Genomic DNA, 56,630 nt, shown 5'->3' with positions numbered 1-56,630 from the left:
TGGCTTTACGCTTAAATTCCGGAGAATAATTCTTACGCTGCTTTGTCACTTTCTACCTCGTCATCAATGGTACTATTGTGCTTAACGAGGTATCCTAAGTCATTAAACCACTTCAATCTGTACTGGTACGAAAAAGCTGATCAAGTTAAAGACACTGAACAACAAAGCGATATGCTTGCAGGCGCCACAGCCGCCGAAGTCGACGAGTATGGCTACATCCGCCACGAAGCCATCAGCGACTGGGCGCTCAGTAGCTTCCGAGACCACTACAACGATGCCACCATCACCAAAGAAGACATCTTTTGGTACGTCTACGGCATCCTGCACTCTACCGAGTACAAGCAGCGCTTCGCCGCCGACCTGAAAAAAATGCTACCACGCATCCCCTTTGCCGGTGATTTCCGGGCATTCAGCGACGCAGGCCGCAAGCTGAGTGAATGGCACCTGAACTACGAAACCGTCGAGCCGTTCCCGCTAGACGAACACGGCGGTAAAAACCAGAGCCTGCTGATGATTGAAGACGACGATTACCGGGTATCAAAAATGGTGTTCGGGAAAAAAGGCAAGGACAAGGACAAGTCCGTCATTGTCTACAACAGCAACCTTATCCTCGAAGGCATACCGCTGGAAGCCTACGAATACGTGGTCAACGGCAAATCGGCGATCGAGTGGGTGATGGAGCGATATCAGGTCACGGTGGACAAAAACAGCCACATCCAGAACGATCCGAACCAGTGGTCTGAAGACCCTCGCTACATCGTCGATCTGGTAAAACGGATTGTCCGTGTCAGCGTCGAGACCGTGAGAATCGTCAAGGCCCTGCCACCACTGAACGAGACCACGGTATAACCTCAGCCGCTTTCATCATGTACTCTCAGGTCGGTATAGCCGACCTGATGAGTCAACTCATTGAGCAGATGCTGGTACTCATCCACGGTTGCCGGTGTCAGCTCATCCATCAATGCCGGGCTGGCTGGTCCATGCTGCCCCCGCTGCTGATAACTGGAGATATACCCCCGGTTATCGGCCACGTCATCAGGAAACAGGGCAATCACATCACCCTCCGAGAATTTTCTGAATACCACTTTAGTCATGATTTGAACCGGCATTGTTAATGATCAGGAATCCTGCCAAACAATGTAGACCAGTTTCAGTCATTGAGGGCATCGCCATGAAGTACAGGTTGACGATGTGGATAAGGATGAAAACCTCGCTCCGGCAGCCCTGATCGGAAGCCCGATGTACCGTCAGGGCATGCCTCTGCAACCCTGGCAACAGGGATTTATTAGCCAGTGCCTGAGTCATTATCAAGCCTATGGAAGACCATCGCCGGCATACCGGCTTTGATCTGGGCTATAACGCCTCGATGCAGCCGACAGAGCATTAGTGGCGGGATTGTTCGCAGGTGCTGTCGCAGCGAGAATTTGCCAGCTTGATGCGGGTGGGGTGGCATTAATTGTGAAGCTGCATAGACTGATCATGTTTTGTTGATTCCATGCTGTTCGTTCTGTGTTAGCCTTTTGCTTCAGCCAGTAATGAGTATGGGCTACCAGTCATCCCACTCGTCCTGTAACAATGTATGGCCCGGAAGTCAGGTAACTTCAGGGCAAGCAACAGAACTCTGCGTTTGTTGTTTTGAGATTGTCGCATAATGCGGAGGTGCCATGACCCAGACGGTCTTTAATATCTATTGTGATGAAAGCAGGCATACATCCGATCCTGCTGACCGTTATGCCATCATTGGGGCCCTGCAATGTCCAATGGACCAAAAAAGGCGCATTGTTCACCGAATTCACTCACTTCAGGCTAAATACAATACCCATGGTGAGTTTGGCTGGAAAAGGCTTTCCCCCAATCGGTGCGAGTTTTATAACACAATGAGGCAGGTTTTCCTTGAAGAGGCCTGTTTGCATTTCCGTTGTATCGTTGTGGACCGTACCAGTTTTGAGAATGAAACCTACAATAACGGGGACTCAGAGCTGGGATTTTACAAGATGTACTATCAAATGCTGGTTCATTGGCTGGAGCCGGGGCATCGTTATCGGCTTTTTCTAGACTGGCAGCAGAATGCCAGCAGCTCACGCTTCTCTGATTTGAAAACAATCCTCAGCCGTAAACTGTCTGGTCGGGCTCATATTCAATGCCTGGAGCCTGTCAGCTCCCATAACCAGCCATTAATTCAATTGGCAGACCTGCTTATTGGAGCTGTCGGCTACCAGTGGAATGGCCGAACTCAAAGCCTATGCAAACACTCTTTTGCAGCTGATCTGGCAAGGAGCTTAGGTCGGGTAACGCTTAAGGCCTCTACCTATCCCGGAGAAAAGAAATTCAATATTTTTCATTTCACCGGGAGGCACTGATGGCTGAATCCCTGTGGCCTCAGTTACGTTTAAAAGCTGACACCGAAGCAGAATTGATTGAACTGTATCGCCAAGTCTATATTGAGACCTATGTTTTTGATGAGCAAGGAAGAAAGAAAACTCTGACTGGCTGGGATGGCCAACACTATCAATTTTCTGCCTACGCTTTCGATCATGCGTTCACAGAGTCAAAGGATTACCGCACCAGTTCAGGTATTAATGATGGTGGATTTTCAAAAAAGAGAGCAAGACGGATATTGTGGATCAAAGAAGTACTGGCCCTGTCTGCCGGGACAATCCAACGCTACTCTCAAACTCGTAAAACGGACAGAGGGCGCCAGGCAAAGCGTCGTACGATGGTTGTTGTGGAAGAGCAATATGTGGTTGTTTTTAATGATCCAAAGACTCCCGGCGAGCCCTTTCAATTCGTGACTGCATTTCCGGCAGACAGGAGCTACCTCGCAAGGCTGAGGCGAGAAAGTTATCTTGCTGAGACGCGGAAAAGTTAACAGGTGAAGAGAGAAAAGCCCCAGTCTTATGGCGACTGAGGCGCTGCCACGATCCAGAGCCTTGGGCAAAGGATCAACCGGCTGTTAAGCCTGACTGAATAGTAGTTCATGGTATCGGCTTTGACAAGCTCCCTCTTTAGCAGCCCGGTTAGCGATTCTAACTACCAGAAATATCCACGGTTTCAAACTGGACGGGGTATAGGTCGAAATGAGCCTTGCCCGTGGGGCAGTGGCAAGAAGTTTAGGAAATGCTGTGATGGATAACGGACTCCCCCCTACACTACCTTGTGAAAGCGGAGTCAATCGGGCTGCCATAAAACCCGGCACAATGGACTGGCCTGCGCCCAATGACAACACCAACAACCCGATACGAGAGACAATGGTTTACCAACGCCCCTGGAAGTCTTTTCAAACGCAGCTTGATATCCTGCAATCGAGAAACCTTAAGGTGACGGATGAAGCAGCAGCCATCAACCATTTGCAGCGTATCGGGTATTACCGCCTCAGTGCCTACCTGTACCCGTTTCGCGTGTTCAGACTGGCGCAGGACACGGAAACCGGAGCAATCAAGACGGTTCGGGAGGACTGGTTTGTCGATCACACGCATTTTGCTGATGCGGTTAATCTGTACGTGTTCGACAAAAAGCTGAGGCTGTTATTGCTTGATGCCCTGGAACGGATTGAAGTCGCCCTGCGGGTGGATATCGCTTATCTGCAGGGTGAGCGAGACACGTTTGCCTATCAGCATATCGAGAACTTTCATCCCACATTTGCCAAACGAAACAGCCAGCATCAGAAATGGCTGCAAAAGTATGAGAGCCTTTTGAAGCGTTCAAAAGAGGACTTTGTCAAACACTACGAGCAGGTTCATGGGGCAGATCTACCCATCTGGGTTGCCATTGAGGTCTGGGATTTTGGTGCGCTTTCCCAACTGTTTGCCATGATGCGAGTGCCGGACCAGACAGTGATTGCCCAAAAATATGGCGTGGCAAACTTCAACGTCTTTAGAAGCTGGTTGCGCTCCCTTAACTACCTGAGAAACCTTTGTGCCCATCACAGTCGTCTATGGAACCGAAACGTGATTGACCAGCCCCGACTCCCGCAAAAGGGCGAGATTGCCTGGTGTGATGCCTACATCGGAAAACCGGACCTGATTTCGAGACCATTTCTGCTGATCAATATTGTCACGCAACTGATACGGATGGTTTGCCCTTCCGCTTATCCTGGGCCGTAATATTCAGCTCCCGGCTGAGCTTATTCTGACGAGCCCGTATTTCTGTCGAAATGTCAGCATTTGTTAACAGGCGACTGCCCTGGACCCTTGCTGTTTGAGGACTGTAACCTGCGGCAATCGCTGCACGGGTAGCATTCTGATCTATTAGGTATTCATCAACGAACCGTCGCTGCTTATCATTTATAGCTATCATTCCATGACAATCAATAGACTTAATATATCATCTGCCGACAGACGCAACGAACCGGAACCACCAGCAATAAAAGCCATTTGCCCCTGTAAAGGTAAGTACACTTCATGGACACTGTACGAAGCCCTCATAAGCCTCTGATCTGCCGTGTCCATTAAAGTCAAAACTGCCTGATTGGACAGACTGTAAATCTGAGTCTAGTTTTTCTTTTACACAAATAAGATGTAAGAGGAAGCAGTAACGTGAAAGGCCAGAATGTCGGATACATCCGGGTCAGTAGCATTGATCAGAATACCGCCCGCCAGCTTGAAGGCATTGACCTGGATACCACCTTTGAAGACCATTGCAGCGGCAAAGACACCGATAGGCCCCAGTTAAAAGCCTGCCTGCGCCATTTGCGGTCCGGTGACCGGTTACACGTTCACTCCATAGATCGCCTTGCCCGCAGCCTTAAAGACCTGCAAACACTGGTTGAAGACCTGACCGAACAGGGTATCAGTATCCAGTTTCATAAAGAGAACCTGATTTTTACCGGTGACAGTAACCCCATGCACAAGCTGATGTTGCAGATGATGGGGGCGTTTGCTGAGTTCGAGCGGAGTATGATCCGGGAGCGACAGCGGGAGGGGATTGCAGCGGCCAGGAAGCAGGGTAAGCAGATCGGGGCCACAAGAAAATTAACGGCTGATCAGGTCAACGAGGTAGTAGAGCGAATTAAGGCTGGGGAGCAAAAAAATAAGCTGGCTGCTGAGTATGGCATTAGCAGGCAGACACTATACAACACCATCAACTCTATCAGGTAGATAACCCCAGACAGACTCTCGACATTGACGACATTGACGACATTATTCACTAATCCAGATGAACACTGAACTTATAATGTCGTCGATTGAACAAGACCCATAAGCCTGTATTACGACATAACCTTAAAGGGCCGCTGGCAATTCGGTCGTGGCTTAAAATAGAGCGTATCTAGGGCCACGACCAATACAAGCCAACCAGCAGCCAATCTAAAGAATTATGTCGTCATGGTCGTTTGGTCGTAGGCCGATATATTTCAGGCTTTGCCCCCCGCCCTTTTTTGGTAACATCCATTAACTCTATTCTGGGGGGAACCTCTTCCAGCAGCTTTTTCAATGCTGTACTAACTTCTTTACCGCTCCGATTCCGGTTGAAGTAGTCCCTGATCGCTGTTCTGCTGGCCCCCTTTCCCCGATTGTTTTGATCAATACTACAAATTGCCTCATAAACCTTTTCGGCAAAGCTGTTTACCACAACCTGTCTGGCTTCTTCACCCGCAGTGTTCAGTAGATACCGAATACTGTCAGCAGAGTAATCGACCCAGCGATAAGCCTGATTGACATGCTCAGCCTGAATTTCATCCAAATCATCCAGGAGGGAAAAAAGAGCTGACAAGATCCGCACAAATACCCGTTGCCTGGATAACAAATTGGCTAACAGTTCCGGCATTGCATCCTGTTCGCGCTCCCTGGGCTCATACTCAGCATCAATAACCGCTTTGGCTTCTGCTGACATCCTGACCTCTTTACCCGCCTTCTCATCAGACACATCATCATGTGTTTTATGATCTCTGGCCCGAATAATGCTGTTTGCGAACCAGTCGGGTAAGTCGGTCAACTCTGCGTCTGAATATGATCGGGGTGATGGTTTATATTGTCCCCGGTTTCCATAGATAATCAGATTCCTGTTCAAAGCCCCGTTAGCACTCTGCCTGCCAAATGCCTTATGAGTTTTTAGTTCTTCAGGAGTAATATGGCCAATAATACAGATATGGGGATTGGAGGCGATTCTCGGATTGATTGTTGAATTCTCCAGTGTCTTACCATCAAAAGCATCTCGCAGTACGATGGAAAGCGTATTTCCGGCTCTCAGATCTTGAGTCAGGACATTGGCATACTCCGACTCTGTCACCATTAAGCGTTTATCTTGAAGGCACTGGTCATCCTGATTATCCTCTTCAGGGTCTCTGATTGCCTGAATCAAGCCTTCGCCAGATGATAAACCTGATCGCCTCCTTGGCGGTATATAACCATATTTCGCAATCAGTCGCTGAGTTGCTTCCTGTTCGATACACAATACCTGGGATTCTGCCGTACCTTTAACTTTTCCAGTGCGGCCCACCAGAAGGCCGTATAAGTTCAGCCCGCATTTTTCATTGCCAATTTTAACATAGCGATGCTGGCCAATATGTGCGGCAAAATAAATAACATAATGAAGGGCCACCGCCATAGGGTGAGCCTCTGTACCAATACATGCTGCATTAACAGCCGAAGCCAGTGATGCAGGAAATGCGTCATTTGGCGTAATAGGCCGAGTATTAAAAAGTATCCCTTCCTCCGTATCAGACAGGCTGTCGCTGGCAGTAACCTTAGCCTCAGTAAAAGAAAAATGCTGCTGTGCATGGTCGCCAGAAGGCTTATCCTCGATTTGCTCAGATAATGCTAATGGTTCGCTACCGGGCGTTGCAGCAGGCTTACGCTCATTGCCATTTTCGTCAAAGTGTTCACGATAAATTTTTCCGCACTTATAAATCGGCTCTTTTTTGTCACCCATTGTTTTTATGCCTTCAAGGTGGTCATTTTGTGGTGGTAACAGGTTTGCCGGGGCTGGCCTGCAGGCGAGCCAGCTCACAGCCCTTTGCAAATAAAACAGATTAAGTTTCGAGGTTTTGTCTCTGCTGTTCCCAACGAATGATGGAAGCCTCGGACCAGCGAATACAGCGGGGGCCTAAACGGACGGGCTGCGGAAACTGATCAGATTTCAGCCAGCGATACAGCGTCGTATTCCCAATCAGGAATCGTTGCAGGACTTCTTTGCGGGTAAGGTAGGTGTCGTTTTTCATGAGTATCCCTCTCGGTTTTGGAACGTCAAGGGATACTATGGAGTGCTCTCAGGAATCTTGCAGGTGAGCTAATGCGGATTTACTCATCTTCGACACATCATCTAACACCATAATGGCATAAGCTATTCTATCGCCTTTGTTTTTTAGCCGATCAGACATTTGATTAAGGTATTCTTCATCACTACCCAGATATTTTCTATACCAGTCCTTAACCGTGTTTTCCCTGTCATGCATATCGAATAGCTCTGAAACCTCAATGAAAATTTCTTCCATGGAAATACTTTCATGCCGTTTATAGACATGAACCATCAGCGCAACAGCACTGCGCACGACATGATCATTATCTTGAGAGAGGAGATTTTCTGGCGTTGGCTTTAGTTTACCTTTTTTGCCCTTGAGATTCAGAGCTTGTTCAACATCAGTACCATTTATGACCTTTTCTAACCCTCGGCCAAGGTAACGTAGTGTCTCAATCCCAACCCTTGGTGGAGGTAGAAAGTGACCGCCATATACCTGTTGCGAGTATTTATCCCAAAGTTTTGGGTGGTCATTAAGAATTTTTACGGCTGTAGTTAGTGCAAATAAACTGGATTCCATCAACTGATAACCAGAAGTGTCATCCCGCCCCTGCTCGGCTGAATGGATATAATCCATTGCTATCGATATTGCGCAGAGATCCTGTTCTTTTTTAACTTGACGCCGCAACTCCCTCCTATCCTTTCTGGTTCTTATAGGTTTATTGGAGTTTACTCTCTGAAAAAAACTCTGACCGGTAACGACGTCACATTTCACTTTATGCCATTCGGTCAACTCTTCGTCCGAAGGTTTTTCATGCAAGCAGGTCAAAGCACTGTACTTATACTCAGGCATCTTTATGACTCAGTTTTATTATTGTTTTGCGATCATAAGCCAGGCATACAAAAATCTGAAGAGCCTCTTCAGAAACGTATCGCTCACTAAACGGGGACTAGAATGGGGACTAAACTGACAGATACAAAAAAGCCCGAAGTGCTTACTAACGCTACGGGCTTTGCTGTGTATGGTGCCGGCACCAAGAGTCGAACTCGGGACCCACTGATTACAAGGCCGGAAAAACCATAGTACAAAATTAGTTCATTATGTTGAAATTTGCTTGTAAATCCCTGTAATACCACTTATTTCAACGTATCAATGATTATCAGAACGTTCATTCCTGTTTCAGGAAATCTCACTTCTAACCTATAGTGTTACCCTATAGTGAATAATTAAATAGGTTCAGAGAATAATGACAATACTGACGGACGCAGAGGTTCGAAATATTCCTGATGGGAAAACCCGGACAGAGTCTCTTGGGCGTGGGAATGGTGCCATGTTGTTCTGGCGGGAGCGTGGTAATGTGCAGTGTTACTACCGTTACTATTCTGGTAATCGTCCGACATTGATTCATATAGGGCCTTTTACTGAATCTAAAGCAGATGCCGGTTACTCCCTGAAGGAATGCCGGGAAAAAGCAAATGATCTGGCCAAGACTAAACGTGAAATTGGTAAGCAGGATTTGAAGCAGTATCTGGAGCTGGAAGCTGAAAAAGCCCGACTTGCTCAGATTGAAGCTCAGCGGCAAAAGGAGATTGAGGCAACCCGTGGCTCGCTGGCGGATTTGATTGCCGGGTATATCCAGCAGTTGGAGCGGGACGGGAAAGACAGTGTCAAGGAAGCAAAACGCTCCATGGAAAAAGACGTGATTCAGGCTTATCCAGCCATTGCCAAAAAGAAGGCTCGGGATATTTCACCGGATGATATCTGCGACATCATTGCCACTATTGTTGATCGGGATGCCAGAGTTCAGGCCAACCGAGTTCGATCACTACTTCATGCTGCCTTCCAGTATGGCGCTCATGCTGATTACGATCCCGCCAGACGGGGCAACAAACGCTTTAACCTTGAACACAATCCTGTGGGCCTGATCAAAAAAGACAATGCTGCCGAGAAGACCCATGACCGAGTGCTGTCTGACCATGAGCTTCAGGACTTCTACCTGAATATTCACCATAGTTACAAAGTCGGCATTATTGCAGCCTGTCTGGTTCGCATGATGGTGGCTACTGCGGGCCAACGCCCGAAGATGTTGATTCGGTCAACCTGGCAGGATTATGACTTTGAACGCCGAACCATCACCCTGACCGAGCGTAAAGGTAGAGCGAAGCCAAGAAAACATGTGATCCCGTTTACGGCTCGGGCTATCCGGATAATGCGGATCGTCCAGGCCCATAACAGCGACTTACCCGGCCCCTTCTATACAGTCGGTGGCAAGGAGATGGGGCTGGATAGCCTGAAGAATGTTTTTAAATATTGGCATAACCACCGCACGAATAAAGCAATGGAGTTAAACCTGCCAGAACCGGAAAAGTTTACGGCGCGGGATATCCGACGAACCATCACCAACCTTATTACAGATGCCGGTGTCCGTCCGGAAGATAATGACCAGCTTCAGTCTCATGATCAGACTGGAGTGGTGAAGAAGCATTATGACCGACATCACCATCTGCCTCGAAAGCGAGCGGCAATTCGTCAGTATGATCGGCGGTTGAGCAGTGTGCTGACTGGCAGGAAGTGGAAAGCCGAGCAAATGTTAGTTCGATAAATAGGTAATCATTTGCAAGCAAATGCAAGAAAATCCAAGATCCAGAGGGGAGGCCATGACTCCCACTTATTCGTGGAAAAACGCAAAACTTATAACCAAAATTATCAGACAAATACGTGCAGCGGCTTTAGGCTAGAATACTTTTTCAAAGTTGCATGTTTTTACCGAAAACTGTGAGTTTTTCTGATTCTCAGGTTGATACACCAGAACTTTATCACCACCTAAAAAAACAACACTTTCTGTCGATCTTGCCCATTCATTGGTGCATAAATGATTTGAGTCAAAGTCAGCCCATAGTGCAAACTGCTTAATCAACAAATCTTTATTAAAGCTTAAGCTTGCTATCCCACCCATGAAAGATGAAAGCAATAACACCATGACAAAACAGTAAGAGATTATTTTAAATGTAGATTTAGAGGCAACAATCAAAAAAGGCATAATCATTGCGCCTAAAACTGCCACATAAACTAATAAATTAAACAAAAAAGGTACTACTGATTCGTTGTAAATTAATCCGAAAGGAGTAAACGATAGAGCAAGGGTGTTGTACGTTATACCAAGATTGCTGGCATCAATCAGAAATATCTCATTTATTTGGCTGGATGCCCATTTCCTGGCATAAATTCCGTATATAAAGACGAACCATGAAATGGTAATGCCTATATGCCATTTCTTGGTTTGACTTCTCAGTTTAATACCTGTTTCTGAATTAGAAAGCCATAATACAACCAATATGAACGGCAATATACCTGTATAAAACATTGTAATCATCGAAAGCAAAGCTGATTTGGTTACAAATGACAACAAAATACCAGCAATCCAAATCGAAATTGCTCTGACATAGATATTCTTTATACACGAAAATAAATTATTGATCATTATTTAAAATTCTTCTTCTGTATCTTCTGCCAGCTCAGGATTAAATTCATAAAGTATGTCATTAAAATCAATCTTACCTTTCTTTAATCTATTTAGATCTTCCATAAGATAATTTTTTGCTTTGATGGTAGGGGCTCCATTTAATGCTGAAGATGAAATAAGACCAAACCCACCTCTATCTAACTCAATAAGAACAATGCCGAAATGGTCAAGTTCAATAATGAGTTGCTCAATAAAAGCTGTTCGCAAGTATTGTCTTTTCGAAAGTCTTTTTACGGTTAATGCACTAACCCTGGCCCTGGTCTTACCAGAACGCTTATACAGTAAAGCAAGTAAAAGTGCGGATTCTCTGGGAGTTCTCATGACTGCATACCTTGAACAGAAAATCCTATTTTAGGATTTTTTTCTTTCTTGTCAAAAAAATCCTTAAAAAGGATTATTTTGCAAGGATAACAGGTTCTGTAAAAGCTCACTGAATGAAGAAAATTTGTGCAGATAGTTCACATCAAGCATGCTGAGTATTAGCCGCAGATTTGAGAAAAATCAGCCTGCTCCGGATTAACTGTCTCAATATAACCCACAATACCATCTTGCTGATATTCACTAACTGCTTCCATATAGTTACGCAAGAACAGGGACATTCGCCGATCATTGATCCTTAACTTGGAATGGGATAGCTCAATATTGAAAGCTGTGATCTTCTGGGCTGGCCCTTCTTCCTTGTCTGAGTTTAAAGGAAACCCTGATCTCTCTGCTGCGCCCTTCACCTGACCCAGAGCATCTTCAGCTTCTGTCAGAGACTGGGTCGAAATAATGATGTCATCAACATAAACACTGACCGTCGTTTTTTTTGCCTTGCTCAACTCATGGAGTGCTGAGCCCAATTTGCTGTAACGCAGGCATATTGATGCAAGTATTGGGGACTGCACAAAGCCATAAGGCAGAATATGGGCTGAACCACCTGTATTGGGTGCCGGTACAGTTGAGGCAATGGCTATCTCTCTGGCACGCTCATAACCTAAACGAGACTTCAATGAGCGGGTAATACGGCTTCTGTTAATGGACGAGAAAAACTGACAAATATCAAGATGAATAAAGAACTGGCCTGAGGTATGAGACCTTATAGCTTCAACATGGCCACCCTGTCGGAGATGATAATAATAATTGGGAGCGGACCAACACCCCTCCACGCACCTTTTTATGATTCTGCCACCCACCTTCGATTCTCTGGTTGGTACAAAAACCCAGGAGCCAGAATGAAGCTGAAACTTATTGGACCATTTTGGGGATGAAGGCATAATCTCCGAATCTGTTTGAGTAGTTAAAAGCCATGCTCAGAAGCGGAAGTAACTCGGAATAGCATTCAGCACCGGTTTGCACCAGTTTCAAAATGCTTATCGCAAGCAATACACGCTTCTGAGCCAGGCGGTAATTGAATTTCTTCATAATTACCTCCTCATCTCAGAATCCCGGCATACCCAGCGCAAAGCGCATGACTTTAAAACCAACGGAGGCGACCATAGTGAAGCACAGCGAGTCAACTAACGGTCGTCCATAGATCACAGAGTGACAGAGACGAGGATAGGCGGCGCGATGCCCCTATCGCCGGGACAGGATAAGTTAGCATTTTATGGAACTATGGATCAACAAGCACAATACGTCACTGTAGAACCGCTTCATAGCAACCAGTAGAATAATCCGTTTCATCATCACTGCGCAGGCTCTGAGCATTCCACGAACAATATTCTTATTCGGGGCTGCCATTATTGTCTTGAAAGTTGCGTTGAACGCCCTGGAGAAAGCATGTCCCAACTGGAAAATATCGAAGCCATCGAAAAACGACTGTGGAAGGCTGCTGACACGCTGCGTGGTAATTCTGAACTGGCCAGTAATGAGTATTTTCTGCCGGTAATGGGGCTGATTTTTCTGCGTCATGCTTACAGCCGGTTCCTTGCTGCACGGCGTGATATTGTTGCCAGCCTTCCCAGTCGTGGTGGCAAGACCCGTGATGTGACCAAGGAGGACTTTTCCGGGAAAGGGGCCATTTTTCTCAAGCCGGAAGCTCAGTTCGATTATCTGGTTGCCCTGACCGATGCTGACGACCGCAGTGGTGCGATTATTCAGGCGATGGAGTCCATCGAGTCGGAATACAAAAACCTGGAAGGTCAGTTGCCCAAACAGGAATACCGCAATATCCCCAACGACGTACTGAAAATCCTGCTTAACACCCTGAACCCGGAAGAGCTGCAAAAAGCCAGCGGTGATATTTTTGGCCGTATCTATGAATACTTCCTCACCCAGTTTGCCGATCAGGGTGCGCACGATGGCGGTGAGTTCTTTACGCCGGTGTCACTGGTGCAGTTGATCGTTAATATTCTGGAACCCGACCACGGCAAGATTTTTGACCCGGCCTGTGGCTCTGGCGGTATGTTTGTGCAAAGTGCCCACTTTATGGAGCGTCACAAGCAGAACCCTCAGCAGCTTACCTTTTTTGGTCATGAGAAAAACCGTGTGACCACTCGCCTGGCCAAAATGAATCTGGCGGTGCATGGCCTGGAAGGCAATGTAGAAGGGGGCGACAGTGCCATCACCTACTACAAAGACCCTCATGCCGGGCTATTCGGCACGGTGGATTATGTGATGGCCAATCCGCCGTTTAATGTGGATGAAGTGGCGGCGGACAAGGTAAAGAATGACCCGCGCCTGCCCTTCGGCCTGCCCGGAGAGAACAAAAGCAAAAAGGTGCCCAATGCCAACTATCTGTGGATTCAGTATTTCTACAGCTATTTGAACAGCACGGGCAAAGCGGGCTTTGTTATGTCCTCCCAGGCATCCAGTGCCGGGCGGGATGAAGCGACGGTGAGAGCCGATCTGGTCAAGACCGGCGATGTGGATGTGATGGTGGATATCCGGGGTAACTTCTTTTACACCCGTTCGGTGCCCTGTCAGCTCTGGTTTTTGAATAAGGCAAAACCGGCGCAGCACAAAGACAAGGTGCTGATGATTGATGCCCGTAATGTCTACCGCAAAGTGACCCGCAAGATTTTTGACTTCAGCCCGGAGCAGCAACAAAATCTCACCGCGATTGTCTGGCTGTACCGGGGAGAGTATCGGCGGTTTATTAAGCTGGTGATTGAGTATCTGAATGAAACCCTGATCCGTTTGACCGATGCGCTGTTACCGACCCAACATCAGCGGGGGTTGCTGTGGTGTGCGGTCAAAATGCAACGCCAACTGAAAACCCTGCGTGGTGCCGTGACCGATCTGGAAACGCCGCCTGACCTTGATCTGGAGGGTTTCAATCGCACCCTTGAGCAGCTTTGCACCAGCCTGGCCGGATTGAAGCAGCAGGTTGTTCCCTGTCGCCCGGTAGCCAGTGATCTGCCACTGGATGAAGTCCATCAGCTTGAGCAGGCCTACCAGCCTTTTGCCGACACCTGTCGTGATTTGATTAAAGATGTGGACCATGCCGTTAAGCTGGCAACAGGTATGACGCAGCAGGCGATCCGCCAAATTCGGGAAGAATTGCTGGCTAAGGATGGGGAAGCCAATGAACTATCAGCGACCATGAAAGCCGGTACCGCCGATGTAGCCGCCATGGTCAGCCATGAGCAAAAGCTGAAAACCCTGAAGGATGAGATCAACGGTCTGGGCAAACGGCGCACGGAATTGCAGCGTAATGGCAAAGCCATTGAAGAGTGGCGCAAAGTAGCGGTTGAACAGCTTAAACAGGTGCGCTACTGCCACCAGCAGGCTCATTGGTTACTGTCCCGCTTTCCGGAAGCTCGCCTGTGTGATGTGGCAGGGCTGGTAAAGCTGGTCACACTGGCAGAGATTGAAGCCGCCGACTGGAGCCTGGCGCCGGGGCGGTATGTGGAAGTAGCACCGGAAGCGGTGGATGAGGATTTTGATTTTGAAGCAGCGCTTAAGGATATCCATATTGAGCTGGAAGGGTTGAATCAGGAAGCGGTGGAATTGGCAGCGAGGATTGCCCGTAATTTTGAGGGGTTGGGGGTATAACGTGGCAACTTTGAGTTCAATCATTGAAAGTCATGGTGGTTTGATTCAGACGGGGCCATTTGGCTCACAACTCAAACAGGCTGAATATACACCTGATGGTATACCCGTAGTTATGCCCAAGGACATAATCGGTGGAACAATTTGCACTGATAATATAGCCAGAGTCTCAGAGCAAAAAGCTGAACAGCTTTCACGACATGCTCTAAAGGCAGGTTCAATCATCTTTCCCAGAAGGGGCGATATTGGGAAGTGCGCTCTCATTACCGGCGAAACAGAAGGCTTTCTATGCGGGACCGGCTGTATAAAGATAGAAATGCCACCCGATAAGATCGATTCGGATTTTCTTTATTACTACTTGATACAGCCTGATGTAACAGCCTGGCTCGAAAATAATGCTATTGGTTCAACAATGCTGAACCTGAATACGCAGGTTCTTGGCCGTTTAGAAACCCCAGACTTAAGCCTTGAACAACAGAAAGCGATCTCTTCTGTTGGTAAATCATATGACCTGCTGATTCAAAACAACCATCGTCGTATTCAGTTACTGGAAGAGTCAGCCCGGCTGCTCTATCAGGAGTGGTTTGTTCATTTGCGCTTTCCCGGTCATGAGCATGCGAAGTTGTCGGATGGCTTGCCTTTAGGTTGGGAACAAAAGCCTCTTACCGACATTGCCAAAGTAAATGAGGAAAGTTTAAAAAAAGGGTTTCAGGAGCGTATCGAGTATATCGATATTTCATCAGTCAGCACTCACGCCATTAATGAAACCACTTGGTATGAGTTTGCAGACGCTCCGGGTAGAGCCAGACGAGTACTTCAGCATGGCGATATTCTCTGGTCTTGTGTTCGTCCAAATAGACGATCACATGCTCTTGTTATTGAACCTCATGATAGGCTGATTGCCTCAACAGGATTTGCAGTTATATCCGCTAAAACTGTATCGCCTTACTTCCTTTATCAAGCATTAACAACCAACGATTATGTCGGGTATCTGACCAATAATGCGAGTGGTGCAGCATATCCGGCTGTCACAGGAAAGGTGTTTGAGAAATCGACCATCACAGTTCCGTCACAAAATCTGATTGCCGAGTACGACAAAATTACTCAGGATATATACCGACACATGTGGGGCCTGAAGCAACATAGTGAAAAACTCGCCCAAGCCCGCGACCTGCTGCTACCCCGCCTAATGAACGGAGAACTAACCCCATGAAAAGGACGACCGAGGATGCCCTGGCACAAGAGCCCACGGCAGACTTTCTGCTTCAGGACCTGAACTGGAATGAGTCAATCTTTGCCCAGAATGAGGTTTTTGGTAAAGAAGGCACCCTTGGTCGTGAGTCCGATAGAGAGGTGGTGCTGACCCGCTATCTGGGAGAACAACTGATCAAACTGAACCCCGGCCTGCCCGACAGTGCCTATCGGGATGCATTGCAGGAGGTGGTCAGCATCAGCAGTTCATCGTCCATGCTGGCCGCCAACCAGGAGAAAGCGACACTGCATAAAAAAGGGGTGAAGGTTACCTGTCAGGATGAAAACGGGCAGCGGGTGCAAAAGTATCTGCGGCTGTTTGATTTTGACAACCCGGAGAATAATCACTTTCTGGTGGTGCGGGAATTCTGGGTACGGGGCGATATCTACCGACGACGGGCGGATATTATCGGCTTTGTCAATGGCATCCCGCTGGTGTTTATGGAGCTGAAGAATGTCCATAAAGAGCTGCGTGCCGCCTACGACCAGAACCTGTCTGACTATAAAGACACCATCCCCCATCTGTTTCATCACAATGCCTTTATTGTGCTGGGCAATGGCATTGAAGCCAAAATCGGCTCCCTGACCAGCCGGTATGAACATTTTAATAACTGGAAACGTCTGCACGAGGAGGAGCCGGGTGTGGTGGATATGGCCACACTGTTAAAAGGCACCTGTAGCAAAACCAACCTGATGGACCTGTTTGAGAACTTTATTCTGTTTGATGAGAGTTCCGGTGAGTTGATTAAGGTGGTGGCACGGAACCATCAGTTTCTGGGGGTGAATGAAGCGGTTCAGGCGGTGGTTGAGCGTGAAGAACGGGAACGGAAGCTTGGGGTCTTCTGGCATACCCAGGGTTCTGGCAAGTCCTATTCCATTGTCTTCTTTACCCGCAAGGTGCATCGCAAGCTGGGTGGGAATTTTACCTTTCTGATCGTGACGGACCGGGACGATCTGGATACCCAGATTTACAGCACTTTTGCCGGGTGCGGGCTGGTCAACCATGACCAAGACCCCTGTGTTGCCGCCAGTGGCAATGACCTGCAACAGTTACTGGGGCAACAAAAGAACTATGTGTTCACGCTGGTGCAGAAATTCAACAAGAAGGTAACGGCCCCCTATTCCAACCGTAACGACATTATTGTGGTGACCGATGAAGCACACCGCACCCAGTACGGCACCCTGTCGCTGAATATGCGTGACGCCCTGCCAAACGCCAGCTTTATTGGCTTTACCGGAACGCCGTTGTTCAGCGATGACCAGATTACCGCCAAGGTGTTTGGGGATTATGTCTCCACCTATGATTTCCAGCGGGCCGTTGAGGACGGTGCCACGGTGCCCCTCTATTACGATGCCCGGGGTGAGGAACTGGTCTTTAAGGATGACGAAGGCAAGGAACATTCGGTGGCCTCGCCCAAAGGGTTGAATGAAAAGATTGCCGAGAAGCTGGAAAAGCTTGAAATTGACGATGTGAATGTGGAGCAGCGCCTGGAGCGGGCACTGAAGCGGGATTATCACATCATCACCGCCACCAGCCGACTGGACCAGATTGCACGGGATTTCGTCCGTCATTATGCCAACGGCTGGGAGAGCGGCAAGGCCATGATGGTGTGCATTGATAAAGTGACCTGTGCCCGTATGCACAAGCTGGTGATGTTCTACTGGGAAGAGCATATCCGGGAGCGGGAAGCCGACCTGAAGAACGCCAGGGATGAACAGGATAAGATCTGGCGCAAACGACAGATTCAGTGGATGAAAGAGACCCTGATGGCCGTGGTGGTCTCGGAAGAACAGGGAGAGGTTCAGAAGTTTAAACAATGGCACCTGGATATTCTCCCCCATCGCCAGCTGATGAAAGAGGGCTTTGCCCTGGCCGATGGCAAGCGACTGAATATGGAAGAGGCCTTTAAGAAAAAGGATCATCCCTTTCGGGTGGCCATTGTCTGCGCCATGTGGCTGACCGGGTTTGATGTGCCGACGCTTTCGACACTCTACCTGGATAAACCGCTGAAGGCCCATACGCTGATGCAGGCCATTGCCCGGGCTAACCGGGTGGCTGAAGGCAAGAGCAACGGGCTGATTGTGGATTACTGCGGCATTCTGAAAAGCCTGCGCAAAGCGTTGAGTACCTTTGCCGGACGGGGCGACGATGGCCGGGGTGAAGATGATGACGGAGTGGACCCAAACCATCCCAATACCGAGCTGCTGGATAAACTGGCCGAGGCGATTACCTTTGTCCGCAACTTTCTAAAACAGCAGGGGTTTGCGTTTGATGATCTGCTGAAGCAAACCGGGTTTGACCTGAATGCATCCATTGATGAAGCCAAAGAGGCGATCAATGAGAATGACAAGACCCGCAAGCAGTTTGGCATTATGGCCCGGGAGGTGTTCAAGCTGTTCCGGGCCTGTATCAATGTCAGTGGGGTTCAGCAGTACCGGGATGAGCGGGATGCGATCAATATTGTCTATAAGCGGTTGCAGCAGGATCAGGAAAAGGCGGATATCTCCCATATTATTCAGGAACTGCACGGTATTGTGGACTCTGCCATTGAGACCCGGAGTGAGGTTCGGGATGAGGACGACCAGAGCCGTTTATACGATATCAGCAAGATTGATTTTGACCGGCTGAAAAGTGAGTTCGAAGCCTCAAAGCAGAAGCGCACCACCGTTCAGAGCCTGAAAACGGCCATTGACCAGCGGCTGCATAAGCTAATGATTCAGAACCCTCTGCGGACCGATTACCGGGATCATTACGAGCGGCTGGTGAAGGAGTACAACCAGGAAAAGAACCGGGTAGTGATTGAGAAAACCTTTGAAGAGCTGCTGAAGCTGGCAGACCAGCTGAACGATGAGCAGAACCGCGCCGTTCGCGAAGGGCTGGATGAGGAGACCCTGGCGCTGTATGACATTCTCAGGAAACCTGATTTAAGCAAGAAAGAGATTGCTGCGATCAAGAAGGTGGCCACCGAACTGCTGGCCACCCTGAAGCGTGAGCGGCTGAAAGTGGCGAACTGGCGGGAGAAGGAGTCTGCCCGTGATGCGCTTCGTCAGCAGATTTATGATTTTCTGTATGATGACAAAACCGGGTTGCCAGTGGGTAACTATGAGGAGGCGGATATTGAGCATTTGACGGACGGAGTTTATCAGCATATTTACCGGGTTTATCCTTCGTTGCCTTCGCCGGTTTATGGGGGCGCTGTGCATTAATTGCACTGCCAGTGCCTTATTCTTTAAATAAGGCACTGGTTGAATTGATCAGGAATTTACCGTTGACGTTTATTCTATTATGATTCCAGTTTGTCATGTTTGAGAGCATTTGAGACAGGCTGTAATGAATAACAAAAAGAGCAATCGGTTTATTAATCTTGAAGAATTAGAAGAATGGATGAGCCGTAACAATAAAACCAGTCCAATACATATCGACTATACAACCATCATTGATTTTGAAGGTAAAAAGAAAGTCCTCCACAAAAAGACTGCACCAATCATCGATAAAAAACCACCAAGGAAGAAGAAAAGAAAAGATGACCGGCTTGTGATTCCGATCAGAGGTTACAGAGGAAACACTCTCCGAATACTCCGAAAAGAACTTATAAAATATGGGTATATCCCAAAGACGATTTCTTATCAGGAATTCGCGAATATATGGCATGGCTCAGGTGATAAGATTGAGTGGCTTGAGAAAAAAAATTCACTTGGGGTTTTCATTAAATCAATACCAATCACTGAAGGGGGAGAGTACGGAAAATGGCCTAGGCTAGCAAGAATATTCTGGTCGAAGGATTTCAGAATCAACAACTTACAACAGGATTCGGCAAGGGAGACAAAGCAGGTCATAGCTCATAGAAATATTTTTAATGGTATTTGGCAGAAGGCAACAAAAAAAGATTCCTGAAGATAATCTGGCAACATTAAGTCAGAAAATATTTATTTCGCTATGACGCACCGGCGTTGACTAATGCTTCCTAATCGTAAAACAAATGGAACAAAATTTGAGACACGTGATACACATGTGGGGAAAATAGAAGACAGTAATTAAAATAAAAATTACAAGTTAAACATAGTAGGTAAAAATAAAAAAATATACTCACATCTTTGCAAATAGAAGTATTAAAACCCTTTATGACAGTATAAGTATAAAAAATGACTAGCCTAGGATTATCATTTCAAGAAGCTAGGCAAAAAAAGCTTCAAATATATGATTCCATGTAATCTTTTTTCTTGTCACCAAATTCCACCAATGCAAAATAGTTTTGTCTCCGGTGTTTCATGTTTATACAACAGAACCTATTTGATAAGTTGAATCTAGCCTTCTGCTTCTAATGAGTATGAAAGGTGCTTAATTAATCGAATTGGAGTTTATATGATGGTCATACACAGGGACGTAAATACACCTGTCTGTTTAACGGAGACCAGCACACCTCGCCCTTCCCGCCAGATGATTCGCAGACAAAAAATCCTAGAGCACTTTGACCTCAGTCGCGCCACGCTCTACCGACTTCTGGCAGAGAAAAAGTTCCCAGCCCCCGTATACCTTCCTGGCGGAGGGGCACGCTGGATTTTGTCTGAGGTGGAAGCCTGGGCTGAACAGCGCATTCAGGAGCGGGAGGGCTGATCATGAACTTTCCGGAAAAGTACCTGACTGTCCTGGCAGACAACGCTCTTTCCCCTGCCAGGCCTATTAACTTTATCAATGATGGCAAAATCCATCGCTACTGCGTCATGGGCGACCGGGTTGGTAGCAAAAATGGCTGGTATGTACTGCATGGCTCAGAGGTCATGGTTGCAGGATCATGGAAAACTTCCCAGCAGGTGGTCGTTCACAATGCAGAGCTGCAAACATTATCAGCCCACGAACGGCAACAGCGACAGCGAGCTATTCAGGAAGCTCAGTCCAAGGCTGCGGTTGAGCAGTTGCGGCAATACTCAGTGACTGCCCGCAATGTCAAAAGCCTCTGGGAGGGTTCTCCCATAGCCGACGAGGATCACCCATACCTGATCGACAAACGGGTATCGGCCTACGGGCTTCGTCAGACTGGGGATAACCTGCTGGTACCACTCAGGGATGCCAGCGGGAAAATCTGGAGCGTTCAGTTCATCGAACCCAACGGCAAAAAGTGGTTTGCCAAAGGTGGGCGTGTGCGCGGTTGTTTTCACTTGATTGGCGATCCGGGGACAAAAGGCACATTGATGGTCTGTGAGGGGTACGCCACCGGCGCGTCAATCTTCAATGTTCTCGACAATCCGGTATTTACTGCTTTTAACGCCGGAAACCTGATCCATGCAGCAAAGGCCATTAAAGAGGCTTACGGATCTTTCATTATCATGATGGCCGATAACGACCGCCAAACGCCGGGAAATCCGGGCATTACCCAGGCTATGAAAGCGGCACTTGCGGTAAATGGAAACATACTCTGGCCTCCGTTCAGCGAGGGTCAGCCGGGTACAGATTTTAACGACTGGCTGGTTCCTAAAGGAGTGGACCATGAGTAAAAACAATGACAGCCAGGATTCACTTCAATCATTGATGGAGTCTGCCGCTTCGGCGGCTCCCAATGCCTCAGTTCTGGATCGGATAATCACTTTGGCCAGAGCCAACTGTGACCTATTCACCGATGAAGCCGGGAAAGCCTATGCCTCATTCAGTAATAGCCGTGGTATTCGAGAGACCTGGGGAGTTGAGACCAGCGCATTTCGCAAGACTTTAAATCATTGGCACTACCAGGCTTGTCAGAAAGTGGCGAAGAAGGATGTCATCAGCGAATCCTGTGAGCAGTTGGCTGGCTTTGCCGCTCTTGAGGGTGTGAAGCACTCTGTTTTTATCCGCACCGCTTATGCTGATGATCACTATTATCTGGACCTCTGTAACGATGACTGGAGTGTTGTAGAAATATCCTCGGCGGGTTGGCAGGTTTTGCCTGTCAGCCCAGTGAAGTTTATCCGGTCCGATACGATGCAGCCCTTACCAGTGCCTGTTGACGGTGGTGATATCAACGAGCTATGGCAATTGATGAATGTATCTGAGGAAGATCGTCTTTTGGTCTTAACCTGGATACTCGATTGTTACAGGCAGAATACGCAAAAGCTGGTACTGGAGCTTCTTGGTGGCCATGGTCGTGGAAAGAGTGAAACCACTCGGGTATTGCGGGGGCTTATTGACCCCAATACCGCATCTCTGCGTCGTATTTCCAGGCAGGATGAAGCGTTGTTTGTCAGTGCCCAGGCCAACTGGATACTGACCTATGATAATGTCAGTCATCTGACCGATGATCAGCAGGACTTACTCTGTCAGCTCTGTACCGGTGCGGCTTTTGTGAAACGAACGGCGTACTCTAATGCTGATGAAACGGTTCTGAGCGCCCTGCGACCTCAAATCATCAACGGTATAACACCTGTGGCCACCCGGCTTGATTTGATTGATCGCTGTATTAGTACTGAACTTCCACCTCTCCTGCCTGAAAAACGAACCAGTGAGACCGACCTGAAGCGGATGTTCGTTAAGGCTCAACCTTCTCTGCTGGGGTCATTGCTGCAATTACTTGCTGATGCACTTAAGCGCTTGCCAGATGTCCATATTGATGAGTTACCCCGGATGGCTGACTTCGCCTTGCTTGGTGAGGCTGTCTGCCAGGTCCTGGAGAGTAAGCTTCCTTTTATGGCCATTTTTCAGCGCAATAGCCATGCCCTGATCTCCAGCAGTCTTGAGGGTAGCCCGGTGGCCAATACCCTGATGACGTTCTGCCAGCAGTATGGGGAGGGCGTGGTATTCAGTGGCATTGTCAGCCACTTATTCCATCGTTTAGGCAGTTTCAAGTCCGATTACCATGGATGGCCAAAGAGTCCGCGAGGATTTGGCAATGTGCTTCGTCGGGAACAGAGTGCGCTCAAGCTCATGGGGATAACGGTGAACTTCACCGGCAAGCAGCGTCAGGGGCGCACCGTTGAAATTATTTATAAACCCATAGATCAAAGTGCACGACATCCACCACATGCACCGATGGCGCTCTCTACTGTTCCAGTGAATGCATATGGTGCACAACCATCTGATCAACATACACCAGAGAAACCTGATCAGCCTGTTTCCAGCGCACATGGTGACTGTTGTGCACATCGCGAAGCTGAAAATAAGTCTGACGATGATGAGCAGATAGAGCTGGCCATATGACTATGACTCCATTGCAGTTACTGACCTATCTGGAATTGCAGGGTGTCCGTTTAGCGGTTGACTCTACGGGGATTCTGAAAGCCGTTGGTCCCAAGTCCGTACTTACCCCGGTTACTGACCTGTTCCGGTATTACAAGCCTGAGTTGGTCAGTCTTATTACGCAGGATGGGTTTGATATTCTCGTGGTGAAAGAGGCCTTGCGGTTTATCTCCAACGGCCTTGCAGTCACACCCGAGCTACTGGTATTGAAATACTTTACGCCGGAGGACCTGATGGATCTCAGCACTGGGCAGTATCGCAACCTGACTGCATTGCGGGATCTTATCATCAGTGATCCTGACTACCCATTCAGGGATGAATGCAACACAGGAGGTGACCCGTGAACGTAAAGCAGGAACGCTTTGTAAATGCTTACCTGATGGATGGTAATGCGACCCGAGCGGCTCGGGAGGCGGGTTACAGTGAACGTTCAGCCCATACGCAGGGGAATAGAATGTTGAAAAATGATGAGGTTTTAAATGCCATTGCAGAGCGCACTGATGCGCTTCAGCAGGAATCACTTATGACCGCAGAAAGTAAGCGGGATACCCTCTGGCGAATCGCCCAGTTCAATGCCCAGGTCATCGCTGATGATGAGGGTCAGCTCAAGATGCGTAATCCCAGGGCCGCCACCGCAGCCATTAGCGAGCTGAACAAGATGGATGGTGATTATCGCAAGAATGAGGGGCCGATAACACAGGTGAACTTCATTCAGGATTTCGGTGGCGGCGACGATTAACCCTTGCCACATGCACAACGGACGTTGTTATTTGTAGCAAACCCTCTATAACTGTTTATACCAATAAAAATAAAGATGTCAGAGGATGGTTGTGCAGTACGTCGTCTATCGCAGAGTTTCTACCCGTAAGCAGGGGGATTCCGGCCTTGGCCTTGAGGCACAGGATCGGGATATCAGTCTTTATCTCCAGAATTATGAACCTGGCAATTATGAGTTGCTTGGCTCTTTCGTGGATGTCGAAAGCGGCACTCATGATGACCGGCCTGAGCTGGTAAAAGCCATGGATATGGCTAGAAAGACTGGTGCCACACTGCTGGTTTCCAAGCTGGACCGGCTGAGCAGGAAAGTCTCTTTTATTGCCTCGTTACTGGACGACAAACGGCTAAGTTTGAAAGTGGCCTGTATGCCCAATGCCGATAAGTTCCAGCTTCACATTTATGCCGCACTGGCAGAGCAGGAGCGTGATTTTATTTCGGCCAGAACCAAAGCAGCACTGAAGGAGGCTAAAGCTCGGGGTACTCAACTGGGTGGCCTGAGGGATGCAACCCACAAGCGCAATCAGGCAGCCCGGCAACAGGCTCAGTATCGAGCGGATCGGCTTAAAGCGCTCGTCCTGCCAATGGTTGAACAGGGTAAAACAACTCGGCTGATTGCTGATGCACTCAATCGTGCAGGTATTCTTACCAGCCGGGGGAACCGGTGGCAGAGCGGGCAGGTGTCCAGGTTGATTGGTCGGCTCAGGGAGAAATGAAGGGGGGGGAGGTACCCGGTATGCTGGACATAACTTCCCTGTGCGTGCTTTTGTGCGTTGGGGGGTGGTACTCGCGCGGTTGGTGATTTTGTTTTTTGATGAATGTGATCAATTTACTGATTACCAGCAACAGTGCTGCGCTATTCTTTATTTGTGTGTACTGAAAACAGGGAGTATTCAGGCCATGGAAAGGGAAATTTTAAAGCAACGACTGTACTCATTTCTTCTGTCCAATCCAGATCAGCCGGTCAATGTACTGGCTCGAAATACAGGTGCATCCAAAGCTCTCGTGAACAACGTGCTTTATAAAGATACTTGCTTTGGTTCTACGAGTAGTGAGCCTCCCCTTTGGCATGTCGTACCAAGCAATACTCATACTGAAAAACCAGTTTATAAAGAATCCAATAAACGGTTAGGGAGCTAACAAGACATCCTGGTTGCAAAGTAGGAGAGGGCACTTTAAAACAAACGCTTGAGCTTTGCTGAAAGCGCAATCAGCAAACTAAGAACTTCATGGACAGGTATCTGGCTATCAATCAGTTATCTTTTTGTAGAGCTTCTGAGGATGGCCTTGCTCATGGAAGCTTCCATAAATTAGTCACAGATCTGTCTTACTGAAGAATTCAACCTGTTCTTCCATTCTTGCAGATAAGCTAAATCACCAGTTTGCCGCATCCATTTTCTGGCCTCTTGAGCTATGGCAGAGTTTTCAGATCGCATCGATTCCCCATCCAAAAAAATATAATCATCAGGATGCCATGAATGTAAACTGACGTCTTCTAGAATCGGCGCGATAAACACCCGTCTGTCTAATAGGTTTACGATTTCATTCTCAGGTAATTCTGCGCCCCAGGGCTTAGAAGCCAACTCCCAGGCAGCCATTGAAATGCCTTGCAAATGAAGTCTCGCGGGCTGATGCCCCCAGTTAAGCTCATCATAGAGGTGATCTCGATAAATTGTAGTTTCACCTAAATCACCAATAGCTTCCCTGATGACTACAGCAAAGGGGCTCAGACTTCTGTGGCTCTGAAGCTCCTCAAGACTGGGCTTTGAGGGTTTGATAATTATTACCTGAACTTCCGGCCAGCGTATCCCTTGTTCGGCGATGCCTCCCAAGTGATCAATGATTACACGTAAATTTTTATAGCAATGATGGCTTGGGTATATTTCATCAATATCCCCGGTCAGCCATTCAGGATTAATAGAGAATTTTTCGGAGATTTCATCAAGCAGTTCATTCGTTATTTTTGGTATGAAAGCGTCGTGAGAAATCAGGTCGGCAAAGGTTATGCCATGCTTTGGATTAACAAACCCAACGATATTTGCCCTATTGACACCATGAGTTTCAAAAACCTGAAAAATTCTATCAGCAACCTGATGTATAGGGCTTGCAGGCTCATAATGACCAATGAATTTCTTTACCCTATCCATTATACCGAGCGAATCGGCCAGAGTAGATATGACCTCAGCAACAAAAGACAACATCTTTACCATCCTTGCGGTTGATTAGCTTTGCAAAGAAAATCAGCTTCTATGGCGTCAGATTATGGCATGTTGAGCATATGGCTGTATGCCACCAGTTCTTGCAAAAAAATCCTGAACTTCCAGAGATTGGATAGCTCCTATTTTTGCCCTAGTCTGATAGGTTACTTCACACAACTTGAGTGAACAGTTATGGCAGAGCAATTTTTCCTGAGTATCCGTCAACATGGCGGGGTGTACTATCGTGATGGGCTAGACCCCAAGGGGCCTGATGCATTAGAAGAATTTGATGATTTTTTGCTGAATCTGAAACTCGTACAACGAATTTTCTTTGGCAATGAGACAATTACCGGGTTAGCAAACTTCTCATCGGCGGACAGTGATAATCAGAAATACCCATGCATCCAGTTTATGGCTGAAGACAGTCAGGGGCTGTCAATTTTATGCTCTTTGATTTTCAAACCTGCTGGGATGGGTGAGTATCATCGCTATAAGCGACAAATAGAGAGTATTGCTATTGATGGTATTTGTGAAAAGGTTGAGCAAACGGATGATAAACCAGAGCAAACGGAAGGGGAACTTATTCTTGAAATGGAAGCCGTAGACGGTTGATCTTTATAATCCCGCTCACCAAATCGACATAAACCTATAGTATTGACGAACTATTCACTATAGGTTTCTTACCCGCATCACCTTCTTTGCAACTCTCAAAGTTATTGATCTACCAACGACATGCTGGTTCGGTAATGGGTACAGAAATTATGCTCTGGGGAAGGATAAATAACGGAGCTATAGGGTATCAGGCTAATAACCTATAGTGATACCTATAGTAAATCTCAGATAGCAAAAAGCCCGAAGTGCTTACTAACGCTTCGGGCTTTGCTGTGTATGGTGCCGGCACCAAGAGTCGAACTCGGGACCCACTGATTACAAGTCAGTTGCTCTACCAACTGAGCTATACCGGCAAGGAACGAGGTGAATAATATTTATGCCGGGTGTGTTTGTCAACTTCCATGTGTACTCTGATCTTTATTTTGTCGCCAACCCTAAAGCCACTATTTTGCTGTGCGTTCGAAGGAGGAGCCCGGGAGCTGTTAACAGCTGAGAATACCGCCGGTTCATGTCTAATCCATCCTTTCAATGGAATTTTCTCAGGCCAGCAGTTTTTTATAGCGTCCAAACTGGAGCAGCGCTGCCACCACCTTATTGTTAAAAGGCTTATTTACATGCATTTGCTGCAGCCGGAAGTGATGGGTTGTGATTGAGTCCTTATCCAGGCAGCTGTTGATATAATCGGCCAGGGCTTTATCGGAAGGGTCTAGCGCTTCGAGTAACGCTTTTTTTTCAATACTGCCCAGTTTTGCTCCTTTCTGTAACAGGCTCATAATGGTGACTGGTCGCAATTGCAAAGGTGAGGGTTGAGGATCATTCCAGACAAAGCATAAAGGTCCATTTTCAACGTCTTTGGTCTTTATCTTGTCGGTATAAGAGAGTGCCTCTGCGTAGCCGCCTTTCCTGGCAAGGTCTGACAATTTTTTCAGGACTTCAATCTCGGCTCCATTCTTTTCTATCTGCAACTTGCAGGAAAAGGCCATGGCCTTTAAAGCCTCCAGCGGCACTCCCATGTCCTGGGCCACTGGCGTTTGTCCGTAGGGAAGGAGAGAAAGATGAGGTTGGCCATTTTGCAACAGGGTCGTGGTCAGGTTGGCACCTTCACTTAACACCGGGAACCGGGAGCTTTGCACCAGTTTGTTGAAACTCTGCCTTGGCACACTGGGCATAAGACACAGAAGCAATTGGCCCTTGCCTGCCGCCATCAGAGAGGCCCGGTCTTGCTGGTCCCGAAAGTCAATCAGTGTGAAACCTGCGGTTCTCGCGATTTCGCTTAGCACACTCTTGCCATTTTCTGCCCTGTCTTCATCTCTGAAAGCGCTGGTGGTGGTGGTCACCACCACCGGGAGAGCATCCGTTACCTGACCCTGGTTTAGTTTTATAGCACCAAGCCAATTGGTTAATATCGTTTTTTTAAAGTGGCGCAGTGCATTATGATGCAAACCATAAACTACAGCGGTTTGTATTTTCCCTTTAGTGGATAAATCACAAAGCTGGTTAATAGCAGAGACTAATGTCAGTTGATGGCTATCGAGGGATTCGGTCGATATTTCAGTTTCCTTTGATTGCAGATCACCACTGGGGATAATCGAGTTTACCGGTAGATGCAAAGGGTGGATATTACAGTCGGGCATTGAACTATTGTCGTTATTGATATAAGTGAAAATGGACAAAAAAAAGTTGTAAAGCAGTGACCATAGGAGTTGGCCGCTATTATTCTTTGTAACTGATGTATCGGTATCCAGACACATCGCTTCAAATTCAGAGTAAAAACGATAGGGTTTTAAACTAATATGGGACTCTTGCACATAGCCTAATTCTCGGTACATTGCTTCGGCCTGGAAAAAGGAGAGGGTAACGGCAGCATTGATTTTATTCTCACCACGCAGGTTACAGCTGGAAATAATAACTTTGGTGTCGTCTATATAAATTTCCTGAATGCCCAGTCTAATCTTTATTCCCGGCAGTAAGTAAGCCAGCTTGGATAACGCTATACGCTGTTTCTTGACATATCTTATCTGCTCCTCACTATTAAATCTTTGTCGTGTAATAAAGTCACTGTCATCCGGTGGTGACAGTTGTGCATGGATCGTTTTTGCGCCCAAAGCAACAAGGGCCTTAATCAGTCCGACAGATGCCGTGGCATCACCCATGGCCCAGAATCGACCTTGTTCTTCATGTTTATTTTTATAGACGGGGCAACGTACATAAACCCCTATTTCCGGCAATGCGCTTATTAAAGCTTTAGCCTGTGACAGATATTCGGTGGACGATGCACTCCCGGACAAGCTGTCATCCATGTGATCAAATAATGGGGGTGGATATTTTCGTGAGGTTTGCTGTTCTATTTTATTGGCAATCTTATTTTTTTCCCGCTGCCAGGTTTGCTGGAATAGTGTTTTATCAAAATTCTTTACCGGGCGAAAAGGTTGCTTCACTTTCTCCCGGGCATCTCTGATCAGTTTTGCACAGACTCCATTCTCTTTACTGCTAAATTCAGCAGCATATTCCATTTTCGTCAGTCGCTTGATAAAGAACGGTTGCTCAAGAAGGTATTGTAAAATGTCATCATAGCCATGTTTTACCGCTAATTGGGTCAGAGAACTTAAGCCTTTTAAATCAGGATCTCTCGGGGTGAAAGAGTCTGGATAGTTATGTACAAGCCATTTGACACAATCCAACTGGCCACACTCAACAGCATAGCGAAGAGCGCAATATGATTGATAAAAAGCACCACCACTATGTAAACAGTGGAGAATAACGGCCACGCACTCTATGTGCCCATTTTTTATCGCAACCCAAATAGGGGAATCAGGCTTGGACAACAAATACTTGCCAATTTCATAATCCAACATGGTCATTAAACCAGCTTTATTTCCGTATTGAGCCGCCAAGTGTACCGGTGTTAGTCCTGATTTGTCAGGATACACCAGTGTATTTTGCAGTATTAAGAAGTTGGGGTAGTTATTCAATAAAAAGTTCAAACAATTGTTTTGTTTTGCTCTGGCTGCAATATGCAGAGGTCGTTCGTCGTTGTCATTGGTTGCCTGCCACAGGTGTTGAGCTCGATCAACCAACAGTCGGCATAGGTGTTCATGGCCGTGTAACACGGCCAGATGCAGGACGGAGTTACCCTCTGCATCTTCAATGGCCAGGGAAAAGGGGTTATTGGTAATGCACTCTGTTACTTTGTCTGTATCCCCCTGTTTTATCAGGTTTATCAGGTCCAGGGATGAATTATAAAGATGGTTGTGTTGATCCCATGAAGCCTCCTTTGAAAGTAATGGCAGGCCTGGTATATCCATCACCATTTGATGTGTCGTCAGTTGATCAGATGATTCCAAAAATGCTTCTTTATCACAGGATTTGGCAGAGTGGTGACTAAGAATAGGGTGAACCTGGTTTAGTTTTACCATTCTTTTGGTGTGTAAACTCTCTGGTGGCGCTGGATTTTCCGCACGCGGTAATGACATGCTCTGGGCAGAGGGTATGCTAATTTCTACACCCGTTTGGGGATTGTCCTTTTCAACTTGAACTCTGGTGGTTGTATCAATCCCCCCCGGGGGATTAGGTAATATCGGTGTTATTCCCCCGGCAGGCTGCATTGCTCTAACTCTCCTAAAGATCTTGCTACATTAATGGTGTTTTTTCTTTTTGATGAACGCTAGGGCCGACTAAGGAGTTGTCTGGAAACAACTTACCTATTTTCATTGCCTGACTCCGTTCGGACTGAGTGCTGAGCTTGTCGAAGTATCGAAGTTCGTTGGCACGCCCCGTCGATACTTTGACAAGCTCAGCACTCAGGGTGAACGGAAATCGGGAACTTGTTAAAAGACAATTCCTAACCACTTCTTAGGGTAGATATTAAGGAATTTATGTCAGAAAACCACTTAAAAGCTCTCATTCTAGAAAGAAAAAAAGATACCCCTCTATTTTGTGGCAATTATCAGTACAACAAAACTGCATCTTGTTTAATACGCTCGCCCTTCATTGATGTTTGGTGCTCCATCGTAAGGTATTTTAGCAGGTCTGCTGTATTGATAGTGAAAATCTGCCCGATGGCATGCTGCAGCGCATTCATACCCTCAAAAGTTAAAGAAATTCTCGTGCCGTCAAGCAGGACCTTGCGAACCATCAAAGCATTTAAGGCCGTTAGTATTGCCAACCACTTTGTTATTTTTAACCTTTCATTTACTCGGTATGGTTTGGTATTAGGCAGCCAACAAGGAGGTGGGCATGAACATTGCTCAACACTTTTTTATACCAAATACTGATAACTACCACGATCTGAAAGATACTACTTATCAGGAAATCCTTACATTTATCGACAAACATGTTCAGGCAGTCGATTCAGTCAAGATCATAACGCCTGACGACCCGTGTAAGATCAACCCTGTATTGCAGATAATGGCTCGTCAGGCACAGCACGCTCTGTGTAATCAGTTGCTGTGTGAGGGTGGCCTGGTACAAGATAACCCTTATCTGAAATTCAGATCCTTTCCTAACAGGCTTTATACATTCGATGAATCCATTCAGGGATCATTTGAAAATAACAAAGGGCAGAGTCACCCGCGAAAGCCCTGTGCATTATGCAATAACGATTCCAGGCTACTGAAAATCCACACCGAGGGCATGACCATCATTTCCAATTTCCGGCCTTACAGTTCCGAATGCTGGTTGATAAAACCCACAGAACATCTTGATCAAAGTAACATATTTGTTAAAAGTTCAGAGCTCTTTGATTTGGCAACAGCCATGGGACCGGCCTATACGTTTGCCCATAGTGGCTACAGGGGAAACTCACAGCCGCATCTTCATATCCATGCAATGAAAGAGAATTTGCCCCTGCGAAAAGCGTTGTATAACGGACAACTCTCTTTGGAGGCTGACCTGCCGGTAATACAGCATGGGAAAACCACGATCCGTTGGATGACCGGTGATCAAGCCCATAACACGGCACATTTTTCAGGAATTCATATCGCGGGTGAGAATCCTGCTGAATTTGCGCAAGTCTTTAATAATACTCTGAAATACTTAAGCAAAAGCGATGTCTGCGGTACTGGCGGCTACAACGTGGTCTATTGGGTAGACGATAATAACTCTTTGCACTCTTTCATTTTTCCCAGAAATCAAAATGCCAATGTTAATCCTCAATATGTGCCTGAAAAGCAGAGTTATGGCTGTCTTGAAATGAGTGGATTGTTAATCATGGCTCCGGTGAATGACAAAAAAGTGGGTGAACCAGCCGCAGAGGAACTTGCCTCAATCCGAGATAAGCCCTACGGGGATTTTGTCGCCAGGGCCAGAAATGAGCTTACCCGTCTTACCCCGGAGCAATGGCAAGAATTGGCTATGCGTCTGGAACAGTATTGAATTAATTTCCCGGTTCAGAACTTGATCTCCACTCACCCTGAAGCGGAGTCGAAGAATACCAGGCACAAACAAAAACAGACCCATCCCGGATCTGTTTTTTTACCTATGGACTCTTGTCGTTAGGCATCCTGCCCGACTAAAGTCCCTGCCCAGCCTTCATCCTGAAAATCCGGACATCCTGTCCACTGGCTCCCTGCCATGTCACATCCCTGATTTGTCAGCCATCCACCTTCCTGGCTGCTTTGACCTCCTGTCTCAACTGACGGCTTCCATTTTGAGGCTTTTACTTATCATTTACAGTCAGGGAATTCCCATACTCCGTGTAAGACATTTGCCACTGGTAACCGCTCCTTCTTTTATATAGGCCCTGAAACCAAACAACCCGGTATTTCAGACGTTGTGCATAAGTACACTCGAAAACCGGAACCAATCAAAATGACTGACAAAAGTAATCAACTACTAGTCGATAAAACGGGTTAATTTGATTTGAGGCAGCTGTTCCTGCGTTGGCGTATCATCGCCTGAATACGGGCACTGCAAGTACCCGTATCACATAATAAAAAACCTTGCCAGAGACAAGGCTGCAAGTGCTGAACCATCAGCTGTTTGCGTTTTTTATTATTATTATTGGGGTGGTATTTATTCTTAGACAGAGAGTGAGTATTTGGTGTTCTTATTACCAGGCTCCGAAACAATCGTTACCGACTTCGGCAAACACTCAATGATTAAGCTCATGCTACGTATTTACCGAAGCAAAAGAATTGATCTACATCAATAAATACCCACTAATAATGCACGAATGATCGACCAGTCACTGCTGAGACCCGGTTCAGGGTTGACCAGCTTTTGACCAAGCAGAAAATAAGCAGGTCTTTCATCATGCATTAATAACAATACAATAACCTGAAAATATTAAATTTTAGTTAATATTTACCCATCGAACCCGTTTACAGCAGCAATTGATCGAGCTTTTCCTGATTATCAGCCGATAATTCACCTGCAAGACTGAGTTTATGTTTACAGATAGCTTTATGAAGCCCTTTATCGCACGAAAGCAGTTGGTGTAATGCTTCAAACCGATGCTCAAACAGCCAGTCATATAATCTAATGTCTGAATGGTGAATAGAGTTGTTGTTTTCAGAGTCCTCTGTCTCATGGCAATTGGATTCGCCCCAATCATGACTGTCCCGTACGGCAGAATCATCCGACTCTGGATCTAACCCAACCCTGGCAAAATCACTTCTCGGTGCGTTATAGGTAGCTTCCATCTGGCTTATGAAGGAATCTTTGCATGAGTGGGCAAAAGGTTCACGGGGCAGGTAGACGAAAGGGTAAAGACTTATATCCGGACTGTGCATATCTCTGGCTTTTGCCAGCAACGCTGCCAGTGTCATTTTATTTTGCGCACTCAAATTGTCGGCAATGACGTCAGAGGTGTTATCAATCAGATAAAAAACATCCGCATCACTGGTTAACAGTTTTCCAATATCACCTGCCCGGGTTTCTATTAACGTATCTGAAATAGCGCCTTTCAGAGTGTCGATATTTCCCGGAAAATTGTATTTATACGCGGCTTTCAGGACATAAGAACACAATTCCAGCTTGCGAAAATATTCACCATGATCTTCAAAAACACTGAAACATGTGGCAAGCAGGGACTGGCCATTATGATCAAGGCGGTTCAGATGCAACCCGGATTTTATCAAATAGAGAAGCGTGTCAGAAACACGATAGAAGTAATAGGTTTTAATGTTCCGCACCAGTTCATTGAAAGGGAGTTTTCCTTCGCTGGTGTGTTGATTGATATCTAACCCATGGTGGGTCAGCAAATTGATTTTTTCACTGTCGAGAAACCGACTCGCCATCATTGCATGAAGCGGACTGTTTTCGTAACGATTGTCAGCGTTGTCGATACTGGCTCCAGCCCGCAACAGAAGCACAGCAAGACCGACCCATGACGTTAAGCTCAACGTTTCTGACAGTGCTGTCTTCCCACTGCTGTTCACGGCGTCTAGGATTTCCTGACGGCCACCGGCCTTTTCCAGTAACCTGTCCATAAGCGCCAGGGAGGCACCACCAGTTTGACAGGCAACGTGTAATGGCGTGTTACCAAAGCGATCAGCAACCAGTTCGGCACCACGGCTCAACAGCAATTCCACCACGGTATCAGGATTCGTTGTGTACTTTTGTCCACCACTGCGTGAATGAAGACAGCTCGCTCGACAAAACTGGTGCAGTAAGGTTTGCCCCGCCTGATTGATGGGCTGATTGATATCAACACCTTCTTTACTCAAATACCATTGCAGGTGCTCCAGTATTTTGGGATCGGCTTCTCGCGGTGGAGAATTCCAATACACGGTATCATCGGGCCCATACGCCGAAGCTTGGGTTATGTGCTGAACTTTTTTCGCACGAATATCAATACCCCTGCTCTCTAACAGCGTATCCAGTTCCTGAATGTCAGCATTGCCTCGAAAGAGAGTATTGCATTGGCAATCAGGGCTACGGATTAACCATGTACCCGGGGTTTCGCACACAATCACCTGACGTCCATTAAATATCTCTGTCGTCTTAGGCTCCAGTGTCAGGTGGTGACAGACCACGACGGGTAATGCAATGGGCTTGAATGCCTTGAGATCATCAGGGGTGACTGAACGCATAACTGGTCCTCCAAAGCGGCTGTAACTATTAGCTCCCGACTTCTTGTCGTTGATAAATTCACAGTAATGATCACCGTTGTCTGGAAATGGCGAATCATCCCGGATATTTATCTCAACATGGTCGCACTCATTCCCTGGCCTGTATTGATCATCAGAAAAATCACGCCGTTCAGAGCGGGCCGACATATGCAGGCTTTGTATGGCTTGCCCAAAAACAACCCGCCCCGAAAACAATTTGTTACCGGCTTCATTTCGAAGTGAGTTGGCAGCCATTGCTGAAAATTGGCTGTTGGTGAGTTGTCTTGTATGTTTGAGAATGTTTAAAGCCTGTGTGTACATTGAATACCTCTGGAAATTTTTTACGATATTCGTTGCTCTCCAACCGTTATGGAGAGACTTCTGCAAATCACCCTGAAAACATTCATTCAAGTACATGACCATTTCAGACAACTCTCAAACCCTGCACTGACTGAGGACAAAACAGTAGAGAATTTTAATGGGTCTTAACACTCACCAACCAAGGTAGTCTCCCTGAGCAATTGATCAAGTTTCTCTTTATTGTCAATGGATAATTCACCCACGAGCTTGTTTTTATACTGACTGATAGTCTTATGAATTTCTTTATGTGACAAAAGCAGTTGACGTAATGCTGCAAACCGACAGTCAAAAAGCCAGTCATATAAATGAATATCTGAATATCGTACTGAATGATTGTCCTGATGGTCTTCAGTATCATCACAATCAGATTTCTCATTAATCTCTAGCTCTAGTGCTAATGATTCAAAATAATCCAGATCTGATTCCAGTAACCCAACCCCGGCAAAATCGGTGCTTGCCGCATTGTAAACAGCGTCCATATGACGCATGAAAGAATTTTTACAAGAGTGCGCAAAATGTTCACAGGGCTGGTAGACAAAAGGACGAAGGCTCCTATCCGGAGGATAAATATCTCTGACTTGTTTCAACCACCCTTCCAATTTCTTTTTATTTTGCTTACTCAAGTTGCTGGCAATGATTTCGACGGTGTTATCAATGAGATAAAAAACATCCGAAAAACTTGTTAACAGTTTACAGATATCCTTTGCGTGTTTTTCCATTAATGCATCCGAAACCGCGCCTTTCAGAGCATCAATATTTCCTGGAAAATGGTATTTATAGGCAGCTTTCAAGACAAAAGCACACAATTCAAGCTTTCGATAATAATCGATATTTCCGGCAAAAACATCGAAACACATGGAAAGCAGGGACTGACCATAACGATCGAGGCGGTTCAGGGCCAGCCCTTCCTTTAACAGGTAAAGAAGTACATCGGAATCAAAGTAGAAGTTACAGTAATACATATCCCTGACAAACTCATTGAAAGGGAGTATGCCTTCACTGAAGCAGTTATTGATATCTAACCCATAGCGGGTAAGGAAGTACAGTTTTTCACTGGTAAGCTGTTGATTTTCGATCATTGCATGAAGCGGACTGTAATGATACCTGTTGTCGGCGTCACCGATACTGGCTCCCGAGCGCAACAGAAGCACCGCTATACCAACCCATGCTGATGAACTGAGCGCCTCGGACAGGGCTGTTTTCCTGTCGTTGTTAACTGCATCAAGGATTTCCGGGCTGCCATTGACCTTTTCCAGCAATATTTCCAAAAGCTCCGGGGTAGCTCCAACATTGCAGGCGAGGTGTAATGGTGTGTTACCAGCGCGATCAGGAAGCAGTGAGGCCCCACGGCTCAAAAGCAATTTCACCACCGTATCAGGATGCACAGGGTGCAGCGTTTCCGGCTCCCTGTGATAGAGACAGCTCGCTTTACAGAACTGATGCAACAGGGTTTGCTGCGCCTGGTTGATGGGCTGATTGATATCAACCCCCTCTTTACTCAGATACCATTGCAGTTGCTCCAGTATATTTGGGTTAAGTTCTTTCAGCGGAGAACGCCAATACACCATCTCTCGGGGCCCAAACGCTGAAGTCCGGGTTATATACCGGGCTTTTTTCGCATGAATATCAACACTCCGGTTCTGTAACAACGTATCTAATTCCTGAATGTCAGCATCATCACGAAACAGCGTATCGCATCGACAATCAGAGGAACGGATGAGTCGTGTATTGGGGTTCTCGCACACGACCAACTGACGACCATTGAATACCTCGGCAGTGCAAGGCTGCATGGACAGGTGGTGACAGACCAGAACGGATGAAGCAGTGGGCGTGAATAACTTGAGATGTTCAGGAGTGACGGAAGTCATAGTAAATATTTTAAAGTGCGTTTTTTATACATTTCATTTAAAAATGTTCACTCATAAAAGTCCGTTAAAAAAATACTGGCTGTCTCCCGAATATGACCAGAAGCCGAGTCTGGTATAAAAACGGGAATAATCAAGTCTTTCCTGTTTACTGACTCATTCTGATTTTTCCTGCTAAACAAGTTTCTGCTGCATTTCAAGTACTTCCTTTGTTTTATCAGAGCCAATTGATGGGGCTGCTACAGCCGCCAATTGCTGTTGGGACTGCCGGAAAGACAAGGGATGCCAGAGTGATCGTGATAACGCTTGCCCTGCTGGTAATGTCGGAACAGCCCGCTTAATGGCCTTATAGCTTGCGTAGGCACAAAGGGCATACGAGCCGACTCCCACTGCCAAGACAGCGGGTATAGCGAACAAGGCATAGGCTGAGAGTTCGCTGGAGGTGTCTGTCGGGTGTTCAAATTCTGTATAGTTAGAACTGGTTTCAAGAATGGTTTGTGTGGGGGTTGTGAATTGTTCCGACGTTGTGAGTTGTTCCGGTGTTGTGAGTTGTTCCGGTGTTGTGAATTGTTCCGACGTTGTGAGTTGTTCGGGCGTTGTGAGTTGTTCCGACGTTGTGAGTTGTTCGGGCGTTGTGAATTGTTCCGACGTTGTGAATTGTTCCGACGTTGTGAGTTGTTCCGACGTTGTGAGTTGTTCGGGCGTTGTGAGTTGTTCAGGCGTTGTGAATTGTTCCGACGTTGTGAGTTGTTCGGGCGTTGTGAATTGTTCCGACGTTGTGAGTTGTTCGGGCGTTGTGAATTGTTCCGACGTTGTGAGTTGTTCGGGTATTGTGGTTTGTGCTGGTGTTGTAAAAGTACTGCACCCCCGCTCATCCGAGTGATCAGCACAATCGTAATCTCCATCGCATATAACATAGGAAGGAAGACATTCACCGTTATTGCAAATAAACCGCCCTAACTTGCTGCATACATCCTCTGTGCAGTTATCTAGATGGGAGCCATCATCACATTGCGTGTTCGCACCAGAAAGTCCACTACATTGAAACCTTAACGAAATACATTTGGTGCCGTCAGCACAAATAAACCGCTTTAATTGGTTACATACATCCGGTGTGCAGTAGTCTTCATCGGAGCCATCCTCACAATCCATATAACGCACTCCCTTACTTCCATCACATTGATGCTCCTTACCGATGCACTCGCCATTGTCACAGGTGAATTGATCATCTGCGCATGCCGCCTGAGGCTCTGTGGTTGGGTCGGGCGTCGGGGGAGAGGCAGAAGCTGTCATTGCTTCTGGCGTTGTTGTTTGTGCAGACGTCGTTGTTTGTGCAGACGTTGTTGTTTGGCTGGATGTCGGGGTTTGAACGGAAGCTGTTATTGCTTCTGGCGTTTTGGTTTGGCCAGGAGTTGTAAAGGTTGAGGGTGTCAATTCCGTATCGATAGCAGTAGTTACAGGGGTAGTTGTTGCAGGTAAGGTTGAGTGAAATTGACTGGATCTGGATGCCGCTTGAGCCATCTGCTGCTGATTATACAAAGCCGCAAAAAACAGCATTGATTGTTTTAGCCCCGGTGCCACAGCACCAACATAGGGTGAATTCATCACCTCGCTGAAAGCAAAACCTGCCGCACGGCGCATCAAAATTGTGCCTGCCTTCAGGGCAACACCGGCAAGTTGCCTTACCTGATAGTCAACGATCGGTTTGTGTTCATGCTTCTGCGCCAAATCATTCCCACACAGGATATACCCCTGGCAAACACTGAGACCTGCCTTCTTAGAGGTTTGTGCGGCCATGGTTTGAGGGTTGAATGCGTTTGGTAAGGAAGAATCAATTTTCATTTGATAACCTTTTGGATAGACAGATCATCCCTCCATGCAAATATACCCATGGCATGATGTGCAGTTACCAGAACAGGACTGTTGATTATTGAGCGCCTTTCTGGTCAGTCGCCAAAGGCTAACCAATCCATGGGTTATGGCAGTAAAATAGATGTTTTTCTAATACTTGCCGCAAATATTTAATATCGTTAAAGCTGAGCACGCAGCGAAGCAGCAACAGGCCCTGACAACACCCAATTTTTATCTTCAATTAGTCTCTGTTTATACGTTGTATGGTTGGCATGTGCAGAGTTATGGTTCTGTTGCTGTATCCTATTCCTCCTGTATTTATCCGATAAGGTTCGCTCAGAGAATCTCCATATAATTTGGCCAGGAATGCACCTATCATACACCCTTCAACCGCATACCCTGCACAGCAACCAATAACACCACCAGCAGCAGCGCCAACTAATTCGGGCTTGCCAACACCTGGATAGATAATATCAAAACTGTAAACGTTATTATTTTGAGGTTGCATATCAATGGACTCTTTGATTGGGTTTCTGGAGGTTTACAGTTTCTCTATAAAATAACCAACAAAGCGGAGTAGTCATTTTTCTGAACCTGACTGCTGGATAATAATACACTGTAGATTTCCGTGTTTTACCAGCCTCCGGCAGTCAACGAGAAACTGAGTTGATAATATTGACCGTTGAATCATTGAATGGTTCAATCTTTGCAAGTATGGAAATACAGCTTTCAAAGACCCTCGGGCATTTGAGCATTCGACTACTCAAGTCCAAACGGAATATACTCGGCCCTTATGACAATCTCATCATTAAATTTATAAATAGGTTTGCCAAGATCCTTTTGATCCGATTTAAGCATCATTAAAGTAAAGAAATCTACAGTTACCGTTCGTGCTTGATGTTCGTCATAACAAGATTGAACTTGTACCACTCTATTTTTCGAGTTCACTGGTATAACAGTTGATATGTCCTTTTTTTGATGGTCTTCGATGGTATGTCTTCTATCCAGTAGTGAAACCTTTATTCCTCCGGATACCGGCCAGGTCAGTTTTTCGTCATGCTTGCCTGGCATAACCTGTGCACAAACTGTCGCCCTGGTATGATTTGATTGGTAGGTACCTTCGAAATCCAGAATGAGTTTGAAGCAGTATCCTTCATCTGACGTATAAAAAACCGGGCTATGTAATACATGATCACTGTGTCGGGTACCGTTAACTAATTGTTTGCAATTTCGGATGGGCCAGCTGATCAGGCCGCTACCTTCGATCACGTCGTATGGTGAATTTAAAAAATTGGGTTTAATCTGAGCGGCTGACAGCACATCTATCGTTGTTTCGCTATTGGAATCCAAATAGCAGGATTGATAATCCCACTTCGGGGGTTGTAAACTGGACAGACTGCAAAATTCTTTAAAGCCTACGAGAGGATGTGGGGTCTTCCCCGGGGATCTTCGGCACTCACCCGGAGCTCTTGATAGATGAATCGTCCTTATAATGTCTTTCTTATGTTTGCTGTGATCTTTCATAATAAATTTCATGGATTCACTGCAGGGCCATTCGGCTTTGCCATCATTGCCTCCGTTGATCACACGAACATACAAAGACAGGTATTCATGACTTTGTTTCACTAATAACAACTGAAAGGTATGGTTGTTGATTTGGAATGGCTCACTCTTCTGTATTACCCCACCCGTTTTATTTAAGTTTTCAGCATGATCAAATTGCCATGAATAGACAACATCCCCAACTCCTGCTGATGCAGATGGTTGAGCGACAGTTGCCGGTGGAACCACCTTTGATACATTATCCATTTTGACCTTCGGCGGTCCGGCTTTCGTTTCGATGTTGGAGGTATGGCTGTCATATCCGGAACGTACGGACAATTGTTGGTCATTAACAATTGTGCTTATGACGGTTGACAATGAGCAATTCTCAGATTTAGCTGTTTCCAATTCCACATCAAGTAATTTGATTTTCTGGCTTTGTGACTGGACTTGCTCTGTCAGCCTCTTATTTTCCTGAATCGTATTCTCCAGTTCTTCCTTTAAGGCGTCTGAATCAGTGTTACTTTCAGGCTGTATTTTTATGTTGTGTTTATATCGCTCTTTTAAGTATTTTATTTCTTCTGTCAGATACTTTTTTGATGTTGGTCCATTACAGTTATAGACATGAACTTTCTGATAATTTTGAAACTCCCCTTTCCAGCTGCATTGTGGTTCCAGGCACTCGACAATAAGACCATTGATCTCCCTCGCATAAGCTGCATCGACAAAAATATCTTTTATATTTATGCGGCTGTTACATTCAGCCAGGGGGCAGGTTATCTCTCTGTCTTTAATATTTTTTTCTATGCATGGCTTACAAATAATGTGTCCGCATGGCAGCTGATAAGGATCGGAAAGAATATGTGGCCTTGGCTCTGAATATAAACAGGCAAACTTTTTTTGCTTGGAAGGATCCAGAATCAGAGCCGGTGGATACGGATAGACACGTTCAAATTCAGGCATTGGTGTATCACGATTCAGTGTTCCTGATAATGTGTTCATATTGAAATACCTGAGTTCAATGTCAACGTGTTTGTTTGACCTGTTTTCTTCAACCAGGTTCCCTGTATTTTTATTCCAATCGATATCGCCATCACAGCTCTTGCAAAGGCTATTACCATTGAACCCTGGTCATCACGCTCCTTGTTCCGTGTGTACGAGAATGCAGCAAGTCCGTGTATTTGGACGTTCATTAATAAGTCCCATCTTTTATTGCATTTTGAACATTAATAGCTTGAGACATTAACTTTAGCATCATAGACTTTGCGCGAACGCTTTATTTTATCATGATGCTTTTCCGCCCAGGAAACCAACTGATACAGGGGTTTTACTAAATCTTTGCCCATTCTGGTAACCTCGTACTCTACTCTTACTGGCACTTCAGGGTATACAGTTCTGGTAACATAACCTTCTCGCTCAAGGTCTCGGAGTGTTTGAGTAAGCATACGCTGTGAGATGCCTACTACTCTGTATTTAATAGAGTTAAACCTGTCAGGACCCTCGACCAGTGCAAATAAAATGAGTACTGACCATTTGTCGCCTATCTGAGCCACAACATTACGAATAGGACAGTCTTCGGTGTTATAAAATACCCGCTTTTTGTCTTTATCTCTGTTTTCGCATTTTACAGTCATACCACAGCCCTTTTGCCAAGATAGGTCAGAGGGTTACCAAAATGTGCCTAGATGACATTTTGGTACCTTCTTGTAGAGCAGGTTACTAATATATACCATGATATTCAAATAACATGCTGAACAACCAACGACATTGGAAGGAGCACTATATGTGGAAGACCATTGCATCAACTCTGCTACTGTTGGTAAGTCTTACTGCACCTGCGGGTAATGCAGACGAGTTGATTATAAACCTGCAATCTTTACAAAAAAATGATTGGACAGAGCAAGAGTTGGCTAATGCTACTTTAATTACGGACTTCGTACAAAATCTGATGAATAACCATAATTTTGATTACATTCTCGAGAAGTATAACGATAGCTCGTATGTTCAACACAATCGTAATTTACCTGATAAAGTCACTGGCCTGGTTGGCTTTTTAAAAGAGTTTGTTGAGGATTATCCCGATTACACCTATGACGTGAAGCATATTTATGTTGATGGTAATTACGTAATTTTTCACTCACATGCTACTTTGAAGAAAGAAGACAGGGGTAATGATAAAAAAGGAATGAATATTGTTGATACTTGGCGGCTTGAAAATGGCAGGATCGTTGAGCACTGGGACTCAATTCAAGCACTGGACGGCTTTATGCGACTTTACTCTCTAATTAACGGTGGCGATATTAAGAACAATAACGGCGTCTTCTGATTTTACATTATATAGGTGCTTACTGTTGCACATTAAGTACCTACCCCCGCTTGTTCGGCGCAGTCCACACGAAGAAGTTGTTGTTATAAGAATTTCACTCGGAGTACTTTCGTAAATTGGCAGGTAGAAATTTATCCATCTCTTGACTAGAAAAGTCATTTTTCCATTTGCTGTAATACAGGTAAATATATGCAAGCCCAGAGCTCACTAGCGATAGCAAAATCACCCATTGGAAGCAGTAGAGAAGTTAATACTTCCCAGGAAAGTCAAGCACTCGAATTTAAATTTTCAAATTACAAGGTGATGCATTTAATCGGCTCAGGAGCAAATGGCAAGTGCTTTGTTGCTAAAAAACAGGATGCCGATGAATATATTGCAATAAAAAGAACGAAAAAAGATATAGGATGCTATGAAGTTGAATGTTTGAAACAACTTAACCCCCATACAAACATAGTACGTCTTTTAGGTTTTCAGGACACAGCAACCTCATATTATCCATATAATATCGCATTAGAGTTGGCTGACTGTGACTTGGCTGACATGATAGGTTTATTTGGTATAGACTCTATCACCCTGAAACCTGATCAAATTGCTCACATTTTCAAAAACATTATCGCAGGATATTTATATATAAGAGAGAAAGACCTTATAGATTATGTGGATCTAGATGATTCTAATACACTGTATTTTTCTAAAGATTGTCATTTCAAAATATCAGATTTTAATAATAAAATAAAAATAGATAGTGATCCAGAAAGAATAAGGTCACTTTCTTACATACTTTATAAAATAGCATCAAAATTTTCTCATAAGTGCAAAGCAATCCAATCTGCAAATCAGAGAGCAGTATGTCAACCTTTTTGTCGTGAAGCCAATACCTCCACTCCATTATTAAGCAAAAATAATTGGCAGAGTGTTCTAACAAGACGTGAAACGGAAATTATTTTAAAGATGTTTGAGTTAAAAACAAGCTTTAGTGAATTAAATGAATACATATTAGAGTTAGAAGGTAGATCCTCACCCTTTGAAAAACCACCATCGTTAAAGCCAATGCGTATGATTTGATGCTGCCTTATAACCGGGATAGAGCAGAGCTTTATGACTCTGCTCCTTTCACACTATGAGCCATATAGATCACGTAGCATCGTGGTTCAAATTACTTTGTTTTCATCTTGCTGCCAGTTATGGCAGCCCAAGATTATTGAAATATCTGTTTGACAATGAACGGGTTAACACCGGACTGCTGTAATGCAGTGATCGGGAGACATTCATCCTGTATAAAATAGCGTTCAGCAGAAGTGCTCTGATTTAAGATTATGCTTGAGTAAGTGATTAATATTTCAAGCGTATCTGAACCACTTCCAGTTTTGAATTTATCTTTTACTGAAGAAGCAATAAAACTTGGCGTTCCATTTACAGATGCATCCATTCTTTGAAAACCCCTTGGAATATAGAAAATCTTTGAGAGAAAATCTATAAAAGGTCGGCGCTTATGGGCTTCTTCATTAGATAGCACCAAGCAGGATGGTCTCAGTGGCTTCAAATTAATGATCGTTGAGCTGATCAATCCCTGCGAGCAGGAAATCGGCCAGTCACTGGTTGCCGTTGATACCGTTGGTGTCGGCATAGGTGACCTCGTCCTGGTCGCCAGAGGTGGTGCTGCCCGAAAAGCTATAAACCCTTGCGAAGGCCCGGTTGACGCAGCGATTGTTGGCATTGTCGATAATATGGAGGTGAGCCGCCTGATTACCCGACAAAACCTGCACGACTTCGTTTCTGATTGATTTCCCCCATGATCCGTGAGATATACCTACTCGTATAAACAGAAAAGTTTTAAACCTTGATACTATCAGGTTTAAAAAACATAAAAGTACGATGAGGTACTCCCATGTCTGAAAAACCATTCGATTCTGAAAAGCGTGGCCCCACCCGGCGTCGGTTTTTACAACTGGCCGCAGCCTCCGCGCTTATTCCCCTTCTTAATATTCCCAGCCGCCAGGCCCGGGCTGATGCGCTCCCCGCACTTGATGAGTCCAACCCTACCGCAATAGGGCTTTCCTATAAGAAGACACAGGCAGACGCTAAATCCATAGATGGCTACCAGGAAGGACGAAAGTGTGAGAATTGCGCGCTCTATACCCCGGATAACCAGGGTTGCAGGCTTTTTCCGGCAAACTCCGTAGAACCGGAAGGATGGTGTAAAGCCTGGGTGCCAAAACCTGCCTGATGCTGTTGAGTTAGTAAAGAACACCACTAATACCCACACCCTCGTTCCTTCAAAGAAACCCGGGAACGAGGTAATTCTCTGCTATTCTCAACGCATCAAAAATAATCAGAAGTTGTCCTTATGAACCACGATAAAGACAGTGATGCGCTCTGGAATGCTATTCATCAAATAGAGATCAGCGTTAAAAACTCACAGAATGATATTAAAAAACTGTTCCTGCACAGTGTGCGGCAAGAAATAGCGATCGAAACACTCAACAAAAAGGTGGATGCCCACCAGCTGGAAAACCGTGAACGCTTCAACAGGATTGAAAATCGTCTGGATACGGTTGAAAACCGACTCGATAGAGTTGAAAGCAGGCTCGACAAGATTGAAAGCCGACTCGATAACATTGATAACCGACTCAATAACATTGATAACCGGTTTGACAAGGTTGAAGAGACACTCGCCATTATTATGAACCACCTCAAGCCATGATCTGTAGTAAGGAATTGCCCCGAAATAATTTCCACATTTTGGACTCGATCTCCGTTCATCCTGAGTGCTGAGCTTGTCGAAGTATCGAAGGGTGATTGGCACAATACATGAGGCCGGAGTTCACGCCCTTCGATACTTCGACAAGCTCAGCACTCAGGACGAACGTAGTTTTGAAACTCAGAAATGTGGAAATTATTTCAGGACAGCTCCTAACCAGGATCTGGTTCCCACGCTCTTGGGTCCTTCACTCCATTGCCCAACAATACCCTACCGATAAGCCTCCCTCAGCGGCGGCTCTATCAGGCTATCAAATGTTTACAGCGCGTTCAGATGATTAATACACCACCGGGCCCGCTTCAGGATGGCATTCCTGTCCGCTGAGCCCTTTTTGTCCCACCCTTTATAAACCAGGGCGGTCCGTGGATTGCTCTGCAACATCTCCCGGTGTTTCTCCATAAAATGCCAGTAAAGACTGTTTAAAGGGCAGGCACTTTCTGTCTCTTTTTCCTTCACCTGGTAAACACAGCCTGGGCAATAGTCACTCATTTTCTGCACATAATTACCACTGCCTGCATAGGGTTTTGATGCCACCATGCCGCCGTCGGCATACTGCGACATGCCCCGGGTATTGGGCAGCTCTACCCACTGAATCGCATCGATATAAATGCCCAGGTACCACTGGTCGACCTGATCAGGATCAATACCCGCCAGCAGGCAGAAGTTGCCGGTAATCATCAACCGCTGAATATGATGCGCATAGGCATACTGCAATGACTGAGTAATGGCATGGCGCATACAGTTCATTTGTGTCTGACCGGTCCAGAACCAATCAGGCAGATCGCTGGTCGCTTTCAGGTAGTTCATGGACTCGTAGTCCGGCATATTGCTCCAGTAGACACCCCGAATATATTCACGCCACCCCAGGATCTGACGGACAAAGCCTTCTATTTGCGCCAGTGAAATCGCTTCAGGGTTTTCCCGCCAGGCGCTGATCGCCTTATCGATCACCTGTTTCGGGTGGAGCATTTTGGTATTCAGGGCAAAGGAGAGCCGGGAATGGTAAAGACTCCACTGATGGTCACTGTTCGCGGTCATGGCATCCTGGAACTGACCAAAATGCGGCAAGCAATGGGTGCAGAAATAATTGAGTAATGTTAATGACTGCTGGCGTGTAATCGGCCAGAGCAGATGAGTGCTAATATCACCAAAGCTCTGTACCTTATGGCGTTTCAGCCGCTCCAGTACTGACGCGGTTGAACTGGCAAACATTAAGGGTTCCGGGATCGCATCAATATCAGCAGCTTTGAGCTTACAGCGATTATCTGCATCATAATTCCATTGCCCGCCTTCCGGCTGGCCATCATGCATCAGGACATTATGCTGCTGGCGCATCTTTCGGTAGAACGTTTCCATTCTGCCGGGCTTACCGGGCTTGAACCGTTTGCCAAGCGCCTCAAACGGAACCAGAAAGTGTTCGGTATCCCACTCTTTTTTAAAGAGGGCTTTATCGGGTTCAAAATCTCTTAACTGTGCCAGCAAACGGTATTCATCAGGCCTCTGGTATTCAAAACGGGTCACTGCATATTGCTGGCACAGGTGAAGAATCAATGATGGCAGGTCGGCAAAGTCTTTGGTTTCATCCAGCGTCAAATGCAGAACCTGATGCCCCGCTTTCTGCAATGCCGTGGCAAATTGTTCCATGGCGAGAAAGAAGCCACAGATTTTTTGTACATGGTGCTTAACGTAACCGGTTTCCTGAAGCAGTTCGGCAATCACATAAATACACTCGTCATCCTGCTTGCTGAACCAGCTATGGCGGGCGTTGAGCTGGTCTCCAAGAATCAGCCTTAGGGTAGAGTAGTGTTTATTGTTTTTCATCAATCACCCGGTTTCGTTGAGATCGGCAGCGCCTTGAACAGTAGCGAACCTCCTCCCAACAGCGCTCCCACTTTTTTCGCCAGGTAAAAGGACGATGGCAGACGGGACATTGCTTTTGTGCGGTTCGATCAACCTTGTTGTCAGCAGTTCTTGCTCTTTGAGAGTGCTTCATGCCTACTTTACGTTAAATTGACCGGTCCGGCTCAGAACAACCTCATCGTTACTCTCCATGTCCAAAGAATATTCAAGGCAACTCAACACCGGGTATTCAGTAAAAGTCAGGGCATTGTTATACCACAGAAACATCATATTCACCGGCAGAGGCATTGACAGATCAGGATTCATAAACTTGACTGGACAATTCGTGATCTGGCTATGATGGCTGCCTGGCCAGACATTCTCAATCTCTTTTAATAAATCAAAAATTGAGGACAATTGATGTCTAATCCTCTGAGTCCCAACTTTTGCGGTCATACCCCGAACAATACTCAGCCGATACCTGACGCGGCGGCAAATCCCTGCTCTGCAGGATTTGGTCCCCACCGTATCACCAGCACTGACGGCGGGACAACCGGATGGCTTGATTCTGGACTTGAACTACCTGAGGGTGGTGATGTCAACAAAATGCTGGGAGACTCTCGGATTACGACAGTGTCCGAGGCTGACTGCAGGCAACAACTCAACCCGTCACATTCATTGCCCCTGCCCGCATCCGAAATCCTGAGTGTGCCTGCTAATGCTGCTTCAGTAACGTGCTGTGAAGGCGAAGACCAATCTCTGCAACCCGCCCAGACAGCAGCAAAAAATATTCGTGGGACCGGTTCAGATGCCACGGCCTCAGGCCCTGAGTCAGAGGCAACCGGACTGGATCATAGAGGCTGCGACCACAGGCACACCGACGCATGCTGGAAGGATACCCGATGGATCGAACTGAACCAGAAAAGGTTTGATGAAGCCGATCAAAGGGCGCGCTCCCGGTTGTATTCATACTTACCCTTGGCAACGGTAACGCGGCTGGATCAGAAATATCAACTGGAGTCAGGTTTTTACCTTCCGGTCATAAGAGATGATCGGGAGGAAACAAGCCACAGCCGCATCAAAATAACACGGTGCAGTGACGGTCAGGTCCTGGTGGATCTCATTCGGCATGGCTTGAACCCAGTACACAATTTCTTTCAGTGCAAGAACCAGGACTGGGTTTTGACGGGTAAGTCAGTATATTCAACGCTTCTGGTCAATCTATCCACTGGAATACATTACCCACAACGGGGCGATCATTTCAATTTGCTTAATTTTTGCTGGGGCCAGGCCATTCCCAGTCCCGATGGGAATACGCTGGCCGTCAATGGACAGTTTCCGCGTTACAGTAGTAGTGTAGCGCTGCAGTTTTTTGATTTCTCCAATCCTGAAGAAGGCTTCAGAATGCTGAAATCAGAACGCTACTTTTATCCACTCCTTGCAGAGTACACTGTGCCAACCTGGGACTTCAGCCGTGACAATGAAACAGTCATTACCTTTAACGCGGAGGAAGAGGAATACGTTGACACGGACGATTTGAGAAAAAAAAGAGTCTTCACCGTCTACTCGGTCACTTTACGCCGGGCAGGTGACCGGATGGTCGAAGAACGGAGAGAACAGATCAAGAAAAGTTGACTGTAGAATTGGCTACTGACTGAAAGTGATTATATTTGATCTCGTGATCGTTGACAGGCTCTACCCCGTTTGAATTTTTCATTAACAAGCTGGTCAGAGTCGCTAACTAAAACTAATCTCTCATTTAACCGGTTCTATTTCAAATACTTACATTGCGAAAACTGCTATCCCAATGGATATATCGCCGTATGCCGGTTATCCCCGAAACCTGTTAGATCCCCCCCCCTTTCAAAAGGCACGACTTCCACCTGACCCAGGGCTTTCAGATCCCATGCTGAGCTATCAACACCACTACCACGCGGGTAATCAAGAAAATAAAGGGCACCCAAAAATTTGCTCAGGTTGTACTGAAGCACAGTACTTAATTCAATCGCTTCTTTCTCGGTCAGGCCTTAATTAGAATAGTGCCTCATTAAACCGGCAACCACTTTACACGTCGCTTGTATTATATGTAGAATCGAATCACAAAAATAAATAAAAGTTCATACTGGAGTTGACGTTGTCTTTTAGGGATGAGTTGTTGAAGCGAGTTTGCAATCGAGCAGTACATCTCTTGATTCTGTCGGCTATGATTCCTTTACCAATGTCAGGCTACGCTAATACTCCTAACCCCACCAATGAAATCCAGCGCCAGCAAGAGCGTGAAGAGGTAATTCGTAAACAACAAATCCCTGAACCGGATGTTCGCCTGCAAATTCCACAGGCCGTCGCTGAATCCTTACCTGAAGAAACCAACTGTTTCATGATCGACATTATCCGTTTAACCGGTGATGAAGCAGATCAGTTCCAGTGGGCTCTTTCCGCTGCGGATCAGCCGGGTGACGAGGCCCTTGGCCGCTGTCTTGGTGGCCAGGGCGTCAACCTGATCATGAAACGTATCCAGAATGCCATTATCAAAAAAGGCTATGTAACTACCCGGGTGCTGGCGAAGCCTCAAGACCTAAATAATGGTGAGCTTGAATTATTCATAGTGCCAGGCCGCATCAAATCTATCCGTTTCGATAATTTTTCCCAGCGCGGCACCAATCTATGGACAGCATTCCCAGCATCGCCCGGAGACTTATTGAACCTGCGAGACATTGAACAAGCCCTGGAGAACTTACGACGCCTGCCCACTGCAGAAGCGGATATCCAGATTGTGCCGGGAGCACAACCGGGAGAAAGTGACCTGGTCGTCTTATGGAAGCAAAGGCAACCGCTTCGATTCAGTCTCTCCGCTGATGATTCCGGCAGTGAAGCGACAGGTCGCTACCAGGGATCTGCCACTCTCTCTGTCGACAATCCCTTCCTGTTGAATGATCTGTTCTATGCCTCATTCTCCAATGATCTGGGCGGTGGCGATTCAAGAGACTATGGAACAGAAGGCTACTCACTGTATTACATGATTCCCGTGGGGTATTGGACACTGAGTTTTTCTTTCGGCAAGAGTGAGTATCATCAGACCGTCGCTGGTGCCACAACCGATTATATCTACCGTGGTGACAGCGAAACTGGCAGCGCCAAGCTTTCACGATTGCTCTATCGAGATGCGACCCAGAAGCTTACCCTGGGCGTTGAAGGATGGACTAAGCGCTCCAGCAATTACATAGACGACACCGAAGTATTGGTTCAACGCCGCCGCACCGCAGGATGGGCTGCGGATATTCAGCATCAGGCGTTTATTGGTCAGAACGTTCTCAATGTCTCAGCGGCCTATCGCCGGGGAACGGGTGCCTTTGATACCATGCCCGCACCGGAAGAAGCCTTTAACGAAGGGACCTCCCGTTTTACCTTGATTACTTTAAATGCCGGCTTACAAGTTCCCTTCACCTATTCCGGACACCAGTTCAGCTACTCCCTGGGTTACCGTGGCCAGTGGAACAAAACCCCTCTGGTACCACAGGATCGATTTTCTATCGGTAACCGATACACCGTGCGGGGTTTCGATGGTGAAGCCACACTCTCTTCAGAGCGGGGATGGCTGATACGAAATGACCTGGGCTGGCACCTGCCCAATACACGACAGGAACTGTATCTAGGTCTGGATTATGGCCGAGTCAGTGGCCCATCAGTTGAAAATCTGCTTGGTCATCAACTGGCGGGGACAGTCCTTGGCTTAAGGGGCTCTTTGTTTGGTATCGCCTACGACACCTTTGCAGGCATGCCATTGGATAAGCCCGATGGTTTTGAAACCCCTGGTATGACGCTTGGCTTTAACCTGAACTGGAGTCTTTGACATGAGCAAGGATGGCCTGGTTTACATTGCACCACAACTGAACCACTGTTCGTTCAATGAAGCCGAAGTGCTTGGCTCCATTACCTGGTTATGGATGCACTCCAAAGCACACCAGAACCTGCCCTTGAATACCCTCCCCCGCTTACTGTTGCCCGTATTGAAGACGCAACAGTTTGTACTGGGCGTTGACGCTGGCAAACCAGTTTTCTTTCTCTCCTGGGCACTGTTTGATGAAGCTGCAGAGCAGCGATACATCAACCAAAACCCGGTGCGTATGCCTGCTGAAGACTGGTTGTGTGGAGAACGGCTGTGGATATTGGATGTAGTTGCTCCATTTAGTGAACTGAAACGCCACTCACAATTCATGAGCAAAACCCTGCTGGGCAATCATTGCTGGCGACACCTTTACCATAACCACGAACGTTCTGGCATGCTCATCAAAGAGTTCAGAGGGCGAAATATGTCGCTGACTGACGCACGGCAATGGTCAGATTTACACCCGTTAAAACACATACCAGCAAATTGCAGGTATTTAAAAATCGGTGATCTGCGCTAAGGACAATAATTTTCAAATTATAAAAACACGTGGCATAAGGATATGAACAAGCACCTCTACCGAATCATCTTCAACAAAGCCCGTGGTCAGTTAATGGTTGTGGGCGAACTCGCCAAAAGCAGTTGCAAAGCACCAGGTACTCGCTCATCAACACCCAGTAACGCTGCTCCCTCTTTGTTTGCAGGTCAGCTGAAAGCCGGGGCACTGGTTTTCATGCTCAGCATGCTATGGCACGCCCCAGTTCATGCCCAGATTATTGCAGATAGCAATGCTCCGGGTAACCAGCAACCCATCGTCACCTCATCTGCTGCGGGAGTGCCGGTGGTTAACATTCAAACTCCCAGCGGCCAGGGCGTTTCCAGGAACCAGTACAGCCAGTTCGATGTTAACGCCAAGGGTGCCATTCTCAATAATGCTCATAATAATGTGCAAACCCAGCTGGCCGGTTGGGTGCAGGGCAACCCGTTAATGGCTGGCGGGTCTGCCCGTGTCATTTTGAATGAAGTAAACTCCAGCAATCCCAGCCTGCTCAATGGCTTTGTGGAAGTGGCCGGTCGACGGGCAGAAGTGGTGATTGCCAACCCGGCGGGGTTATCCTGCGACGGTTGTGGTTTTATTAATGCCACCCGATCCACACTGACCACCGGAACGCCAGAATTCAATAATGGGCAATTGTCCGGTTACCGGGTGACTGGTGGAAATATAGAAATTACTGGCCAGGGGCTGAATGACCGGTCTTCCGATTATACTGACCTCATTGCCCGGGCCGTAAAAGTGAATGCGGGCGTCTGGGCCAATGATCTCGCTATTCAAACCGGTACACAACGGGTTAATAGCCGCCGACAGACCATTGAACGTCTGTCATCTATCGCGGGTAAGCCTGATTACTCCATTGACGTCGCCAGCCTCGGCGGCATGTATGCCGGAAAAATTACGCTAAAAGCCACAGAAAATGGTGTCGGAGTGCGCAATGCCGGCACCATTGGCGCCAGTGCAGGCAATGTTGAGCTCACCGCTGACGGCCAACTGGTCAACCGTGGAAGCATCACAGCACATACCTCGCTCTCTATCTCAAGCAGTGGAGCCATTAATAATCAGAATGGGGTTCTGGCTGCCACCAATGAGTTAAACCTGAACAGCCACTCAATCAATAACAACTCTGGAACCATAGCATCCACCAGTGGTGACCTGACCTTGACCACCTCTGGCCAGCTCACCAACAATCAGGGACGAATTGAATCGGCCAGGCAGTTGACCGCCAGTACAGGGGACTTTTTAAACGACAACGGATTAATTCAGGCAGGTACCCTGAGCATTAACACAGGTTCAAAAGACCTGAGCAATATTTCTGGTGAGATCAATGCCAGCGACTCCCTGGACATTGACAGTGCCCGTATCAACAACCAAATGGGTTCAATCCGTTCTGGCAATGTTCTGAATATTCAGGCCGATCTCATCGACAATAGCGGTACACAATCTGGCGATCAGGGGATCTCCGGGTCTGAAGTTACCCTCAACACGAAAACATTAAACAACCAGCAAGGTCGTATTCAATCATCTGGAAATACCGATATCACGGCGAGTCATGTTATTGATAACAGTGATGGTCTTATTTCCAGCAGCGGTGATCTCACGATAGCTGACGCCTTTCAGATCAGTCGGGCGTTTTTCAACCTCGGCAATCAACAATCTTTCACCAATACCGGTGGTACCCTGATTGCCAACCAGAACCTTAACCTCCGTACCGGCACCTTCAGTGGTGATGGTCGTATGCTATCTCAAGGAGATCTCTCACTGGATCTTGGTGCCGACCTGATTCAAACCGGCATTATTCAAGCGACGGGCAATCTCACACTCACCAGCAGTGGTCTGTTGACCAACCAGGGTCAACTACTGGCTGGATCAGGCTTGAACCTGACGGCAGAAAACCTGACCAATAGTGCACAAGGTGAGATCAGTGCCCAAGAAACCCGCATCACTGCAACCGGTACAGTTATTAACTACGGTCTGATTGATGGGGTCACCACTTATCTCTCTTCACGACAGTTACAGAATATCGGTACCGGTAGAATCTACGGCGATCAGGTTCAGCTGAGTACGCACACTCTTATCAACCGTGAAGAAGACAATCACTCTGCTGTTATTGCTGCACGACAGTCGATGAATATTGGTACTTATACCCTCACCAACCGCGAACATGCACTTATTTTAAGCCTTGGCGATTTAAGCATTGGAGGGGAGCTTGATGGCAGTGGCAATTCTACCGGAAAAGCCACACTCATCGATAACAAAAGTGCAACCATTGAATCCCTGAACGACCTTACGATCAATGTAACTACCCTGAATAACACCAACGAACATTTCAGTACCGAACAAAGAGAGATCAGCCGGGAGCAAATTAAGGAGTATCAGCTTTCTGGTCAGTCACAACGTTATACGCCTGATCAGATATCCACCTACCGTGATGAAGTACTGCACCTGGTCACGCCCACTGGCACCAGAGACAACTTCAACCTGTATGAATACCAGCGCATCGTCATGGAAGATGTCGTTCTATCGTCTGACCCGGGTCAATTACTGGCCAGTGGTGCTATCACCCTGAATGTGGATACACTCTTAAACGATTTGAGTATTATCCAGGCCGGTGGTGACCTGACAGGTGTCGTTGGAAGCCTGACCAATACCGATGTACCGGGGCAGCGTCTAATCAGTGACTCCGGTAAAGTTACCAATTACTGGCGAGACAAGCAGAAAGGCACCGATGATCAGGGCAGGTCCGTTTCCGGATATAACCCCGCCACAAAAATTGAAGATATCAGCCTCTCACCCACCCGTTATGAAGGCAACACAAAACCTACGGGCAGTGGTACGACTGTGGATGACCGTGGAGACCATCAGGTAACAGAAACCGCAACATCTCCCACAAGCGGTGGACTTGTATTGCTACCGGATAATAGTCTTTTCATCGTCTCCCCCAACCCTGCTGCCAACTTTCTGGTACAAACAGACCCTCAATTCACCAACCGCAAACAGTGGCTCAGCTCCGACTTCCTGTTGGAACAGGCCAAATACGACCCGGCCACCACTCAAATGCGCCTGGGTGATGGCTTTTACGAACAGAAACTGATTCGTGAGCAGGTGGCACAGCTGACCGGCCAGCGTTTTCTGGAAGGCTATGCCAGTGATGAAGATCAATATCGCCAGTTGATGCTATCGGGAGCAACCTTCGCCGAAGAAGTACAGCTCAGGCCTGGTATTGCCCTCAGTGATGCCCAGATTTCACAGCTCAGCAGCGACATTGTCTGGTTGGTGGAAGAAACCGTCACTCTGGCGGATGGCAGCCAGCAGCAGGTGCTGGTGCCTAAAGTCTATATGCGGGTTCAGGAGAATGACCTGTCGCCTACAGGCTCACTGCTGGCCGCTGATAACCTGAAACTGGAACTGAATAACAACCTGCTGAACAGCGGCACCATCAGCGGGCGAACCAGCGCAGAGATCACGGCGGACAACATTAATAACAACGGTGGTCGTATTGCCGGTGGTGAAGCCACCCTGACCGCCAGAGACAACATCAACAATCTGGGCGGCACCATCACTGCAGAACAACGCCTGACGCTGGATGCCGGGCAGGATATCAATAGCGTCAGCACCCTCCGCTCCAGCAGTAACGAACAGGGTTCCAACACTTCCATCAGTCGGGTGGCGAGTATCTACGTATCGGGCGACAGTGATGGCCTACTACTGGCTTCTGCCGGGAATGATCTGAACCTGATCGCTTCCTATCTGGGTAATGAGAGTGACAATGGTGACACCCGGTTAACGGCTAATAATGACATTACTCTGGGTACAGTGACTGAGTCGTCTGATATGTCCATCGTATGGGACAGCGACAACTGGCGAAAAGACGCCCATAGTCGTGAGATTGGCAGCCAGGTTAATGTGACCAATGATATAGAAATCACAGCAGGCAGAGACTTTGCCGCCACTGCCGCCAATATCACCAGTAGTAGCGGCAATGCTTCGATCGCTACAGGCAATGACCTCACCTTCAAAGAGGGCCGAGCCACCGTCTTTGTGGATGAGGCGCACAAGCATACCGGCAGTAACGGTATGTTCTCAAAAACCACCGTAACCACCCGGGATACCCTGAATCAGGATCAGGCAATCGGCTCAAACCTCAGTGCCGAATCTCTGGATTTGCAGGCCGCTAACAACCTGGCCTTCCGGGGCAGCAGTGCCGTTGCCACCGGCGACACCACCCTTCAGGCAAACAATATTGTTCTTGAAGCCGCAAAAAACACCCAGCAACAACAGAACCTTGAAGATAAAAAGAAAAGCGGCCTGTTCAGTGGCGGCGGCACTGGCGTCACGATAGGTTCACAGCAGCAAACTCTCGATACCCTGCAAACATCCACCACGTTAAGTGGCTCCACCGTGGGTTCCATAGAAGGCAATGTAACCATGGTGGCCAGCAATGAATATCGCCAGACGGCTAGTGACGTTAATACACCGGCCGGGGATATCTCTGTCGATGCTAAAAATATTATCGTCGAGGCAGGCCACAACAAAAACAGCACCGTAGAAGAACAAAGCTTCAAACAGACCGGTGTGACCCTGAGTGTCACCAGCTCAGTGCTGACGGCCTTACAAACCGCAGAACGGATGAAAGAGCTGGGTGAAGACATCGACAACAGTCGCCTGAAGGTATTGGCAGGTGCTACCGCCGCGCTCTCAGCCAAACAAGCCTACGATGGTGCCGTGGCAGCCTCTCAGGCTACCACAGCAGAAGGTGCCGCCGATGCGGCCGGTGTGGGCATCAGTATCAGCCTGGGTTCCAGCCAGCAAAGCAGCACTACCAAACGCACCAGCAGTGAAGCGCAACAATCCGCCATGGTCTCCGGTGGCAATATCAACCTCA

The 56,630-nt window shown here is 46.9% G+C and carries 52 protein-coding genes and 1 tRNA gene; 30 read left to right on the top strand and 23 right to left on the bottom strand.

The features are described from left to right. Positions 1 to 66: 66 nt before the first annotated feature. Complete coding sequence (locus tag ACO6UY_RS15045; protein WP_422490468.1) at positions 67 to 849, top strand: type ISP restriction/modification enzyme; 783 nt, start codon at positions 67 to 69, stop codon at positions 847 to 849. A gap of 2 nt (positions 850 to 851) precedes the next feature. Here the strand turns inward: ACO6UY_RS15045 and ACO6UY_RS15040 are convergent, their stop codons facing one another. After that, a complete protein-coding gene (locus ACO6UY_RS15040) occupies positions 852 to 1,094 on the bottom strand; it encodes a hypothetical protein (protein ID WP_422462593.1) in 243 nt (80 codons plus the stop codon). A gap of 97 nt (positions 1,095 to 1,191) precedes the next feature. On the opposite strand from ACO6UY_RS15040, the gene ACO6UY_RS15035 reads away from it, so the two are divergent. The 5 genes from ACO6UY_RS15035 to ACO6UY_RS15015 all read left to right on the top strand — a co-directional run bounded on the left by ACO6UY_RS15035 (position 1,192) and on the right by ACO6UY_RS15015 (position 4,103). Next, positions 1,192 to 1,347 carry a hypothetical protein gene (locus ACO6UY_RS15035; RefSeq protein WP_422462591.1) on the top strand — a complete coding sequence of 52 codons (156 nt, stop codon included), beginning with the start codon at positions 1,192 to 1,194 and terminating at the stop codon, positions 1,345 to 1,347. A gap of 317 nt (positions 1,348 to 1,664) precedes the next feature. After that, the gene (locus ACO6UY_RS15030) at positions 1,665 to 2,360 is read left to right on the top strand and encodes a DUF3800 domain-containing protein (RefSeq protein ID WP_422462589.1); all 696 of its coding nucleotides are present in this window, start codon (positions 1,665 to 1,667) and stop codon (positions 2,358 to 2,360) included. Next, positions 2,360 to 2,869, top strand: a complete 510-nt coding sequence (locus ACO6UY_RS15025; RefSeq protein ID WP_422490466.1) for a hypothetical protein — start codon at positions 2,360 to 2,362, stop codon at positions 2,867 to 2,869. The genes ACO6UY_RS15030 and ACO6UY_RS15025 overlap by 1 nt, the downstream gene beginning before the upstream one ends. Before the next feature lie 108 nt (positions 2,870 to 2,977). Continuing rightward, positions 2,978 to 3,133 carry an SEC-C metal-binding domain-containing protein gene (locus tag ACO6UY_RS15020; protein ID WP_422462585.1) on the top strand — a complete coding sequence of 52 codons (156 nt, stop codon included), beginning with the start codon at positions 2,978 to 2,980 and terminating at the stop codon, positions 3,131 to 3,133. After that, positions 3,126 to 4,103 (top strand): Abi family protein, encoded by a 978-nt coding sequence (locus ACO6UY_RS15015; RefSeq protein ID WP_422490464.1) that lies wholly within the window; start codon positions 3,126 to 3,128, stop codon positions 4,101 to 4,103. The genes ACO6UY_RS15020 and ACO6UY_RS15015 overlap by 8 nt, the downstream gene beginning before the upstream one ends. Here ACO6UY_RS15015 and ACO6UY_RS15010 read toward each other — a convergent pair. Beyond that, a complete protein-coding gene (locus tag ACO6UY_RS15010; RefSeq protein WP_422462582.1) occupies positions 4,054 to 4,296 on the bottom strand; it encodes a terminase small subunit in 243 nt (80 codons plus the stop codon). The genes ACO6UY_RS15015 and ACO6UY_RS15010 overlap by 50 nt on opposite strands. Before the next feature lie 239 nt (positions 4,297 to 4,535). Between ACO6UY_RS15010 and ACO6UY_RS15005 the strand changes: the two genes are divergently transcribed. Then, positions 4,536 to 5,096, top strand: coding sequence for a recombinase family protein (locus ACO6UY_RS15005; RefSeq protein WP_422462580.1), 561 nt, complete (start codon positions 4,536 to 4,538; stop codon positions 5,094 to 5,096). A 223-nt stretch (positions 5,097 to 5,319) separates the two neighbouring features. Here ACO6UY_RS15005 and ACO6UY_RS15000 read toward each other — a convergent pair whose 3' ends face one another. From ACO6UY_RS15000 to ACO6UY_RS14990, 3 genes are all read right to left on the bottom strand, one after another. Continuing rightward, on the bottom strand, positions 5,320 to 6,867 hold the full coding sequence (locus ACO6UY_RS15000; RefSeq protein ID WP_422490462.1) for a DUF3987 domain-containing protein: 1,548 nt from the start codon (positions 6,865 to 6,867) through the stop codon (positions 5,320 to 5,322). Positions 6,868 to 6,967: 100 nt separating this feature from the next. Next, a complete protein-coding gene (locus tag ACO6UY_RS14995) occupies positions 6,968 to 7,156 on the bottom strand; it encodes a helix-turn-helix transcriptional regulator (protein ID WP_422462576.1) in 189 nt (62 codons plus the stop codon). Between the two features lie 48 nt (positions 7,157 to 7,204). Next, positions 7,205 to 8,026 (bottom strand): hypothetical protein, encoded by an 822-nt coding sequence (locus tag ACO6UY_RS14990; RefSeq protein ID WP_422462574.1) that lies wholly within the window; start codon positions 8,024 to 8,026, stop codon positions 7,205 to 7,207. Positions 8,027 to 8,420: 394 nt separating this feature from the next. Here ACO6UY_RS14990 and ACO6UY_RS14985 point away from each other — a divergent pair, with 394 nt between their 5' ends. Then, positions 8,421 to 9,776 carry a tyrosine-type recombinase/integrase gene (locus tag ACO6UY_RS14985; RefSeq protein WP_422490460.1) on the top strand — a complete coding sequence of 452 codons (1,356 nt, stop codon included), beginning with the start codon at positions 8,421 to 8,423 and terminating at the stop codon, positions 9,774 to 9,776. A 132-nt stretch (positions 9,777 to 9,908) separates the two neighbouring features. On the opposite strand, the gene ACO6UY_RS14980 is transcribed toward ACO6UY_RS14985, so the two are convergent. The 4 genes from ACO6UY_RS14980 to ACO6UY_RS14965 form a co-directional block, all read right to left on the bottom strand. Next, complete coding sequence (locus tag ACO6UY_RS14980) at positions 9,909 to 10,655, bottom strand: hypothetical protein (protein WP_422490458.1); 747 nt, start codon at positions 10,653 to 10,655, stop codon at positions 9,909 to 9,911. A 3-nt stretch (positions 10,656 to 10,658) separates the two neighbouring features. After that, a complete protein-coding gene (locus ACO6UY_RS14975) occupies positions 10,659 to 11,018 on the bottom strand; it encodes a hypothetical protein (protein ID WP_257285873.1) in 360 nt (119 codons plus the stop codon). Between the two features lie 158 nt (positions 11,019 to 11,176). Further along, on the bottom strand, positions 11,177 to 11,953 hold the full coding sequence (locus tag ACO6UY_RS14970) for a reverse transcriptase domain-containing protein (protein ID WP_422490456.1): 777 nt from the start codon (positions 11,951 to 11,953) through the stop codon (positions 11,177 to 11,179). Next, complete coding sequence (locus ACO6UY_RS14965; protein WP_422490454.1) at positions 11,925 to 12,101, bottom strand: hypothetical protein; 177 nt, start codon at positions 12,099 to 12,101, stop codon at positions 11,925 to 11,927. Before ACO6UY_RS14965 ends, ACO6UY_RS14970 begins: the two co-directional genes overlap by 29 nt. Positions 12,102 to 12,458: 357 nt before the next feature. Between ACO6UY_RS14965 and ACO6UY_RS14960 the strand changes: the two genes are divergently transcribed. The 11 genes from ACO6UY_RS14960 to ACO6UY_RS14910 all read left to right on the top strand — a co-directional run bounded on the left by ACO6UY_RS14960 (position 12,459) and on the right by ACO6UY_RS14910 (position 25,041). Continuing rightward, on the top strand, positions 12,459 to 14,675 hold the full coding sequence (locus tag ACO6UY_RS14960; protein ID WP_422490452.1) for an N-6 DNA methylase: 2,217 nt from the start codon (positions 12,459 to 12,461) through the stop codon (positions 14,673 to 14,675). 1 nt (position 14,676) lies between these two features. Next, positions 14,677 to 15,885: a restriction endonuclease subunit S gene (locus ACO6UY_RS14955; RefSeq protein ID WP_422490450.1), complete on the top strand. Its 1,209-nt coding sequence runs from the start codon at positions 14,677 to 14,679 to the stop codon at positions 15,883 to 15,885. After that, positions 15,882 to 19,130, top strand: coding sequence for a type I restriction endonuclease subunit R (locus tag ACO6UY_RS14950; protein WP_422490448.1), 3,249 nt, complete (start codon positions 15,882 to 15,884; stop codon positions 19,128 to 19,130). The genes ACO6UY_RS14955 and ACO6UY_RS14950 overlap by 4 nt, the downstream gene beginning before the upstream one ends. A 124-nt stretch (positions 19,131 to 19,254) precedes the next feature. Continuing rightward, positions 19,255 to 19,818 (top strand): hypothetical protein, encoded by a 564-nt coding sequence (locus ACO6UY_RS14945; protein WP_422490446.1) that lies wholly within the window; start codon positions 19,255 to 19,257, stop codon positions 19,816 to 19,818. Positions 19,819 to 20,286: 468 nt separating this feature from the next. After that, positions 20,287 to 20,538, top strand: coding sequence for a helix-turn-helix transcriptional regulator (locus tag ACO6UY_RS14940; protein ID WP_422490444.1), 252 nt, complete (start codon positions 20,287 to 20,289; stop codon positions 20,536 to 20,538). Between the two features lie 2 nt (positions 20,539 to 20,540). Continuing rightward, the gene (locus tag ACO6UY_RS14935) at positions 20,541 to 21,416 is read left to right on the top strand and encodes a toprim domain-containing protein (RefSeq protein WP_422490442.1); all 876 of its coding nucleotides are present in this window, start codon (positions 20,541 to 20,543) and stop codon (positions 21,414 to 21,416) included. After that, positions 21,409 to 23,088, top strand: coding sequence for a hypothetical protein (locus tag ACO6UY_RS14930; protein WP_422462549.1), 1,680 nt, complete (start codon positions 21,409 to 21,411; stop codon positions 23,086 to 23,088). The genes ACO6UY_RS14935 and ACO6UY_RS14930 overlap by 8 nt, the downstream gene beginning before the upstream one ends. Positions 23,089 to 23,090: 2 nt before the next feature. Beyond that, positions 23,091 to 23,471, top strand: a complete 381-nt coding sequence (locus ACO6UY_RS14925) for a hypothetical protein (protein WP_269676756.1) — start codon at positions 23,091 to 23,093, stop codon at positions 23,469 to 23,471. Beyond that, positions 23,468 to 23,866 carry a terminase small subunit gene (locus ACO6UY_RS14920; RefSeq protein WP_422490440.1) on the top strand — a complete coding sequence of 133 codons (399 nt, stop codon included), beginning with the start codon at positions 23,468 to 23,470 and terminating at the stop codon, positions 23,864 to 23,866. Before ACO6UY_RS14925 ends, ACO6UY_RS14920 begins: the two co-directional genes overlap by 4 nt. 85 nt (positions 23,867 to 23,951) lie before the next feature. Continuing rightward, on the top strand, positions 23,952 to 24,617 hold the full coding sequence (locus tag ACO6UY_RS14915) for a recombinase family protein (RefSeq protein ID WP_422462545.1): 666 nt from the start codon (positions 23,952 to 23,954) through the stop codon (positions 24,615 to 24,617). 40 nt (positions 24,618 to 24,657) lie between these two features. Beyond that, positions 24,658 to 25,041, top strand: a complete 384-nt coding sequence (locus ACO6UY_RS14910) for a hypothetical protein (RefSeq protein ID WP_422490438.1) — start codon at positions 24,658 to 24,660, stop codon at positions 25,039 to 25,041. Between the two features lie 170 nt (positions 25,042 to 25,211). Here the strand turns inward: ACO6UY_RS14910 and ACO6UY_RS14905 are convergent, their stop codons facing one another. Then, on the bottom strand, positions 25,212 to 26,102 hold the full coding sequence (locus tag ACO6UY_RS14905; RefSeq protein WP_422490436.1) for a hypothetical protein: 891 nt from the start codon (positions 26,100 to 26,102) through the stop codon (positions 25,212 to 25,214). Positions 26,103 to 26,291: 189 nt separating this feature from the next. On the opposite strand from ACO6UY_RS14905, the gene ACO6UY_RS14900 reads away from it, so the two are divergent. Then, on the top strand, positions 26,292 to 26,711 hold the full coding sequence (locus ACO6UY_RS14900; protein ID WP_422490435.1) for a hypothetical protein: 420 nt from the start codon (positions 26,292 to 26,294) through the stop codon (positions 26,709 to 26,711). 277 nt (positions 26,712 to 26,988) lie between these two features. Here ACO6UY_RS14900 and ACO6UY_RS14895 read toward each other — a convergent pair. The 3 genes from ACO6UY_RS14895 to ACO6UY_RS14885 form a co-directional block, all read right to left on the bottom strand. Then, positions 26,989 to 27,064, bottom strand: a tRNA-Thr gene (locus ACO6UY_RS14895). 186 nt (positions 27,065 to 27,250) lie between these two features. Further along, on the bottom strand, positions 27,251 to 30,184 hold the full coding sequence (locus ACO6UY_RS14890; protein WP_422490433.1) for an ankyrin repeat domain-containing protein: 2,934 nt from the start codon (positions 30,182 to 30,184) through the stop codon (positions 27,251 to 27,253). Between the two features lie 473 nt (positions 30,185 to 30,657). After that, positions 30,658 to 30,876 carry a hypothetical protein gene (locus ACO6UY_RS14885; protein ID WP_422443923.1) on the bottom strand — a complete coding sequence of 73 codons (219 nt, stop codon included), beginning with the start codon at positions 30,874 to 30,876 and terminating at the stop codon, positions 30,658 to 30,660. A 71-nt stretch (positions 30,877 to 30,947) separates the two neighbouring features. Here ACO6UY_RS14885 and ACO6UY_RS14880 point away from each other — a divergent pair, with 71 nt between their 5' ends. Continuing rightward, positions 30,948 to 32,084, top strand: coding sequence for a hypothetical protein (locus ACO6UY_RS14880; RefSeq protein ID WP_422443925.1), 1,137 nt, complete (start codon positions 30,948 to 30,950; stop codon positions 32,082 to 32,084). Between the two features lie 947 nt (positions 32,085 to 33,031). Here ACO6UY_RS14880 and ACO6UY_RS14875 read toward each other — a convergent pair. The 6 genes from ACO6UY_RS14875 to ACO6UY_RS14850 all read right to left on the bottom strand — a co-directional run bounded on the left by ACO6UY_RS14875 (position 33,032) and on the right by ACO6UY_RS14850 (position 42,014). Next, the gene (locus ACO6UY_RS14875; RefSeq protein ID WP_422490432.1) at positions 33,032 to 34,930 is read right to left on the bottom strand and encodes an ankyrin repeat domain-containing protein; all 1,899 of its coding nucleotides are present in this window, start codon (positions 34,928 to 34,930) and stop codon (positions 33,032 to 33,034) included. Positions 34,931 to 35,247: 317 nt separating this feature from the next. Beyond that, the gene (locus ACO6UY_RS14870; RefSeq protein WP_422466533.1) at positions 35,248 to 36,990 is read right to left on the bottom strand and encodes an ankyrin repeat domain-containing protein; all 1,743 of its coding nucleotides are present in this window, start codon (positions 36,988 to 36,990) and stop codon (positions 35,248 to 35,250) included. A gap of 171 nt (positions 36,991 to 37,161) precedes the next feature. After that, on the bottom strand, positions 37,162 to 38,829 hold the full coding sequence (locus ACO6UY_RS14865; protein ID WP_422490430.1) for a hypothetical protein: 1,668 nt from the start codon (positions 38,827 to 38,829) through the stop codon (positions 37,162 to 37,164). Positions 38,830 to 39,079: 250 nt separating this feature from the next. Then, positions 39,080 to 39,346 carry a hypothetical protein gene (locus ACO6UY_RS14860; RefSeq protein WP_422462538.1) on the bottom strand — a complete coding sequence of 89 codons (267 nt, stop codon included), beginning with the start codon at positions 39,344 to 39,346 and terminating at the stop codon, positions 39,080 to 39,082. A gap of 251 nt (positions 39,347 to 39,597) precedes the next feature. Beyond that, positions 39,598 to 41,382, bottom strand: a complete 1,785-nt coding sequence (locus ACO6UY_RS14855; RefSeq protein ID WP_422490428.1) for a hypothetical protein — start codon at positions 41,380 to 41,382, stop codon at positions 39,598 to 39,600. Between the two features lie 224 nt (positions 41,383 to 41,606). Further along, a complete protein-coding gene (locus tag ACO6UY_RS14850) occupies positions 41,607 to 42,014 on the bottom strand; it encodes a winged helix-turn-helix transcriptional regulator (protein ID WP_422490426.1) in 408 nt (135 codons plus the stop codon). A gap of 149 nt (positions 42,015 to 42,163) precedes the next feature. Between ACO6UY_RS14850 and ACO6UY_RS14845 the strand changes: the two genes are divergently transcribed. Both ACO6UY_RS14845 and ACO6UY_RS14840 read left to right on the top strand, forming a co-directional pair. Then, positions 42,164 to 42,706: a nuclear transport factor 2 family protein gene (locus ACO6UY_RS14845; protein WP_422443939.1), complete on the top strand. Its 543-nt coding sequence runs from the start codon at positions 42,164 to 42,166 to the stop codon at positions 42,704 to 42,706. 189 nt (positions 42,707 to 42,895) lie between these two features. After that, positions 42,896 to 43,771 carry a protein kinase domain-containing protein gene (locus ACO6UY_RS14840; RefSeq protein WP_422443941.1) on the top strand — a complete coding sequence of 292 codons (876 nt, stop codon included), beginning with the start codon at positions 42,896 to 42,898 and terminating at the stop codon, positions 43,769 to 43,771. Positions 43,772 to 43,904: 133 nt separating this feature from the next. On the opposite strand, the gene ACO6UY_RS14835 is transcribed toward ACO6UY_RS14840, so the two are convergent. Next, the gene (locus ACO6UY_RS14835; RefSeq protein ID WP_422443943.1) at positions 43,905 to 44,135 is read right to left on the bottom strand and encodes a hypothetical protein; all 231 of its coding nucleotides are present in this window, start codon (positions 44,133 to 44,135) and stop codon (positions 43,905 to 43,907) included. Positions 44,136 to 44,163: 28 nt separating this feature from the next. Between ACO6UY_RS14835 and ACO6UY_RS14830 the strand changes: the two genes are divergently transcribed. The 3 genes from ACO6UY_RS14830 (at position 44,164) to ACO6UY_RS14820 (ending at position 45,410) form a co-directional block, all read left to right on the top strand. Next, positions 44,164 to 44,490 (top strand): EutN/CcmL family microcompartment protein, encoded by a 327-nt coding sequence (locus ACO6UY_RS14830; RefSeq protein ID WP_422462596.1) that lies wholly within the window; start codon positions 44,164 to 44,166, stop codon positions 44,488 to 44,490. A gap of 104 nt (positions 44,491 to 44,594) precedes the next feature. Next, positions 44,595 to 44,933 carry a high-potential iron-sulfur protein gene (locus ACO6UY_RS14825; RefSeq protein ID WP_101746178.1) on the top strand — a complete coding sequence of 113 codons (339 nt, stop codon included), beginning with the start codon at positions 44,595 to 44,597 and terminating at the stop codon, positions 44,931 to 44,933. A 120-nt stretch (positions 44,934 to 45,053) separates the two neighbouring features. Then, on the top strand, positions 45,054 to 45,410 hold the full coding sequence (locus ACO6UY_RS14820; RefSeq protein ID WP_422443945.1) for a hypothetical protein: 357 nt from the start codon (positions 45,054 to 45,056) through the stop codon (positions 45,408 to 45,410). A gap of 315 nt (positions 45,411 to 45,725) precedes the next feature. Here the strand turns inward: ACO6UY_RS14820 and ACO6UY_RS14815 are convergent, their stop codons facing one another. From ACO6UY_RS14815 to ACO6UY_RS14805, 3 genes are read right to left on the bottom strand one after another with little or no spacing between them, the layout of a single operon-like run. Then, positions 45,726 to 47,288, bottom strand: coding sequence for a cryptochrome/photolyase family protein (locus tag ACO6UY_RS14815; protein WP_422490425.1), 1,563 nt, complete (start codon positions 47,286 to 47,288; stop codon positions 45,726 to 45,728). Continuing rightward, positions 47,275 to 47,460 (bottom strand): DUF2256 domain-containing protein, encoded by a 186-nt coding sequence (locus ACO6UY_RS14810; RefSeq protein ID WP_422443949.1) that lies wholly within the window; start codon positions 47,458 to 47,460, stop codon positions 47,275 to 47,277. The genes ACO6UY_RS14815 and ACO6UY_RS14810 overlap by 14 nt, the downstream gene beginning before the upstream one ends. Before the next feature lie 2 nt (positions 47,461 to 47,462). Next, the gene (locus ACO6UY_RS14805; RefSeq protein WP_422443951.1) at positions 47,463 to 47,633 is read right to left on the bottom strand and encodes a hypothetical protein; all 171 of its coding nucleotides are present in this window, start codon (positions 47,631 to 47,633) and stop codon (positions 47,463 to 47,465) included. A gap of 93 nt (positions 47,634 to 47,726) precedes the next feature. Between ACO6UY_RS14805 and ACO6UY_RS14800 the strand changes: the two genes are divergently transcribed. The 4 genes from ACO6UY_RS14800 to ACO6UY_RS14785 all read left to right on the top strand — a co-directional run. Further along, entirely contained in the window at positions 47,727 to 48,941 is a 1,215-nt protein-coding gene (locus ACO6UY_RS14800; RefSeq protein ID WP_422490423.1) for a hypothetical protein, read from the top strand. Between the two features lie 583 nt (positions 48,942 to 49,524). Then, positions 49,525 to 51,156: a ShlB/FhaC/HecB family hemolysin secretion/activation protein gene (locus tag ACO6UY_RS14795; RefSeq protein ID WP_422490421.1), complete on the top strand. Its 1,632-nt coding sequence runs from the start codon at positions 49,525 to 49,527 to the stop codon at positions 51,154 to 51,156. 1 nt (position 51,157) lies between these two features. After that, positions 51,158 to 51,712, top strand: coding sequence for a toxin-activating lysine-acyltransferase (locus ACO6UY_RS14790; protein ID WP_422463662.1), 555 nt, complete (start codon positions 51,158 to 51,160; stop codon positions 51,710 to 51,712). Between the two features lie 42 nt (positions 51,713 to 51,754). Continuing rightward, positions 51,755 to 56,630, top strand: a 4,876-nt coding sequence (locus ACO6UY_RS14785) for a filamentous hemagglutinin N-terminal domain-containing protein (protein WP_422490419.1), incomplete at its 3' end; no start/stop codon positions are given.

It is taken from the genome of Endozoicomonas sp. ALE010, assembly GCF_049310165.1.
Classification (GTDB): Bacteria; Pseudomonadota; Gammaproteobacteria; order Pseudomonadales; family Endozoicomonadaceae; genus Endozoicomonas.
This window is presented reverse-complemented; position numbering and strand designations above follow the sequence as displayed.

Coding starts and splice junctions, on each gene's coding strand:
- ACO6UY_RS15045 (WP_422490468.1), top strand. CDS start 67: ATGGTACTATTGTGCTTAACGAGGTATCCTAAGTCATTAAACCACTTC.
- ACO6UY_RS14905 (WP_422490436.1), bottom strand. CDS start 26,102: ATGTTGTCTTTTGTTGCTGAGGTCATATCTACTCTGGCCGATTCGCTC.
- ACO6UY_RS15015 (WP_422490464.1), top strand. CDS start 3,126: ATGGATAACGGACTCCCCCCTACACTACCTTGTGAAAGCGGAGTCAAT.
- ACO6UY_RS14880 (WP_422443925.1), top strand. CDS start 30,948: ATGAACATTGCTCAACACTTTTTTATACCAAATACTGATAACTACCAC.
- ACO6UY_RS14825 (WP_101746178.1), top strand. CDS start 44,595: ATGTCTGAAAAACCATTCGATTCTGAAAAGCGTGGCCCCACCCGGCGT.
- ACO6UY_RS14965 (WP_422490454.1), bottom strand. CDS start 12,101: ATGAAGAAATTCAATTACCGCCTGGCTCAGAAGCGTGTATTGCTTGCG.
- ACO6UY_RS14835 (WP_422443943.1), bottom strand. CDS start 44,135: ATGGATGCATCTGTAAATGGAACGCCAAGTTTTATTGCTTCTTCAGTA.
- ACO6UY_RS14850 (WP_422490426.1), bottom strand. CDS start 42,014: ATGACTGTAAAATGCGAAAACAGAGATAAAGACAAAAAGCGGGTATTT.
- ACO6UY_RS14900 (WP_422490435.1), top strand. CDS start 26,292: ATGGCAGAGCAATTTTTCCTGAGTATCCGTCAACATGGCGGGGTGTAC.
- ACO6UY_RS14990 (WP_422462574.1), bottom strand. CDS start 8,026: ATGCCTGAGTATAAGTACAGTGCTTTGACCTGCTTGCATGAAAAACCT.
- ACO6UY_RS14795 (WP_422490421.1), top strand. CDS start 49,525: ATGTCAGGCTACGCTAATACTCCTAACCCCACCAATGAAATCCAGCGC.
- ACO6UY_RS14875 (WP_422490432.1), bottom strand. CDS start 34,930: ATGTCGGCCCGCTCTGAACGGCGTGATTTTTCTGATGATCAATACAGG.
- ACO6UY_RS14995 (WP_422462576.1), bottom strand. CDS start 7,156: ATGAAAAACGACACCTACCTTACCCGCAAAGAAGTCCTGCAACGATTC.
- ACO6UY_RS15025 (WP_422490466.1), top strand. CDS start 2,360: ATGGCTGAATCCCTGTGGCCTCAGTTACGTTTAAAAGCTGACACCGAA.
- ACO6UY_RS14870 (WP_422466533.1), bottom strand. CDS start 36,990: ATGACTTCCGTCACTCCTGAACATCTCAAGTTATTCACGCCCACTGCT.
- ACO6UY_RS14860 (WP_422462538.1), bottom strand. CDS start 39,346: ATGCAACCTCAAAATAATAACGTTTACAGTTTTGATATTATCTATCCA.
- ACO6UY_RS14945 (WP_422490446.1), top strand. CDS start 19,255: ATGAATAACAAAAAGAGCAATCGGTTTATTAATCTTGAAGAATTAGAA.
- ACO6UY_RS15030 (WP_422462589.1), top strand. CDS start 1,665: ATGACCCAGACGGTCTTTAATATCTATTGTGATGAAAGCAGGCATACA.
- ACO6UY_RS14915 (WP_422462545.1), top strand. CDS start 23,952: ATGGTTGTGCAGTACGTCGTCTATCGCAGAGTTTCTACCCGTAAGCAG.
- ACO6UY_RS14865 (WP_422490430.1), bottom strand. CDS start 38,829: ATGAAAATTGATTCTTCCTTACCAAACGCATTCAACCCTCAAACCATG.
- ACO6UY_RS14800 (WP_422490423.1), top strand. CDS start 47,727: ATGTCTAATCCTCTGAGTCCCAACTTTTGCGGTCATACCCCGAACAAT.
- ACO6UY_RS14840 (WP_422443941.1), top strand. CDS start 42,896: ATGCAAGCCCAGAGCTCACTAGCGATAGCAAAATCACCCATTGGAAGC.
- ACO6UY_RS14815 (WP_422490425.1), bottom strand. CDS start 47,288: ATGAAAAACAATAAACACTACTCTACCCTAAGGCTGATTCTTGGAGAC.
- ACO6UY_RS14975 (WP_257285873.1), bottom strand. CDS start 11,018: ATGAGAACTCCCAGAGAATCCGCACTTTTACTTGCTTTACTGTATAAG.
- ACO6UY_RS15040 (WP_422462593.1), bottom strand. CDS start 1,094: ATGACTAAAGTGGTATTCAGAAAATTCTCGGAGGGTGATGTGATTGCC.
- ACO6UY_RS14935 (WP_422490442.1), top strand. CDS start 20,541: ATGAACTTTCCGGAAAAGTACCTGACTGTCCTGGCAGACAACGCTCTT.
- ACO6UY_RS14805 (WP_422443951.1), bottom strand. CDS start 47,633: ATGAATCCTGATCTGTCAATGCCTCTGCCGGTGAATATGATGTTTCTG.
- ACO6UY_RS14940 (WP_422490444.1), top strand. CDS start 20,287: ATGATGGTCATACACAGGGACGTAAATACACCTGTCTGTTTAACGGAG.
- ACO6UY_RS14890 (WP_422490433.1), bottom strand. CDS start 30,184: ATGTCATTACCGCGTGCGGAAAATCCAGCGCCACCAGAGAGTTTACAC.
- ACO6UY_RS15000 (WP_422490462.1), bottom strand. CDS start 6,867: ATGGGTGACAAAAAAGAGCCGATTTATAAGTGCGGAAAAATTTATCGT.
- ACO6UY_RS14985 (WP_422490460.1), top strand. CDS start 8,421: ATGACAATACTGACGGACGCAGAGGTTCGAAATATTCCTGATGGGAAA.
- ACO6UY_RS14810 (WP_422443949.1), bottom strand. CDS start 47,460: ATGAAGCACTCTCAAAGAGCAAGAACTGCTGACAACAAGGTTGATCGA.
- ACO6UY_RS14960 (WP_422490452.1), top strand. CDS start 12,459: ATGTCCCAACTGGAAAATATCGAAGCCATCGAAAAACGACTGTGGAAG.
- ACO6UY_RS14790 (WP_422463662.1), top strand. CDS start 51,158: ATGAGCAAGGATGGCCTGGTTTACATTGCACCACAACTGAACCACTGT.
- ACO6UY_RS15020 (WP_422462585.1), top strand. CDS start 2,978: ATGGTATCGGCTTTGACAAGCTCCCTCTTTAGCAGCCCGGTTAGCGAT.
- ACO6UY_RS14950 (WP_422490448.1), top strand. CDS start 15,882: ATGAAAAGGACGACCGAGGATGCCCTGGCACAAGAGCCCACGGCAGAC.
- ACO6UY_RS14930 (WP_422462549.1), top strand. CDS start 21,409: ATGAGTAAAAACAATGACAGCCAGGATTCACTTCAATCATTGATGGAG.
- ACO6UY_RS14970 (WP_422490456.1), bottom strand. CDS start 11,953: ATGCCTTCATCCCCAAAATGGTCCAATAAGTTTCAGCTTCATTCTGGC.
- ACO6UY_RS14820 (WP_422443945.1), top strand. CDS start 45,054: ATGAACCACGATAAAGACAGTGATGCGCTCTGGAATGCTATTCATCAA.
- ACO6UY_RS14925 (WP_269676756.1), top strand. CDS start 23,091: ATGACTCCATTGCAGTTACTGACCTATCTGGAATTGCAGGGTGTCCGT.
- ACO6UY_RS14845 (WP_422443939.1), top strand. CDS start 42,164: ATGTGGAAGACCATTGCATCAACTCTGCTACTGTTGGTAAGTCTTACT.
- ACO6UY_RS14855 (WP_422490428.1), bottom strand. CDS start 41,382: ATGAACACATTATCAGGAACACTGAATCGTGATACACCAATGCCTGAA.
- ACO6UY_RS14980 (WP_422490458.1), bottom strand. CDS start 10,655: ATGATCAATAATTTATTTTCGTGTATAAAGAATATCTATGTCAGAGCA.
- ACO6UY_RS15010 (WP_422462582.1), bottom strand. CDS start 4,296: ATGATAGCTATAAATGATAAGCAGCGACGGTTCGTTGATGAATACCTA.